We start from the raw sequence: 57,671 nt of genomic DNA, 5'->3' as shown, positions 1-57,671 counted from the left end.
ATATGGTTGTAATGCAATACGAGAAAGAAAGTATTGATAAAGTGAATGAGCTGCGATTTGCACAAAATGTAGTTTTGGGCATTATTATATTAACTATTTTAATTGAAGCATTTTTAGTTTTTCGTCCTATGGTTGATCGAATTAGTAAATTTGCTTATAAATTACAATACGATGCTAGCTTTGATCATTTAACGGGGTTATTAAACCGACGCTCATTTAATGTGCACGCAACCAAAGCCATAATAGCGAGCCGTAGTCATAAACAAAAACTTGGTGTAGTTATTTTTGATATTGATTTATTTAAACGCATTAATGACACGTATGGTCATGCTGCTGGTGATTTAGCTATTCAGCATGTTTCTAATATCCTTAAAGAAAGTTGCCGTACAGCTGATTGCGTAGCTCGCTTTGGCGGCGAAGAATTTGTAATGTTACTACCCGATATGAATGAAGACGATTGTTTTCATTTAGCAGATAAAATTCGCGAAAAAATTAAAACTAGTCGTTTTCAATTTGAAAACACGACTATAGAGCTCGCTATAAGTGCCGGGGTTGCAATGTTAGATGAAGGGCAGGTTGATATTGAAGAGCCTCTTCGCCTAGCTGATGAGGCTTTATATGACTCTAAAAATAATGGTCGAAACCTAGTAACTCTATATAAAAAATCTAAATAGAGGATTATAAACTAGGCTGAAAAGCATAGACTCCTGCACTAGGAGCCTATGCTTATTACTTATGTTATTAGCTAATTAACTCAGAAGTAAATTTATAAAGGGGAAACTACTTCTCTAAACATTCACTATTTATACTAGATTCGAACAAGTTAACCACTTTAGTATGCTGACTTACGCTATTTCTTTTTAAGGCTATGTATAGGTCTGAGTGAATGTATATACCCTCTGTTCCTGACTTCATACCGGCGATTTCAAACCATGACAGCAGCTGACGTTTCCTGCCTGCAAGCTCAAGCCTTATATCGCGCTTTTTAAATATAACATCTAGATCGGCAAGCATTGCCATTACGCTTAAATCTAAGTGAGTAAAGCAGGGCACAGCGTCAATTATTACGCATTGAGTGTCGTCTTTTTGCCTGGCGTATTGTTCTAGTAATCTGCGTTTAAAGTAGCTGGCATTAAAGTAAGTTAAAGGTGAGTTAAAGCGATAGATAAAGACGCCTTGCACCGATTTTGCTTTATCTGTGGCGTCTAAGCTTCTTACTACACCATTAACATCTACGCCTAATATGTTGTCGGTTGGGCGCATAACAGTGCGAATAAACTGAAATAACCCAAGTAACACAGCAAGTGTGATCCCTGGTATAACGCCAATAAATAACACCGCAAGTAAGGTGGCTGAGGCGAGATAAAATGCCTGTTTATCTTTTCGTTTTAATTGCCAAACGGCTTTTAAATCGAGTAAGTGTACAGAGGCAATAATAAGTACAACACCCAGTGCCGCACTTGGAATAAATTCAAGCGGAGCAGTTAAAAATATAGCTATTACAGCAATAATTGTTGCCGCGATTATTGATACTAACTGCGTTTTTCCGCCTGTGGCATCGTTAACTGCGGTACGCGAGTCGGCGCCACTTACAGCAAAACCTTGCGAAAGTGCTGAGGCTATATTGGCAATGCCTAATGCTCTAAATTCTTTATCGGCGTCTATGTCGTAGCCATTTTTAGCGGCAAAGCTGCGAGCGGTTAGCATCATACTTACAAAGCTAACGATGGCTAAGTTAAGTGCAGGTACAACTAGCTCGCGAATAATACCTAAATCAAAAACAGGGGTATTAAAAACAGGAAGCCCGCCTGTTACGGTACCAATGGTTTTTATATCTAGTTGTTTTAAATCAAAAATCCACACTAACAGTGCACCAAATGCAATGGCGAACATAGACGACGGCCACGTAGGTTTTATGCGTTTCATGGCAAAATAAACAGCAAAGGTAAGTAGCGCCATTAATAATGTTGGAATGTGTGTTTGTGATAGGTATGTGGGTACTCCGCCTAGGCGTTCAAGCAAGTAGCGTTCATCAAAGGTAAAACCAAATACTTTAGAGAACTGACCAACAATAATAGTAATTGCTACACCGTTTAATAAGCCCATTAAAATTGGTTTAGATAAAAAGTCGGCTAATACACCTAGTTTAAATTTACTGGCTATAAAGCACCAAAAGCCGGTCATGGCGGTCATGGTTACAACAAGTTGCCAATGCTTAAAGCTGTCACCCGCCGCAAGTGGCGTAACTACGGCTGCAATAACTGCGCAGGTAGCTGCATCAGGACCTACTATTAATTGTTTTGAAGTACCAAAAAGTGCATATACCAACATAGGGAGTATGCAAGAATATAACCCTACAGCGGCGTTAACTCCGGTTAGCTGCGCATATGCAATTGCAACGGGTAAGGCAACTGCGGCTACCGACAGTGCGGCTCTAACATCATCGGCAAACCATTGTCGCTCATAATGGAGCAATGTATTTAAACCCGGCATAAAATTATATAAACGCGACAGCACTTCCAATTCCCTGTTAATAGTAATAACGCTTTGATAGTAAATTTAATATTAAAATAAGTATAGCTAGAGGAGAGTATTTTTTACGTAATACCCACTGCATTGAATTAGTTATTTACTATAGCGATGGAGAGTTATTTAACTCGGTAGAATAATCATGTTTTTAATAAGGTTTGTATCATCTAAATTTACTTTTCTATAGACGTAAAAAAGCCTGCATAAAAGCAGGCTTTAGCTTTCAGGGAAAATTAAAATTTAGCGCGAATGCCGAAGCTATAACGACGATCCGCTTCAGTGTACTTCCAAGCGCCACCTAGTTCAGATAGGTAGATTGAAGGTTCACCTGTTAAGTTTGTTGCATTACCTACTAGCGTAAAGTTTTCGTTTATGTCCCAACTTGCAGAGAAGTCTAACTGGCCTCTGTCATCACGGTAGTTATTACCGTAAACAGTGCCATCTTCTGAAATACCGCCTGTTGAGTTAATGTTTTCTACGCGTTTTTCGTTTTCAGTATCTAAGAAGCCATCGCGGTAGTTATAAGCTAGGCGGGTAGAGAAACCTTCGTATTCCCAAAATACTTGTAAGTTATACGTATTTTCAGAAATATCTAATAGTGGGTTTCCGTTCGGCTGTTCACTGTCTGCATACGTGTAGTTTGCATTAATACCTAAGCCCGAAAATGCACCAGGTAAGCTTGTAAAGAATTGTTGGTAACCAACTTCAAAACCTTGAACAGAGCCATTTTCACCGTTTACATTTTTAACGGTGTCGATGCCTGTTAAACCAGCATCACGTAAATCAGAAACATGATTAAAACCATCTGCATCTACAGGGAAGTCTGTTGCATCTGAGTAAACTAGGTTATCTTGCGATACGCCCGCTGTATCAAGCTGACATACTTGGTTCCACTGAGTTACGTTTTGACCAGCAGCCGTGCTTGATGCAGCCTGACAGCTACTTTCGTTACTTAAGAAGGATTTAACATCTTTATAAAATACAGCGAAAGATATTACGTTACCTTCATCAAAGTAATGCTCTACAGATAAGTCGTATTGTGTTGCACGGTAAGGTTCTAAATCGATAGAGCCTTGAGTAGCACCCGTAATGTCGTTATTAACGTCAAATGCTGGGCTTAGCTCGCTAAAGTCAGCTCGACGCATAACTTTTGCAGCAGCAAAGCGAAATAATGTTTCGTCTGAGTAGTTATAAGTAACGTTTAAGCTTGGTAAAAAGTCGCTGTAGTCGTTATCGCCTGTTACTTTTTCGCCATTAAGAAATACGCTTGATTCTAGGTCTGTCGTTACATAACGACCACCAATAATTGCAGTAACATTATCAAAGTCTAAGTAAGCCGACACATACACAGCCGCTGTATCTTCAACTACGTTACGGTATGCACTTTCTTGAAACTCTTGGTTATCAGAAAGGCTACCTGTTGATGCTAGGTTAGTGCCTGCTAGTAACTGCTGAAGTTGAGCATAAGTATTTGCTGGATTAGATAAACCGTTATAACTTAAAAATGTTAGTAAGTCGTTTTGTCCTGTGTGACCTAATTGGTCAAAAGAGTTGTCGTGGCTAACTGTTGTAAAGCTATTTGGAAATGCAGCATTGAAGTCATCAACCCATAATGTAGCTAATGAACCATCTGAGTCGTTAAATGCATTTTTGTAAATATCTTTAATTTCTACTTTGTATTGCTCGTATTCGTAATCACGGTTAGTAACACGTACACCTGCTTTAACTTTAGATACCCAGCTTAAGCTGCTGATAGGTTCAAACATTTCAACATCAAAACGAACGGCCGTTTCTTCGTTGTCAGTTCTTCTATCTTCACTTTTAAACGTACGTAGTGCTAAGTTTTGTGGGTCAGTAAATGCATTTGGATCTGAGTGTATGATGCTTGGTAATTTATTACCGTCTTGAGAAAATGCACCATCATATAAATGGTTTACTAAATCAACGCCGCCACTTGCTTCGAATGTTGATTTTTCGATTGGGCGTAAGGTAAACTCAGAATCAGGTCTTACGCTTTCTGATGACGCAACAGCAATTTCACCAGAAATTTTAATGCTATCTGTAAGGTTCCATTCTGCACCAAGTGCATTTGAAAACGAGTCAGTTTCACGAAAGTCACTGTATGTTTTAGGAATACCAAATTCGTTAGTTAGTGTGTAGTTGTTTACGCCGTTAGCGTCTTGTGTGGTGTTTGCATCTGTTGATAATGAACCAGCTACACCTAAAATAGAGTTACCAGTTTGCTCACCCGAGCGCTTAGTTCCGCTTAAATCAAGGTATACCATGCCATTACCTGACTGTGGTGCCCATTGAAGTGACAAGTTTACAGCTGTACGCTCACGTTTTTCTACGTATTGCTCAACACTGTGCTCATCTCTTACGATTGCGTTACCGCTTGGTGTGTTACCTTCTTGACCGTTAATTTCGATGTCTTGAGGTTTAACACGGCTAGACGTTTCATCTTGGCGAATTTCACGATCTTGATACGAAAACATAGCAATGGCACCAAAGGTACCCATTTCGTCAAAGTCCCAGTTGTTACCAAGTGAACCGCTAAAAATCGGTGCTACTTTTTCTGTTTTATCGGCGTATTCGCCATCTAATGACATTGCTGCCGTTAGTTTTTCTAATTCTAATGGACGAACAGTTTTTAAACTAACAGTTCCACCTAATGCGCCTTCAATCATATCGGCAGTAGGTGATTTAACAACTTCTACCGTTTTTAAGAAGCTTGATGGGTAATCTTGTAAGCTAATACCATCACGAGAGTCACCAATAGTAGAGCGACCATTTAACTCAACACGGTTTTGCGGTAAACCACGAATAGAAACGCTATCACCTACGCCAAAATCGGTATTAATAGACACACCAGTAATGCGTTGCAGCGCTTCAGCAATATTGTTATCTGGGAGTTTTCCTATATCTTCAGCAACAATAGCATCAACAATACGACCGTCGGTGCGTTTAAGCATTGCTGCAGCCTTCATACTTCCTAACATGCCTCTAACTTCAATAACTTCAATGTCACTGTCAGATGTTTCAGTCGTGTTTTGCGCTTCTTGCGCAGCTAAAGCTGACGAAGTCATTAATAATAATGCAGCTGCACCCATTAATTTAGAGTTGTTTTTTTGTTGTTTATTTATTAGTGAGGAAGTAATTCGATTGAGTTCCATGTATCTCTCCCAGTTGGGTAATTGTGTGTTGTTAGTGAGTGTTGGTTTACCAATTTAGCTTTGTGTTCTCTGTTTGTTGTCATACAGAAAGTGTGGTTAAAATTAGTTCAATTAAGGTTTGATATCAAGCTTTGTTTACCAATAATGTGAATTTGGTATTACAACTTTGGTCTAATGTGGATTTATAGTTAATAAATTTAACAAGTTATGTTCTTTAATTATTTTGTAATCGTAGTAAAAAAATTGAATTTAATGTTGGTTTATAGGTTTATTATCGTTATTTACTCATTTTAGATTCTAAAAAACAGATAGAATTAATCTTATTTATATGGGAAATATATGGTTTTAATTGGTAAATAATCCATTATTTTAGATAGGAGAGTGCTTTATTACATATGGGTGATACAAAAAAGAGGTGTTTACTTACCAAGCATGTAGCACTGCATTTGTTAGAAAAAATGAGAAAATATAAATTACTTATTTGTTGATTTTTTTTGTTTTTATCTGCATTGGTAAGATGGTTATGGTTTTATTTTTGTTTTTTTATACGGTATTGGTTAACCGTTTTTTGTGAGTGGGTGATGAAAAAATAATAAGGTAATAAAGTACGTATTAAATTTTCATTTTAGAGATTTAAACGCGGCGTCATATCATTAACTTGAAAATAAGTAATTAAATATAAAACTTTAGCTTTTAATTAAGTTATACCTTTTTCATTGAATTAGTGATCTATTACTACGACAGTAGGGGGGTAACTGCAAGGTGAAATCATAGATGTGTTGTTTCATATGGGCTATTTTAACGTTGTCAGGGAGGTCATCTGCTTACTAGAAAAATAGCGTTTTTAGAAAAGTTAGTGTTATTTGTGCCTTTTAATTTTAAAAAAACCTCCTACATTTTTAATGTGGAGGTTCTATTTAAATTTTATTGGTTATTTACCCGTGTAAAGTTTTACAGAATCCCACTTAACATGGAACTCACCTTCGCCACCTGTAAGCTGATAGGCACCTATTTTTTTATATTGTTTTTCCTCGCCACCAACCTCTATAGAACTAGACCAAATTTTAACATCATCAAGATAAAGGTTCGCATCTTCATAAGAATTACCGTTAGAAAGACCATTGGTTTTAATGATTAGTTTGTAACGAGTATCAAGTGATATTTTAACTTGAGGATGATCACTCCAACCATTATTTGAATAGTTGCTATCTCCTTGAACACCAAATATATACGAGCCATTTTCTTTTCTTGCTTGGTAAATACTGAAAACACCGGTATCACTTGTAGAATGATCGTGGGTTTGTGCTACGCCCATTTTATTAAAATCAGAATAGTTACCATCTATTGTAAAATAACCAGTGAGCCTGTTATATCCTGTTCTACGTTGATATTTAAATTCATCTCTTTGTTTTCCATCAATGCAATTAGAATCATCAGTTAAACCAAACTTGAATGTCTTGCTTGTTGACGTTGATGTACTTGGTTTTAGAGCACAACCACTTGCATCCGTTTCAGGAAGATTATCTTCGTTTTCTAATGTCCAACTAATATCGTTAAAGCTACCTGCTGTAGCCGTTGCGCTTAGAGCAAGTAAAGAACTGACAATAATTGATTTACAAGAAATTATTTTCATATTATACCTTGATAGTTTAGTTTCTAATTCAGGTTCAAATCTAGCAAAGTATTAATATAGTGTAAATTAAAGCAGTCTTTTAGGGTTGTTTATTTTTGTTGTTGTAGTTATTAAGGGTTGTTTTTGGTGGGCTGGCTGTTCTATATCTCAATATATATTATTGGGTATTTGAGTTAAGGCAATAAAAAACCTCGTATTGGTGGTACGAGGTCTTTAAAATTTTAAGTGTATTTTTCAAAAGAAAGCCATTTTAGTAAGCACAGATACACTTAATTTTTATGAAAATTCACTTATTTTTTTAGTTCACCGGTTGACGATTCAATATGCGCTCGAATAAACCACTGAAATTGCTCTAAGTCAGCTAATTGGCTGGTGATCATGTCTTCTGAAACAGGGTCTAACTCTGAAAGAGTGTCGATAGCTTTACGGTGATCTGCATTAATGCCGTTATACACTTTATCGAGTGCGCCTAAGTGCTCTGTTACTAAGCCTCTACCTATTGAGTATTCTCCCCATGTGCGGCGATCTACTATTGATTTTGGTGTACCAACAGGTATCCCGCCAAGTGTAGCGATTCGTTCTGCAATGGTGTCTGTCATTTCACGTACGATTTCAACCTGCGGGTCTATCATTTCATGTACACCAATGAAGTTAGGACCAACCACGTTCCAGTGAATATGTTTTAAAGTAAGCTGTAAATCGAGTAGTGCAACCATACGGTTCTCGAGTGTAGCTATTGTTTTTTGAGCTGATTCGTCACTCATACCTGGCGCGGTAAATTTAGCTGTTTTACTTGATTCGTTAGTGTTACTCATAATTTCTCCTGCTTAAGTAATGTGTTGCTCATGTATGCGTATATTGCATTATGAGCTTGACTTAAACTTAATGAAGCAACAGTTATGCCGAAAGTGAGATTTATTTAAAGTTGTTTTAAAACAATGTATTATGTTTGATCTTGGTTTTTTGCAGGTAGGATTAACTTTTATTTTTGAAAAGCCTGCATGCATTTGTAAAATATGCAGACTTTATTTTAATTACAGCTTAGGTGTATTTAAACTTTGGCTATATATTCATGCGCTTTTAAGAGTTCGAGCGAGACTATTTCTAACGATTTTTTATTTGTTGCTTCAAGTACCACCGGTGGCGCGGCGTTAGCAGTAGTAGCATGTAGCCATCTTACTGCACACAAGCACCATTTATCACCGGCTTTTAAACCTTCAAAATCGTAAAGAGGGTTAGGGCTTATTAAATCATTCCCCTGTGATTTTGAAAATTGTAAAAATTCGTCAGTCATAATTGCACATACACTATGATTACCAAGATCTGACTCTGGCACATAACAAAATCCTTCACGTGTATATCCACCATTTCCGCAACATAATTTTAAACGTGTATCGAGTACATTGAATTGATTTGCCATGAAAAACCTTAATTTTTTTGTATTTAATGAAGTTAATAAGTACAAGCCCGCGACGATATTGCGAGCTTAGTGTTACTCATTATTTAATACGCAGTGCCATGCAATCGCTATGACCGTTTATGATCATACTTTTATCAACGCGTACGCCACCACCAGAGTATTTACCAGCAGCCGTAAAGCTACATATTTGTACAAAGTAGTCATCTACTTTAGGCAGTGCAAATAGTTGTTGGTATATCTGGTCTTGCTCGGCAAAGTGCCCAGCTGTTTTTTCTATAACTTGCTGATGTTCATCAACAAGTTGAATATTAGCACCACAACGTCCTACTATTGGTTTAACTACATAACCGGTTTGTAATAACTCGTCGTTAAGTTCAAACGCGGTATTAAGTAAATACTTATGATTAGGGAACAAGCTCCAAAGTATTGGTAAAATGGCCTTATTACTTGGGATTAATGTCCACAGTGGTTCAAATACCATCACGTTTTTACGCAGCAGTACATCTACTAGGCGCGGTGTTTCACCAGCTTGAAATTGTGGTTCAAAGTTATCAGTTAGTAATTGATCAGCTTCGCATTCCTCACGAATTTGATCAAGCGCAGTTTCCCAAGACCAGGTTTTCCACACATAGCTCAGCTGTGAGCCGTCTTCATCTACTATGTTGCCAGATTCATTCCAGCTAAGTGAACTTAAACCTATAACTAATTTACATTCAAAGCCTGCGGCTTCAATAGCTTCTTTCATAAATAATGCGTGGTAATGTTCTTCTGGTTCATCGTCTTGTAAAATATGAACAAGGCCTTTTACTTCACTTTTACGCCATGCTTTTACGAGGTCTTTAAATAAATTTTGACCTGCATCTACACCTGTTTTAACACCAAAGTGTTTTGCCCATTTACCTTGAACCTTGCCGCTTTCCATATAGCACGACGCTGAATCGCAATTGTATTCGTAAACTTTTAAACCTGCTGTTGTTAAGGCAAAGTCAAACCGGCTGGTAATTAATTGGTTTAAGCGGTTATCCCACGATTGACGAATTTTATTAAGCACAACATCGGGTAAATTAAACTTTTTTAATAACTCAGGGTGCTGCAATACGTAATCGGTAGCGTGCATAAATAAGCCATGTAGCTCATTTGTAGCATGCTCAATAGTTTGCTGCGCCGTTTGAGATATTGCAAAGTAATTATGCTGATCCTCATCTACGGATGTAAGTTTATGACCTTGCATCATTTCTACGTAAGCAGCTTCATCGTCATTGGCAATATTTAACCATGACTTTTTTGCTTGCCCTGTATCTGCTGCTTTATGTGCTTCTATAGTAAATAAGTCAGTGTTTAGCTCAGACGTTGGCTCAGCATATTCGGTTTTATCTGTTTGTGTCATCCAGCCTAAAATAGTGGCGTCGCTGTAAGAGCACTCAATCCAATAGTCGCCATCTTTAGTTACTTTTGCTTTTAGCTCACGACACCAGCTTTGATCTTTTGGCCATATTTGATGTCCTACATTTTGCTCAGCAAGCCGTATTTTATCCTCATGTACTTCAACAACGACAGCAACATGACCTGTTTCTTCAAACTCGCCGCCTTCCTCCCAAATAAGTAAGCTACCTACTTGAGGGTGATGTTTAGCACCATTTCTAAAAGCGTTTAGCGGTAGTCTGCTTTGGCTATTTACATCGCGCACTGAACGCAGCTCAAAAATATCGTAAGCCATGGCTATATCATCAAAAATATAACCATGATTGAGGTACATCCACCGACGAGCAAATTCAACGCATTGCCATTTATAGCCCATGTAAATGCCGTCAAGGTAGCTACGGTAGGCACTTCGGTTAGGATAAATGCTTTCATCAGCCGTATCATAATCAGATGAATACACAGCAACATTACCAGGTGCATAACCTAATAAGGTACCAAAAACGCTAGCAGGAGCAGAAGATTTCATAAACAAAAATGTTCAAAATAAAGGTGTGATAATTTGCTGACTATATGAGCGAAACACTGCGATAGCAAGATATAAAATATGTTTTATGTAGAGAAAAACACATTACGTAGAACTATTAAATTTGGAGTTAAGTTTAATTTATAGAGAATATATATGGCTATGTTTTATATGTTATTTATTACTATATTAGCTCAATGTTAAAACACATAAATGGCTCAGTAATTTAAAAATACCGATATATAGTATTAATTGAGAATTATTTACATCTAAGTTGGTAATAAATTCAATTTTTATTTTTATAAACATAAAAAATCGCTATTGAACATTTTGTTTTTAGCATTCCAAGTTGCTGATTTTTTAGGTTTAATTTTAAATTATTTATAAATAAACTATTTTTGGTTTGTTATTTGCTTTTATTAGTTTAGCAACACAACGTTTAAACTAAGAAAAGGAATTAAGATATGAGTAATGTTATTACAGGTTTATTTGGCAATACGTCTAAAGCTACATTAGCAATCTATAGATTAGAAGCGTTAGGTATAAAAGATTCAGAAATTAGTATCGTTGCAAACGATTCTTATACAAAAGATGACTTTGCTGTAGATGAAGGTACTAAAGCTGCCGAAGGTGGTATTTTAGGTGCGGCTTCTGGTGGTGTGCTTGCTGCAATTATTGGCGGCTTTACAGCGGTAGGTGCTGTAGCTACCGGTGGTGCAGGGCTTTTAGTTGCAGGTCCACTTGTTGCTGCGCTCGCTGCAGGCGGTGCCGGTGCAGCCGCTGGTGGAGCTGTAGGGGCAATTATTGGTGCCTTTATTCCAGAGCACGAAATTAAGTACTACGAAGATGCTATTAAGGAAGGCTCAATACTCCTAGGTGTTAAATACACTAGTGACAACAAGGACGATATAAAAGAGGCGCTTGAAAATGCAGGTGCCGAAAACGTATCTACAGCTTAATATTTGTATGATTTAAATTAATGGGGAAGCTAGTTTTAGCTTCCCCATTTTTTGTGCAAATCTAAATTGTTTATCAAGAACTAAATAGTTTTACTTAGTTTAAGCTTTATTACTATTTATCTTCTTTGTGTAAAAAGTTATCTCTAATCGAGCCTACCCAATTTGTAAACTTATGGATTACGATATTCCCTTTTCCGAGAAGTGCATTTAGCTCTTCTTCAAAATGTGTTTGCTTTTTGCTATCGGCTTCAGGGAGTGGCGGCAAAATATGAGCAAAATAGGTTTTATCGAGCAAGCGATGTAGTAATCGTTCGCCAGTAAATGGCTTACCACTATTAAGCGCACGTGCACCTTTAATTAAATTACGAATATCGTATTGAGTGGGGCTTATATCGGGTACTTGCTTTGGAATATTTAGTAATTTATATACACCAATTCGTGCTGTTCTTATTGATGTTTCCATCGTGAAAATAACATCATTACGGGTTTCAACAAATTGACCTACCATACCTAAATTAGTACAGCCTTGTGGCACTGGACGAGGTCTGTCGTCAGCAGCTCGCGGCATAAATTGTGCTGTAATATACGGCATAAGAGCAGTACGTACTTTGGTGTTAGCAACTATGTCGTCAAGTTGCTCTTCAATATTAAGGTGGTAACAAAGTTCAGTTAGTATTTCCTTGCCTGTACATTCAGCCATTGTTTTTTCTATTTTATTTCCTTTTTTATCCATTAATAAACCGTAAACCCACAGTACTAATATATCGTCGGGTTGCTCTGGGTAGTGAGGCTGCCTGTTACACGTAACACTTAGTAACCAATTAGAATCGGTTATGGTAATAATGCCACCTGTAACTGAGCGACCAGAATATGGGTCGTTAACCGATAACGTTTTTAGTTTATCAACAAGGGGTGATGGTTTACATGTAAGCGTTGCTGACTCCCAGATAGATTTATCTACATCCCCATAAAACTTTTCAGGATTGCCAAAAACAGGTGATTTTTCAGCGAGGTTTTTCCATAAGTTCCAACCGCTATTTTTACCTGGATCATTTTTTTCGCAAGTAAGAACGGGCACTGTATCCATGTCACCGTATGCGGTTTGTTCTGTCATTGAACCATTGAGAGCGAATACTAAGTCTTTTGGCTCTATTGCAATATATTGCTTTTGCCCTTTCGTAATAGCTTGAAGACCCGCGACTGTTTTTTTATCATCGGTGAAGTTCATATCAAGATCGTGTACGCAGGTATCAAACTGAAATTTAACCCCTTTTTTTCGTAAATAATCCGATAGCGGCTTTATAAATGTGTCGTATTGATTGTATTTAGGAAAAACTAAAAGAGACATGTCTCCAAAGCCATCTATAGAATCGAGAAAACGATGCAAATATAGCTTTGTTTCCAGCAGGCTATGGCAATTTTTAAAGGCAAACATAGTACGAAATAAAAACCAAAAGTTACTTTTTAAAAAGCCAGCGCTAAAATATTCTTCAATGGTTATATCATCTAGTGTTTCTTTGCGTTTTAGCATTAATTTAATTAATTCCCATTGCTGGGATTTATTTAATCCAAAGTCGGTAGCATCTAAAATTTCACCACAACTTTTTATCAAGCGTGCTTTTGAGTAATTAGGGTCGTTGTCGTTGATTAATCTATATTCATCAAGTACCGAGTAGCCTTCAGGAAGCTCAGCAGCGGGTATATCTTGAAATAGGTCCCAAAGAATATCGTAGTTCCAATTCATTTCACGACCACCACGAATAATATACCCATCCTCAGGATTACCTTGCCCATCCATTGAGCCACCTTCAATACTCATTTCTTCTAAAATAGTGATGTTTTCAGCAGGCATATGAGCATCACGAATTAAATAAAACGCCGCAGCAAGACCACCTATACCGCCACCGACTATCCACGCACTACGATTTTCTATTCCGGGTGTTGGTAAGGTTTTATGGCGGGCATAAGGCGAAATAAAATCATAAGGGGGCAGTGTGCCTTTAGGCGTGTTATGCCAAAAGTCTTTAGTTGCATCGGGTTCGTGTTCAAAACCCTCTGGTGCGGTTGCAGAAATATCAAACTTAGAAATCGTTTTTTTAGACATTATGCGTCCCCTTATGGGTAAAATATTAGCAGTATTTGCTAATCCCATAATTGCATGTTCAGACGAGGCTTACTTTGTATTAGATCAAACTTTGGGATTTGAAGTGGAAAAATTAAAAACAAAAAAGCCATACAGTTTGTATGGCTCTTTGTTAATTAATTTACTATCTAAATATATTTATAATAAACCTATGGGCGGAACGAGTTACCACAAAAGCCACTACCTGTGCCTGCCGATGGAAGCTCGCCACTAAGTTGTTGGGTCATGTTAGTTACGCGATAATCCATAAATTCGGTTAGACCATAAAAATTATTAACCGATGATGTAAGATTTTGCTCAAACTGTGAGTAGCTGTAAAAAGCTAATTCAAAGCAGGTGGTATTTATGTTTTTTACTTAACACCTTGAGTGTTTTATGACGTAATTGAAAGGGCTCTGTTTTTACATTGGTAGAGGGTTTTTAATGAATATTTGGCATATATGATTATTATTTTTACTTAAGCTAAATAATACATCACGTTATCACCCTATATTATCGAATAAGCCAAATATAGCGTTGTGAATTTAATAACTAGAGTCATGTAATAAGGACCCGACTGATATAATCAATCGGGTCCTTACTCGCAATAATTTAAAAACTAAAGCTTGTACCTACGTGAAAGAGTAATCATCGCAATTAAAAGCAAATAAAACATACTACCAGATGACTTTTCATCATCAGTGCTGCCATCAACATTTTCATTATCAGTGTTGTCATCAACATTTTCATCAACTTCATCAGCGCTTAGAACAATACTAACTGTTTTAATTTCGGACTCAGAAAGTTTATCGCTTACTGAATATTTAAAGCTCGTAGCTTGGTTGCTTTCGCCCTCAGGAGTATAAACAAATAAACCAGTTTCAGATTCTATTGAAACGCTACCATACGCAGGCTGAGAAATGAGTTTAAACGTAATAGGGTCGCCATCTTCATCTGTACCACTCAATTGAGCATTTATAGGATCGCTTCCTACTACATTATAGTTAGCATTCTTAGCAACTGGTTTTGTGTTTGTAAACATGATGGTAACTATGCTTTGTTCGCTATTTGTTATTGAATCACTCGCGGTATAGGTTGCTGTTAAAGGCTCTAGAGATTGTGCGTTAGGTATATATCTAACATTGCCATTATTTTGGTCTATTAACTCAATAGTCCCACTTGCAGGTAGAGTGTTAAAGTTATAGGTGAGTAAGTCTTGATCGTCATCATTACCTTGTAAGCTAAACTCAATAGGCGTGTTCCAATGTGTACTAACAGTAAAGTCATTGGTGGTTGGTTTAGTATTTTTAATTTCAATATCAATATTGGCTACTTCAGACTCTAATCCGTCTAGCACAGTATAAAAATAGAGATTTTCGACTCCAACCTCTCCTTTTGGTGTATATGTAAATATACCTACCTTATTGTCAATATATTCAATTGTCCCAAGTTTCGGAGTATCAATAATAATATTATCTATATTGTTTAACTGTAAATCTATTTCAATTGGTGAAAGTGCATGAGTTGAAAATGAAGCGTCATTAGGCTTTTCTGATTTTTGGTCTACTTTTTTTGCATATATTACAGCTGAACTGCCTATTGCTGATATATAAGTTGTATCACCAATCGTAGTTGTTTTTAGTTTGTCTGAAAAAATATTATTATTTAAAATAGTGGTGTTTTCACCACTATTTAAATTTAATTCTCGTAAATCTTTACCACACGAATATATTACACGCCAATTTTTTTCAGATTTAGCAACGCCACCTATATAGTAAATCGCAGTACCGCGGGGGTCTGTATCCGTATCACTGTCACATAGATTAGCTGCAATTTTTTCCACTTCACCGTTTGTTTGTAGGTAGGATGCTGTTGAATTACTGTGATTTACTGATACAAGTCTTTCTTCATTCCCAACTTTAACTTTTGTAGCGTAGGAATAATTACTATAGCTCCAATGATGCCCAGAGTCGTATGCATAATTAGTGAATGTGTTATCTACAAAGTCATAAATAATAAGAGAGCTATCATGATATTTTTCGCTAAGAACTAACTTTGGTATATCGCTATTATTTAAATAAATAGATTCCATATCATAAGCTGAAAGAGTCCAGTGAGCAATCGTTGCACTTTTTATAACATCGCCAGTTTGTCCATTTAGAACATATAATATATGGTTGTTGTCGGCTATATTTACAATTAAAAGTATTTCTAAAACCCCATCATTATTAATATCTAAAGTTTTAAGTTGCGTTATCTCTTTTCCTTCTAGTTCGACTTGATACATGAGCTCTGCGTTTTCAGGTGAAAGAACTTGTAACGCTAAATTATCTATATCTTTCGTACCTATTATTATTTGCTTTTTGCCTGTATTAAATAAATCACCAGTTGTTACTTTTTGTGCTAATAAATTTGGGGAGTTAGGATTGGAAACGGATAATATATTTTCTACTTCTGTATAAAAAGGGCGCTTAGTCTCTAAATCAATAACTTTTAAGGTAGAGTAGCTATCTTCTGAATAGATTAGTTCAGGCTTTTCATCGCTATTTATATCAACTACCTCATAGATACCAGAAGAATAAACTAAGGTTTCTTTATTCCATAAGGTTTCTTTTGATGGGATATCTATTATCTTATACTTAGTGCTACTGTTCTCAGCTCTATAAGCACCATCCAAAAATGGTCTACTACCACATGCTAAGTTTAAGTTACCGTCTCCATTAACATCATCAATTAGAAAACTTGCGCTACATTGAAAATCAATTACCTCGTATTCCCAAAAGACTTCAAGGTTTAAAAGTGATAAGCCAAATACTATTTGTCTATCAGGATCAAAATAAAACATACTGTCATTAATACCATCGCCATTATAATCTACGATGGTTTTGTGTAAGTAGCTACCTTCTAAGTTTTCTGTTGTTAAATCGATGGTGTTTGTTCTGGGGTTATAGATGGATATGGAGTTTTTGTTTAGTAAGATTACCTCATCATAACCATCATTATTCGTATCTGTAATTAATAGGTCAAGAGATGCTGGAATGTTAGTTTTTGTAATTAAATCCATACCTGTATTTTGTAATTGCGATATTTGACCGTTAATAAATAAAATTTGTTGTTCATTTTTTTCGGTAAATGATCCTACTTTTTTTATATACTTTAGGTTTTCAACTTCGGTTTCAGGAAAGGGGTAAGTATTTATAATTTCTAGAGTCAATGGATCTAATATATTTACAGTATTATATTGTCTATTGACCACACCATATTTAATAAGCTCATTTACACCATCATTATTGAAATCTAAAACACGAGGTAATGTATAGTCTAATATGTTTATTTCAACTGTGTTTTTAATTTTTCTTGTGGCTAAGTCAACAATGTACATTGCTGTATTATAGTTTGATGTAGGAACTTCTTTTTCTGCTTCAATGTAAAGGTAATGTGAATCAGAGTTTACATCATAAAAATAAAAACTACTTCTAAATAAACCACCGTGATAATACTCAGCGTTGCGATAAGTTTTGCTTAATGGATTCCTTTCATAATATTGCCTATTACTAACAACTATCTTATCAGTTACTTTAAATTCATTATTTTCAATTGAATTAATAAAATCAATAGTACTATTTTGTACAGTAACGATTTCTTTTATACCATCACCGTTAAAATCACCGGTATAAGCGCCTTCAAGGCCAGTAGCTACAGATAAAGTATGGTCAAAAAATTTTGCAATGTACGTGTCATTACTACTTTTAGCAGGTTCTGACGCCAAAGCATAATTACTGGCTATCGCAGTAGTCATACAAGTTAATAATAAAGTGGTTTTTAATAATTTATATTTCATGAAAATCCTTTTAAATTTATGAAAGTTAATTTGAAGCTTTTTAATAAAGGAAAATAATAGATGACAATATTATAACCACAGTTAAATTCCTCATTTATTTCAATGGGTAATCAACTGAATTTATTGTTTGATATTTGAATATTTCATTTGCGGGTAAATGGATACCGGAGGACTAATATTTTGAAATAGATAATCATTATTAATCCTTTAATGAGTATTCGATCACCATTGCTGAATATTAACACCAAATGAATTTAAATAGAAGTGTACCTAAAATAGTTTTTAACAGTGAGTCGCTTTTAGTAATACCTCTTATGATCAGATGACTTATTTAAATTTTTATTGCTAAACGAACTTGAAGTTTTGAAATGGAAAAAAGCCATACAGTGTGTATGGCTCTTTGTTAACTACTTCATTGTTTAAATATATTTATAATAAACCTATGGGCGGAACGAGTTACCACAAAAGCCACTACCTGTGCCTGCCGATGGAAGCTCGCCATTAAGTTGTTGGGTCATGTTAGTTACGCGATAATCCATAAACTCGGTTAGACCATAAAAATTATTAACCGATGATGTAAGATTTTGCTCAAACTGTGAGTAGCTGTAAAAAGCACTTGGATCATTAGCAACATGCTCGCTAATTAAATCTTTTAAATCAGCAACACGTTGGCTAAATTGAGCGCTTGAAAGCGAGCCATTAATTAACGTTTGTAAGTACGCATGATACGTTGTTAAGTTACTTTCACTCGCTAATGCGCTTGCTACAAGTGGGCGCTCTGCAAGTGCACCACTGGTTGGTTCGTCTATATAAAGTTCTCGTATATCAACGCCATTACAGTCCATCGTAAATGTGCCGAATGATTCGTTAAAATCCCATGGTAACAAGCTAAACACGCCATCTCTGTCGTATATATAATAGTTGTGCGCTAACGTACCGTGATAGCTATCTAGGTTTGATAGGGCAACACTCACTGATAAATATTTTAGTAAACCGTCTACATCAGTTGCATCGGTTTCGCCGTTATTAATTTGCTCAATAAAGTTTAAAATTGCGCCGTTGTCGGTAGTGTCTTCATTGGTTTTTAAATTAATGTCAGCGTAGCTTGTAATATCGTTATCTATCCATACTAAGTCACTGCCTGTTCCGTCTGGCTTATATAAGTCGCCATTAGCGTTTTCAAAGTTGTTTTCTAAAAACGTCCCATCAATTGCTTCAACCATAAGGTAAAAACCAAAAAGCTCGCCATTTACATAAAAATTAACGTAAGAATGCTGTGGTGTGGCAATGCCCATTTCGGTTAATAGATCGTAGGCAATAGTTTCACGCATATAAGAAGGGTCGTTGTACGAGTTATGTAAGGTGAACTTTTTCAAACCAAATAGTTTTTGCCCACTAACATACTCGTTTACATCTACTTTAAAGCTGTAGCGATCGCTCGATGAGTTAGCAACACTGGTTAGGCTAGAATTGCCTTTTGTTCTTATTGCTATGCTGTCGAGCGTTACGCCGTTAAACGTAATACTGGCTTCGTGGTACTCTTCATCTAATGGATTATCTAGTATGTCATTCCAATTTTCATCGGTAATGGTTATAAATAAACTATTAACTAAAGTAGGGTTAAATGCTTTTGCTTGACTGTTTTCACTACCTTGAGTAGGCGTTAAAAATGCTTTGTCCCAACTGTTTTCTATTGTAGTAACATCACTTAATCCGTAGCTAAAGCCTGCAATAACATCACTTTCTTTCCAGCTAATGTAGTCAACAGTTTCGTCATTAAGAATTAAGCTTAACTCATCTTCTTTACCTAATTTAAAGTTAACAGTGTAGCCACTACTTTCTTCATCTGTTGCATAAATAACTAAGTATTCGCCAGGTGCTAATGTTACATCAGGTAAGCTTTGTGGCTCTATGTCGTCGCTTTCATCAATAATGCTGTAGTTTGTTAGGGCAACATTATCGGTGCTGCTGTTGTATAGCTCAAACCAGTCTGCTGAGCCGTTTATGTCACTGGCAACAACTTCACTTATAACTAAAGGACCATGTTGACCTAGTGTATTTGCGGTTAAAGGTGTTGGTGTTAATATTTTTGTAGCGTCGCTGCCATCAGGAAAGCGACCATAGCTAAACTCAATGAGTGCTTGGCCTTTATCCCACGCTAGTTGATCAACTAAATCGTCGCCGTTATAGAGGCTAACTTCATCACTAGAACCAAGCTTAAACGCAACCGTTTCTAAATCATCTGTTTCGCTTGTGGTTGCGTACACGCGATAAAACTCACCAGCCGATAATGTAATATTAGGTAAAGCCATGCGTTCACCGTCTTCATCGGCAACGGTGTAGTCGCTTAAGTTAACCGCAGACGTGCCAGTAACAAAAAACTCAATCCAGTCGTATCCATTATCGCTATCGCTGGCAACAATTTCATTTATTCTGATAGGTGCATCGTTATTAGTTATTTTATCTAAAGTGACAGATGAGTCGTCACTAAGCTCTTCATTAGCAGCGTTAGGTGTTGGGTTTAGAGTTTGCGCAGTACCTGTGCCATCGGTAAATAAACCGTAACTTGCGCCTTGCGGTGCATCGCCTTCCTCCCAATCTAATTGGTCTATTTGTGCTGCGTCTTTAAACAGAGTTACAGCATCATCGCTGCCTAGTTTAAAGGTAACGTAATAACCATCATCAGGAGGAGTATCTGCTTCATCTATGGCTTGAATAACAATAAATTCGCCAGCAGCTAAAGCAATGTCAGGTAGGTATTGCGCTTCATGCTCGGTATTGTCGTCAACAATACTATAACTAGAGAGCGTGGCTATATCTTGTAATGCATAAAGCTCAATCCAGTCATTACCGTCATCAGCGGCAGAAGCAACAATTTCATTAATAACGAGTGATACAGTAGAGGTGCTATCAGTGTTATCAGTGTTATCAGTACTTTCTGATGTATCGGTATCAGTTGTATCAGTTGTATCGGTGCTTTCGCCTGAGTCACCGCAGCCAACAAGTACGCTGGTGGCAAGTAATAAGCATATATAAATAGGGTTATATTTCATGTTTTAGCCTTTTATGCAATTTAAGGCATTAAATTAACATTCAATTGTGTAAGAAAAGTGCAAGTAAAGTGTAATGAAAGTGCAATATTAAAAAGATCATATTAAATTTTCACATGATTAATATATAAATAATTATTTAATAAATAAAGTAAGAACTTTTTTTGTTGTTTATTTACAATTAGATAACTTATTTTTGTTATTGGTAGGAAAATTTTTAGTTTAACTTTCATTATTTCTTAAATGCTTTTTCGCATATGTAAAACTACTTATTTATTCGTACATTAGTTAATTTTTTGTTAAGATGCTGCGCTTAATACGGAATAGAACAATTTAATAGCTTTATAGAACAGCTGTAATAACAGGAAAAATAATGGAAAACATAATAAATAACATTGATATAAATCAGTATCTACCTGCTGCAATTACATGGGCGACTAACATTTTGCTCGCTATTGTAATCTTGCTTATAGGCATGTGGTTGGCGAGTAAAGTAAGAAACATCATTATTGGTTTATGTCATAAGTACACGCATTTTGACGACACGCTATTTCGTTTTTTAGGTAGCATGGCACGATACATAATATTAGCGTTTGTTATTATTGCAGTATTGAATCGCTTTGGTGTACAAACAGCCTCTATTATTGCTTTATTAGGTGCTGCTGGTCTTGCTATAGGCTTGGCATTACAAGGTGCAATGTCGAACCTTGCGGCTGGCGTTATGTTGCTTATATTTAGGCCTTATAAAGTGAGTGATTTTATTGAAGCAGCAGGGCGCTTTGGTAAAGTGATGGAAGTTGATATGTTTACTACTATTTTACAAACATTCGATAATCAACAAGTTATCATTCCAAATAGCCAAATTTGGGGAGCGCAAATTATTAACCATTCACATCATCCAATTCGTGGAGTTGATATGCATTTTGGTGTTGCTTACGATGAAAATACAGATGCAGTTCGTAAAGTTATTGATGCTGTACTTGCAGCGCACCCACACATACTAAAAGATCCAGCGCCTTTTGTTGAAGTAGAAACACTTAACAACAGCTCAGTAGACTTTTTAGTAAGACCTTTTTGTAAGGGCGAGCATTACTTCGATGTTCTTTACACAGTGCCAGAGTTAATTAAAAAAGCACTTGATGAAAACAACATCGAAATACCTTTCCCACATCGTAAAGTTATTTTAGTTAACGAAAGCAAAGATTAACTAAATTTAAAACGATTTAAACCTAAGGGCACTTTTAAAGTGCCTTTTTTTGATCTTGAAAAACTTACAGAGCTCTGTAAGTTTTTCTATTTTTAATACCACTTAAAGCATCACTTTTACTCTGTATCCCGCGCTTTTATTACTCTTATTGTTTGGTCTTTATTTTGCATTTAGCTCAGTTACTTTTGCTGTTAAGCAAACTTTAAAAAACTAACCCAATCACTTAAATTGTAATGAAGGATTAGACATGGCTGAATCATTTAAATACGCAGGTAAAAAAGGAAATGGCGGCGAGCTGCGCCAAAGTGCATCAGATGGCTACCCAACAATGACCACAGCGCAAGGTTGCCCTGTGAGCGACGATCAAAACTCGTTAAAAGTAGGCGAACGCGGTCCTGGCTTAATGGAAGATCAGGTGCTGCGCGAAAAGCTTTTTCACTTTGACCATGAACGTATTCCTGAGCGAGTAGTGCATGCTCGTGGTTACGGTGCGCATGGTTACTTTGAAACTTACGATTCGTTAGAAGAATTGACCTGTGCCGATATTTTTAAACGCAAAGGTGAAAAAACACCCGTATTTGCGCGATTTTCTACTGTTGCCGGTAACAAGGGCTCTCCTGATTTAGCACGTGATGTACGTGGTTTTGCCGTTAAATTTTATACTCAAGAAGGTAATTGGGATTTAGTTGGTAACAATATACCGGTATTTTTTATTCAAGATGCGATGAAGTTTCCAGACTTAGTTCATTCAGCTAAAGCAGAACCCGATCGAGGTTTTCCGCAAGCGCAAACCGCACACGATAACTTTTGGGATTTTGTGAGCTTATCCCCTGAGTCAATGCATATGGTTATGTGGGCGATGTCTGATAGGGCTATTCCACGTTCGTTGCGATTTATGGAAGGTTTTGGTGTTCATACATTTAAGTTTATTAATGGCGAAGGTGATGAAAAATACGTTAAGTTTCATTGGAAACCTAAAGGCGGTATGCAATCAGTTGTGTGGAACGAGGCGCTTAAATTAAATGGCGCAGACCCTGATTTTCATCGCAGAGACATGTGGGAGTCTATTGGTAATGGCGACTACCCAGAGTGGGAGTTAGGGGTACAAGTATTTGATCAGCAATTTGCTGATGAGTTTGAATTTGATGTATTCGATGCCACTAAACTTATACCAGAGGAACAAGTACCCGTTAAAATAGTAGGGCGAATGGTGCTTAATCGCGTAGTCGACAACTTTTTTGCAGAAACAGAGCAAGTTGCATTTTGTACACAAAACATTGTACCAGGACTCGATTTCACCCCAGATCCATTACTACAAGGGCGTAATTTTTCATACCTTGATACTCAAACAAAACGCCTTGGTGGACCTAACTTTACGCAAATTCCGGTAAATGCGCCTAAGTGCCCAATGAGGCATTTTCAGCAAGATGGGCATATGGCGATGCAAAACCCTAAAGGACGTGTTAACTACGAGCCTAACTCATGGAGTGCAAGCGAAAATAATCCTCGCGAATGTCCAGCGCACGGATTTAAAAGCTCATCAGAGCAAATGAGTGGGGATAAGCTACGTTATCGTTCAGACACATTTAGTGATCATTACAGTCAAGCTCGTCAGTTTTACTTAAGCCAAACAGAGGTAGAGCAAGCGCATATACAATCTGCGTACGTGTTTGAGCTTTCTAAAGTCGAGCATGTACCAATACGAGAGCGTTTGGTATCGCATTTATTAAATATTGACGAAACCCTCGCAAACAAAGTTGCCAAAGGACTTGGCTTGCAAGAAATGCCAGACCCAGCTGAAGCTGCTATGCCAACACGTAAAGACTTGCCTGTATCAGATGCGTTAAGTATTTTAAAAAATGCGCCAAATACATTTAAAGGTCGCAAGTTAGGTATTTTAGTGAGTGATGGATTTGATGCAGACATTTTTGAATCGGTTGTAAATTCTATTAAAAGCGAAGGTGCTAACTTTGAAATTATTGCCCCACAAGTCGGCGGTGCTAAATGTAGTAAGGGTAAGCACTTTGAAGCCGATCGGGTTATTAATGGTGGTCCATCGGTTTTATACGATGCAGTACTTGTACTCACCACTGAAGAGGGAGCCGAAAAACTAGCTGCTATTGCAGAAGCTAAAGACTTTGTAAGTGATGCGTATGCACATATGAAATACATAGGTTTTGCAAGTGAGGCTAAGCCATTATTTAAAGCCGCAGGGCTTGATAGCAAGGTTGATGATGGCTGGATTGATTTAGCTACCGTATCAGGTGAGGCATTTGTTAAAACGTTACGTAATTTACGTTTTTGGCAGCGCTAAGTATTTATGAGAACTATTTATTCTAAATATATTTTGAAGTAAGTTAATTTTCTCTTAAACTTAAAAGCCGCTGTATTGCTACAGCGGCTTTTAGTTTAGTGCTAATAAGCTTTAAATTTGTTGATCTATTAAGCTTCTTATTTCACTTAGCGTGGTTTCTTTAATTATTTTGCCATCTTCAAAAACGACTTCTAATAGTCCTTGTGCTTCTTCTTGCTCGGTTACGTCATCAAACAAAGTTAACTCGCCGTTTACGCGTTCAACTTTTAAAAGCCCTTTAGCAGACTTTTTCTTTGAATCAGTTTTTGGGTCTTTAAATATAGCAACACGCTTACCATTTTTTACTATGCTCGTTGCTTTAACTGCTGAGCCGTGAGTATCACGTGTTACATATTGATAGCTATATGAACCCATACCTAAAACCACTTTTGATGCAAAACCCTTGTCCATAAGTCTTTGTAGAATTTGGCGTTGGCGCGTTAAAGTAATTGCATCGCCGTAAATAGCACCAATATGCTCATCAAGTAACTTATAACCTTTAGGTGTTGTTGTGCCACCAAATATGTCCCATAAGCATTCAATAAGCCCTTTAACTTCACATTCCATCAGTTCGATAGTGTTGTTGTCTTCAAACCCAAAATATTGACCGTTAAAGTAATACGCTTCATAGCCTTTATTAATAACTTCAGCTTCAGCTTCATTTTGAGTTGTAAATAATTCACTGTAATCTGATATAGGTGAAACATTATATCCGGTTAACATTTTAACAGGATCCCCTGAATCGGGGCGAATAACTAGCGTGCCATCACGTGCCATTATTTCGCTTTTTAACTGTGGTAAATAATCAGTTACTAGAGTCCAAAAATCCCAAGTATCAGAAACAACACTTAAAATACCTTTAGGTGACTGTTCTTGCATTAAATATTTAAAGAACTCAATTTCGCCTTCCAGTATCCAAGAACATGTAACCGAGTGCTCTGTTGCATCTACTGAGCAACCAACAAGTTCGTTATCTACATTTGCACCGTAATATTTTTCAGCAAATAAAACCGCAGTAATAACATCCGTACCAACAAGTCCCGATGCTAAGTGACCAAAGCCACTCATTGCTGCCGCGTGTTTACCAAACATACCTCTAAAGCTAAAGTCATGACCTTGAAATGGTACAAAATCCATATCTAAGCCAGTTTTAATTGCAAATTCTTTAAATACTTTTAAATAAGCGACAGCCGTTGTAGTGCTTGTCTGAATTGGCCAGTTTTCACAGCTTAATACCGTTTCAATCATATTAGTTAGCCATTGAAAACCCGCTTTTGTATTCACTATAGTCACTGGCGGTACTAAGTAAGGAACTAATGTCCCCTCAGGCAATGCTTTTATTTTTAATGGTAAGTAACCTAAGTCATGTAAATCTTCTAAGTATTTCACATCAACAGTATAGCCAAGCATTGAGCTCATAATACGTTTATGGTTAGCAACAGCCGTTGCTTTATCTACTTTAAAAAACTCATCCCATTCTTCTTGAAGGTAACTTTTAATAAAGTATTGAAGACCAACAAACGCGACATTATCGTTATTTTCTATGTTACTTAGTTTGCCACTACGAGAGGTATAATTTGCATATACCTCTGTTACGTCAGGGTGATAAGCGCGGCTATGAAATTCTTTATAAACGTCTTTTTGCATACTTGCAGCTGTAATAGTCATCGTGTTTTCCTTACATCTCAATTATTTGTAAACTAATGTTGTTACTATTTTTAAACTCATTAGCCGGTTTAAACGAATCTGTTGTGTAAATTTTATCAATTAGACCTTCAAAAACATCAAGCCCTTTTGAAAAAATGCCATGAGTTATAAAAAGGGAAATTTCAACAGCGCCATTACTTTTTAGTACCTTGGCAAGTTCGATAAAGGTTCTACCGCCGTCACAAATATCATCAGCAATAAGTACGCTTTTACCTTTAACATCGCCAATAATTTCTGTTTTTACTATTTCGCCTGTTTTTAAGTTTCTTACTTTTTGAGCTTGAATAACGTCAGGTACACCATTAAATTTTTCTGAAATTTTAATGGTTTTTTTACTCGCCCCAGCATCTGGAGAAATAAGAGTTAGCTCGCCTTTTGCTAAGCGTTGGCTTAGCTCTTCGCAGCGTGCAAGTAACGAAATTTGTTCAATATTGGTTACTCTATTAATTAAAGCAGGGGATACATCGCTATGCGCATCCCAAATAGTCACTTTTGAAAAGTTTAAGCTATTAATAAAGTTTGCCATAACAGCTGCGCCTAACGCTTCTCCTTCAACACATACTCGGTCTTGGCGTGCATAAGGAAAATAAGGAATAACAAGTTCGATAGGCGCACTTTCATTTGTTAATCTTTTTAAGGCATCAACAGCAATCATTAATCTAACCATTTTTGAAGAATTGGTTAGTCGTTCAAAAATCTCTATTTTTATAGAGTCTGAAAAAGTAGCAGAGTTGAACCTCACATGCTCTTCACCGCCAGAAAAAGTAAAGTGATCATAATCAACTAACGATTTATTACCTGATGAGTCATAACTAAATACTTTCATTTTTTGTCCTTTTAATGTTTGTGTCTTAGCGACACAATTAAATTACCAAATGTACTTATACTAATCAAGCTATTTTTTAAACTAAATCACTGAACTTATATATGTCTGTGATTGTACTGCGGCTTGAAATTGAAGTACGTTTAATTTATTGTGTCATTAAGACATTAACTTAACGGAAGTACGCTGTGACTGAACATTACGATATTACCGAATATAAAAATCCATTATTTACAGTTGATAGTGTACTGTTTACCGTTAAAAACGGTGCTTTAAAAGTACTCATGGTTAAGCGTGCGAGTGAACCATTTATAGGTCGATGGGGTTTGCCAGGTGGGTTTGTTGATGTAGATATTGACGATAGTGTAAGTATGACGGCGCTTAGAAAGCTTAAAGAAAAAACCAGTGTAGCGCCTCAATATTTAGAGCAGTTGCAAACATACTCTGGTATTAATCGAGATCCGAGAGGGTTTAGTGTCACTTTGGTGTACTTTGCATTAATTGCAGAGGCGCAAGTATCAACCCACATAGAAACGGTTGACGATGCAAAGTGGATAGATTTAGATGAAGTAAATAATTTGCCAGTGGCTTTTGATCATAAGTATATTATTGAGCAAGCTAAAGCGCGTTTAAAACAAAAAGCGTTGTACTCAATGGCGCCGGTTTATTGTTTGCCAGAGCATTTTACCGTAGGGCAATTTAAGTCCGTAATTGAAACCATTATAGGTAAACCTGTTCAGCGTAAAAGTATTATTAGACGCATTGAAGCTGCTGATATGTTTGAAACACTAGATGAAAAAGTTAAATCGGGCGGACGCTTAGCGCAGTTATACAAAGTAAAAGCAGGCGTTGATATTGTAAACTTTGAACGTAATTTAAGTGTTTAATAAATTAAATAAACGCTCTTAAAGTAACTGTAAGAGCGCTTTTTTACTTCAGGTAAGTGCTATTAAAGTAAGTTCTTAAGCTATTGGAGTTATTCAGAGCTATCTACAGTAATAAAGCCTTTTAGAAACTCACTTAACGTTTTAGCCTCGTAAATGGCACTTTGTTCATCCGCACCAAATGATATTACTTGGCCTGAGGTGCCTTTGGTATTTGGTGCAAAATCCAGTGCTATAAAATTACCACCTCCCAAATTAAAAAATGGTATCCAATAGGGGGTAACGTACATGGGTACGGTTTTTATATTACTTTCATTATCGGTGTCGAATAACTCTTCTTGAGTCCATTCATTATAAATAGACTGCCAGTCGCGCCATTCTTTTAAAATGCGTTGGACGCTCATAAATGCTGTATTTTCGACACCATTATGTAGTGTTAAAAACGATTTTAGTATAGCTGGGAATGCAAAGCCGGTTTCGTTTTCAAATTCAGCATAAATAGCATCGTTGTTTTTGGGCTCAATAACATTGAGGTTATTTTGTTTTACTAACGCTTTAAAATATTGTTCAATTAATTCAAAGTTATCAGATGCATTGAGCTGTATAAAAGGCGTTAAAAAGTCAGCTTTTTCTTTAGTTAACTTTTCAGCAATAAAGCTATTTGGAACTTGGCTGCAAATAAACTCCCCCATACCTTTATGAGTAAGCTCTTTTTCATTGTTAAAAAGGGAGCGACTTGAACTGCTATTACTTGTAAACGTATATACTTTAGGTGTTGAAGCGTTTTTATTAATTGAGCTGAACCACTGGTTAAATAAAGGCGTTGCTTCTATTTCCATGGTTAAAATTTCTTTGCCCTGTAAAAAAGCAATACCATACGCTTTTTCTGACGTTGTATTTGGGGTAATAATGAGTAACTTTAACGTACTCTTTGCTGTTAAATTTTGTATTTCTTTAAAAATAGCTTCTCTAAAAATACTCATACTGCCAAAGTTATCTAAATTTTCAAACACTGGCAGTGTATTTATTTTTATTAAATCAAAGTGAAAATCACCCCACTTATTTTCTTTTAAATTTTCAGTGTAAGTTATGATGTTTTTCATTTTTCCTCTTTTTATGTAATCCATTGCGCTCATTTTTAGCAGCTTATCATTTTATTATACTTTATAAGAATAAATATGTAACACACTGTTTAATTTGCAATTTATTAACAGGTGTAATAGCTTGCTAGTAATTATTTACCTTAATTTTTATCCTAGAAAAGTATAATATGTTTATTAGTAAGTACTTGTTATTTTAATTACAGGGGCGCTTACAGAGCATAATAAGTTAATACACCATTTTAATAAGGCGTTTCAATTTTGAGCAGTAAAAATGTACTTTCTTATTATCGTGATTGTTATAAAGAAGATAGCGCGGATTTAAATTTATGGAATTTAAATAAATTAAAAAAAGAAGACCGCCTTATTCTTGAGGGTCGTGATGATTTAGGTTCAGGCTTTTTACCGCGCCTTCCTATTCCCAAAGAATTTGCTGATCAAATGATGAAGCGCGTTGAGGTGTATCAACGAGAGCGAGTATTACTTTATGCTCGCTTTATATTCGTTGGTAACATAGAAGTTAAGGGCGAGATAAAGCAGGTTGTTTCGCCTATTTTATTTAATGAAGCCGTTATTGAAAAAGAACAGGACGACTATTACTTTTCTTTAAATGAACATCACCCCGATATAAATGAATCATTAACAGAACTTTTAATGCCAGAGGTTAATAAGCTTACAAATATTGATGAAACTGCTGATATTCAGTCAGCTTATTTTTGGACTTCATTATTAAAAGAAAGCCCGTTAGCAATCAATGTATTTGAGCTTTTAAACTATCCTGAACTTGCTAACAATGACGAAATAAAAAAAGCATTAAAAAGTAAACAATCCACACTTTTACCCGTCTCAATGCTGGTTTTTGTAGAGCGCTCAAGTAGTAGTCGTGGTGTGCTTCATGAGTTAGAAGAAATCATAGAATCGAATAAACTACCGCCTCCCATTAGCGGTTTAATTGGGGCTGTGCAGCCCACAATCGAAAATAAAAAATTAAAGTATGATTACTTACCGGGTTTACTGTCGGGTCCTCAAAAGAAAGTAATTTCGATTGCAGCAAATATCAATTTAGGATGTGTTTCTGGACCGCCAGGGACAGGAAAAAGTTACACCATTGCAGCTATTGCAGCAGAGCATATGGCGCGAGGAGAGACAGTGCTTATTGTTGCAAACAACAACCCCGCACTTGATGTAATAGCCGATAAGCTTGATGAAAACTTTGGTTTAAGTGATGTATCTATACGTGCTGGGCAAAAAGAATTTTTAAAAAAATTAAAAGACTATATTGCCGATTTATTAGCAGGGTACTTAGCGGATGAGCAAGATAACCCCGCGCTTATTGAGTCTGAACTAAACGAATTAAACACCTTATTAAACGAGCTAGAGCAACGTTTTAGTCAGTTTTGCCACCGAGCAATAATTAGAGGGAAAAGACTCAAAAATCTTGAAGAAAAAAATATTAAATGGCTTACACATTTATACATTAAATTTGCTCGTCGTGGTATTGGGCAATTAGCAAAGCAGTGGTCTTCGTTAGAGCAAATAAATACCCAACAACTTAAAAGAGAAAAACTGGCGAGTAGTTATTTAAACGCGTTAAAAAATAAAAATCTTAACACTCTGGTTAATACCCAGCGTAAATCGCTCAACGCATTTAACCAAGCTATTCGTAGTCGCACATCTAAAAGGCAATTTGAGCTTTTTGATAATATAGAATATGAGTCTTTATTATCGGCTTTTCCGGTGTGGTTGGTTAGTTTAAATACGCTGTATAGAGTATTACCGTTAAAAGCTGAAATGTTCGACTTAGTAATTATTGATGAAGCTACGCAATGTAATATCAGTAGTTGCTTACCCGCACTTTATCGCGCAAAAAGAGCGATGATTGTGGGCGACACTAAACAGTTAAGGCATTATTCTTTTTTGGCAAAAAGTAAAGAATCTCAACTGATGTCTAAAAATAATGTGAGCCTTAGCGATGGCGGCATTATGAGCTATCGTGACAACTCTATTTTAGATTTAGCCTTAAATGCATTGAATAATAATAAACAGCTCGCATTTTTAGATGAGCATTTTAGAAGTAAGCCAGAGCTAATTCATTTTAGTAATGAGCATTTTTATCAATCAAAACTAAAAATAATGCAGCACAGACCCTGCACAAGTACGGGGAATTTACTTGTACAACGTGTTGATGGAATTAGAGATAGTGCGGGCATTAACCATCTTGAAGCAAGCAGTGTTATAAATGCGATTAAGTTACAAATTAGTGATGATAAAAGCACTGGAATAAACCATAGCATTGGCGTTGTATCGCCTTTTAGAAACCAAGCTGATTATATTGCCAAAGAAATAGAAGCTCACTTTAGTGACGCTGAAATAATAAAACACAAAATTAGAGCCGCTACTCCATTTGGTTTTCAAGGTGAAGAACGAGATATTATGCTTATCTCTTTTGCGGTTGATAATAATGCAAAAAGAGCAGCAGCTTATATAAATAAAGCGGATGTGTTTAATGTGTGCATTACACGGGCAAGACAAAAACAATACGTATTTTTATCAATAGATGAAACGCAGTTGCCAGAGCATTATTTATTAAGGAGCTATTTAAGTTCAATAACGCAGTTTAAAGCAACTCATAATATTACATCGGAAATTGATGAGTTTCAGCAACGTGTTATTGATGAACTAACACAGTTAAAAATAGAAACGTGGGCTGGTTATACAATAGCTGGAACGGATGTTGATATTTTGTGCCGTCATAATGGTCAATATCTCGCAATTAATTTAATTGGTTTTCCTGGACCATGGGCTGACTTTTTTGAACTCGATACCTATAAATTATTTAGCCGCGCTAATATAGAAATACTGCCAATTAGTTATGGATTATGGGTTGTTGATAAAAGTACATGTGTACAGCATATTGTTAGTAAGCTTAGTGTTACATAATTAAAGTTTACTGTTAAACACACTCAATAATATAAAAGGAATTAAAGTGTTTCTATCATTATTAAAGCCTGAGTATGGCTATTACGGATTTTTATTTATGGCCTTATTAACGTTGTACAGGTCAATAGAAGGATATTTATTTTCTAGAAAAGAAAAAATTAGAGATAAAAGTATTTCTGATAACGCGAAAAAAATGAACATATCATTAGAGGAGTCAATACAGCAAAATAACACTAAATACCGTAGGGAATTAGCCCAACGAGGTGATTTAAAAGCATTACTAATATCAATATACGAAACAAGCTCATACCTTTCAGTTCTATTTTTATTGATATTTCCTTTTGTTTTAGCTGTTTATATCCCCGTAGTTACATTTTTTGCAGATAGCTATTTTTATCAATTCTTCATCTATTTTGTTATTTGGGCGGCTTATTTTCTTTTACTTGCTTTATATTCAAAGCTAAATAACGATGGGAGCCTTCTTAGTACAGGCTTTATGGCATTCGCGGGCTCTTTTTTAGCTAGTTCATTAGCTGTCACCGTTAGATGGTTAATTGGTGTGTTGTGGTAATTAAAGCGTATTTTAGAGTGGGTTATATTCAATAAAAAGGCTCAGCTATTAATAGCTGAGCCTTTTTATTTAAGACGAATAAGACGATTAACCAAGGCTTATTGCGAGGTATTTTATTTCATCGCCACTTATTTGCGGTAAAAAGTAAATATCGTTGTATTTAAAATATTGCTTAGAGTTAATGGTTACAGCCTCTGCCGATGAGGGCAGTGAGTCATAGGTTTCACCTAAACTATAATCATTAGCATTGCCTATTTTGATTGCTTTATTTAATTGTATATTTGGTGTGTCTACAACGGTGTAGCCATCGTTATCAGCAACGTAATACACGTTTTGATATGTATAATATGTAGTGTTGTGATGCCTTACACGTGAGTAATGCTTAGGTAGGGATCTTATACGCAACCCTCTTGGCGGTATTACTGAGCGGTAACCACTTTTAGCTTTACGATAATAAATTCCATCGTTAAAAGTAAAAGAAATACCATTAAATCTGATAGATGCACTATTACGCGGTAAGTGATTTATTAATCTACCTGGTCTGTAAGTAACAACTTTATGGTGATTACTTTTAACGTAAGCACGTTTACGATTTTCATATTTACGTTGCTCGCGTTTATCTTGCTTATACTCAATGCGTTTTTTCTTTTCGTGCCTGCGTTCATCACGCTTATATTCAACACGTTTTTCGTGCTTGCGTTCGTCACGTTTATGTTCAATACGTTTATCGTGATCGCGTTTATAGCTCTTGCTGTTTTCCTCGCTCGGCGCCCCAAGCGCCGAACCCGACACAGTGCCTATAACAAGCAGTGCGGGTAGTAAAAAAGTAAGTTTCATAGTATGCCTCGTTTATGTTGTTACATAACTAAGTTCAATACTAACGCCTTAAACTGAATGGTAACTGATATGTGCTAGTTTCAGAGACAGACCTTACAGCTTTTTACATTTTACTGACAGTTATTGACATACTTAGTTGTTTTTGACGATTTTACAAAGGATTCTGTTCTTTATAAGGGGGTTTATTACGAGAGGTATTTTAATAATATTGCTATTAAATTATATGCTTGGATTATTTTGTTGCGCTTAGAAAACGTTATTCCTGTGCATTTTAAGATGGGGTAATACCAATAAAATAGAGTTTAAGTGGTGTAAAAAGCTAAGTTTGCGGCACGTTGTTTATTGCCGCAAACATGACTTTATATTTTAAAGTACGCATCTATCTTTTAATAAATTTAAGGCTTGGGTGATACGTTATGGTATTCACTTTAACAAATGCTGTGTTATTAACGTTTCTTTTAACAACTTTAACTGGAACATATTTGATTACCTTAGTTTGGTTAATTTTTTTCAGTTCTCGTTTTAGTTGAACCTTTTTATATTCTTGCTTTGTATATCTATCATGTGATGCTGCAAATGCAGAACTAGATAAAGTGCCAATAACTAATAGTGCAGGTAGTATAAATGTAAGTTTCATAATATTGCCTCGTTTGTGGTTAACATGGCTAGTATTGACGTTTGAAACTGAATGCCAACTGCATGTAAGAGCAATGCAGGGAGGCTTTACACCCTTTTACTTATCTTTACTATTCTTGACGCTAATACCAATCCGCAGTAATACTTAATCAATTTGAGAGATTAAATCTAACGTTAACTCTATTAAAAAATGACTGCTATACGACTGCATAAATGCAGAAGGTAGAGCAAAGTAGAGTAAAGTAGAGCAATTGCCGAGAACAACTAATAACAAATTCAGCAGTGTTATCAACACCGTTTTCTTACCTCAAAACAGGTAGCTTAATTAAGCTACTTGGTATAAAACCGTATTGGTTCTATACCATTTCCAGATATTGTTTAGAGTTTAGGTTGGCTACTTTTGATAAAACGGGTAATCGCTATAACCCACTTCGGTGCCGCCATACATAGTCGCTGCATCGGCTTCGTTAAACGTCCAATTATTCGCTATACGCTCTGGTAAATCAGGATTAGCTATAAATGGGCGACCAAATGCAAATAAGTCACCGTAACCTTCACCTAAAATACGAATTGCCTTTTCTACTGTATATTTACCAGCATAAATAATGCGACCAGAGAATTCAGCTCTTACCGCTTTGTAAAACTGTTCTGGTAAATCAGGGGCGTTATCCCAATCAGCTTCCGCAATTGATAGATAAGCAATACCTGCTTTTTCAAGTATTTTTACAGCTTCTACATAAGTGTGGTGAGGGTCTGATTCTACAAGCCCTAAATACACTCTTGTTTCATCTGTACTTGCAAACAAAGGAGCAAAACGTACACCTAAACGATCGGCACCCACTACGCCACTCACAGCATCCACTATCTCTTTTAAAAAGCGCAGGCGATTAGTAAGTGTTCCACCGTATTGATCGTCACGATTATTAGTGTGCTCAGAAATAAACTGATTAACTAAATAGCCGTTAGCACAATGAAGCTCCACACCATCAAAGCCTGCTTCTAAAGCATTGCGTGCAGCTTGAGCATACATATTTACTAGTTCACCAACCTCAGCAGTGCCTAGGGCTCGGGGTTCACTTGGGTTAGCAAGCGCGCCCTCAGTAGGTGCGGTTTCAATAAATACTTTTACATTGTCAGCAACAATATCTGAAGGACCAACCGGTTTATCTGCATTTGGTTGTAACGACGTGTGCGATACACGGCCTACATGCCAAAGCTGAGCAAAAATAACACCGCCTTTAGCGTGTACGGCTTTTGTTACTTTTTTCCAGCCTTCAATTTGTGCTTGCGAGTGAATACCTGGGGTCCAAGCGTAGCCTTGACCTCGAGGTTCTATTTGCGTGCCTTCGGTAACTATAAAGCCAGCCGACGTGCGCTGCGCATAATATTCAGCCATTAATTCATTAGGGATATTACCCGGCTGAGTGCTGCGAGAGCGTGTTAGTGGTGGCATTACAATACGGTTTTTAAGCGTGAAAGGACCAAGTTCTACAGATGAAAATAACGTGCTGGTATCTGAAATAGGGTGATTCATTAAAACTCTCTCTTAAAGCAAACTTAGTGGCTTATTACCTCGTATTTAACGAGGTGAAATATTGTGATGGGCTTAATCAGCAATTTGCTGCTTAAGCAATGTTGGTAAGGGTAGAGTTTTAAAGATACAATTTGAAACAACAGTTTTTTGTTTTAGATACAATTATGAATGGTATTAATAGGCTCGATATTAAACAGCTCAGAGTGCTTAACGCATTACTTGATTTAAAAAACCTTTCGCAAGTGGCTCGTAAAATGGGTTTAACTCAGCAAGCAATTAGTGAGCAGTTACGAAAACTGCGCGATTTATTTGATGATCGTTTATTTATACGCCAAGGTAATAGTATGGTGCCGACCCCTAAAGCCCTCGCTATGCAGCAACCTATTATTCATATATTAAAACAACTAGAAACCTTGCTAGAGCCAGAGTTATTTACACCACAAAGCTACAAAGGGGTATTTACTATTAGTGCGACCGATTATGCAACGCAGGCGTTATTGCCTCAGCTCTTTAATATAACCCGCCGCGAAGCGCCGGGTTTAAAGCTGATTGTGCGCGACTTTGCGTCTGACAACGTTAATCAACTTATAACGGCAGGCGAGCTTGATTTGCTGATAAGCTTTCCTGAGTTTATTCCTGACAACTTGGCATATGTCACTTTGCTAGAAGAGCAGCACTTGTGTATTACAGGTTTTAAAAATGAGTTTAAAAATGAGCCCTTAACACTCTCGCAAATTGCAGCGCACCCGCAGCTGGTGGTGTCGCCTTCGCGCGCTAATTTACGCGGATCACATGATCAATGGTTTGCAAATAAGGGTTTAAAGCGAAATATTGTTATGTCGGTACCGAGCTTTTCAGCAGTGCCCGACATTTTACATACAACCGATATGTTGGCGTTTTACCCATCAAGATTATTACCAAACAGCAAAGTTAAACAGCTTAAAACGCAGGCGCTACCACCTACATTTAAAGTAATAGCCGCATGGCATCCTCGTACTAATAACAGTCCAATTCATAAATGGTTGATAGAACAACTGCAAAACTTATAAAATTCTTAGAAATGCAACGAGATCTAAACGCTCTTGCTTAGTTAATTTTAATGGCTTTAGTAGTTTCGTTGTTTTAGGGAAATGTGGATCGTTCAACTGGGTTTTTCTGGGCTTAGGTCTTGCTCCACCATGGTTGTACATGTTTACTATACCCAGTAGATCATCAAAAAGCCCATTGTGCATCCAAGGAAATGTTTGTGTTAAACCTAGTAATGATGGGGTTCTAAATAACCCTATATCACTTGGGTTATTTGTAATATTAAAGCGTCCTTTATCTTCAAAGTGGCGACCGTAGTAATGAAGCCCTGTGCCATGAAATTGGTTGTCACTTAATAGCGCGCCATTATGGCAAGTCATACATTTTGCTTTGGTTCTAAATAAATGTAACCCGTTTAATTCACTATCTGATAAGTGTCTAATCGCTTTTTTTGGATTACTCTGAACCTCATTAATAAATGATTTAAAACGAGTATTAGGTGCAATGAGTGTTCGCTCAAAAGCTACGAGGGCTTCTGCCATTTGTGCCATGGAGAGCGTATTTGAATTAAAAGCACTTTTATTAAATGCCGTATAGCTTTTATCTTTATTGACTCGCATTAAAGCTTTTTGTGGATCTAAGTCCATTTCAATTGGGTTGCTAATGGGCATAAGTGCTTGTTGCTCAGCTGTTTTAGCGCGACCATCCCAAAAAAAACTTTGCCACTGATCTATACCAAAAATTGCAGGGGTATTGCGGGTGCCCACTTGATCATTTATACCGATTGCAGTGGCACGACCATCATGAAAACCCTTATCTCGTTCATGACAACTTGCGCAGCTTACGGTTTTATCGCGTGAAAGCTGTGTATCATGAAAAAGCTTATTGCCAAGTGCAACGTGCTCTGCCCGTGGAGTGGCTATTGGCAATAGCGAAAGAGGCTCAACTATACGCTCATCACTGGTTTGAATGGCAGGCCAATTTACTTGGCTCTTACTATACAAACCACGTAGCTCTGTGTTGCTGTATTGTTGAGCGTGCATACTAAGGGGGAGTAATAATGTTATTAAACCAAGTAGCTTAATCATATTTATAAGTTACTCCAAGCCAAAACATTCGACCAGGTTCAATGCCAGCGGCTCCTTCGTTTACATTGTAAGTACGGGCGTTTAAAAGGTTAGATACATCAGCGCGTATTTCTACGTTGTGTTTTTCACTAATTTTAGGATTATATCGTAAGCTTAAGCCGACCATAGTGCGGGCACGAATAACACGTTGCTCATAAACATCAACCAAAGTAGATGTAATAGGGCAACTAATACAGCTCTTGTCTAGCTCAACGCTTTCACTCGCGCCTGTGCTAACAGCTGTATCAAAGCTACCACTATAGGTAATGTTTAAGCCTGTACTAAGTGAATCAAGCCAGTCAACATTCCAACCCATAGCGCCGGTTACGGGAGTTCCAAAATTGGTGCGAATTTGAGATAACTGGTTAAGTGTAACAAGTTCACCTTCTTCTTTAGCATTAACGTAATAAACTAGCTCATCAAGAGGGGTGTTATTTGCGGTTGCATTGTAGCTGTCGTTTGACACTTTATTTTGCGCATATGAAGCATTTGCCCAGAATGAATGTGCTTTAAATTGTGCACTCCATGCAATCGAGTAACGCTCAGAGCTACCTGTACCGCTGTTTGTTATTTCAATATATTTGAAGCCATCTTCACTTGGCGTATCAGCAGTTGAGCGAGACAATTGTTGATGCTTTTTCCGTTTTACATACTTAAGTGAAAAGTTACCAATTTTTTCAAATGAGTGAGCTATACCAAAAGCTAACTCGTCATCAAAAGGTGTTTGCACATCGTTAAAACGATATTTAAATGCGCCAGTGTAATTAGAGGGTAACCAGCCTTGTAAGTAGCCGTTTTCGATAGGGCGGTATTCGTTATACGAAAAGTTTTGTTGCTCTTTTATTTTATAACCAATAATTCCTGAATCATAATAACGGTTTACGCCTGCGCTTATTATTGTACGTCCATCATTAAACACATCGTAACCAAGCGAAATACGCGGGGCTAAGTTATGATTTTTTAAAAAATCATCATAGTTATAGCGCATTCCTAAGTTAATATTTACATGACCAAGCGTTAAATGATCGGTGATATATAAAGCGCCACGGTTAAGTCCTACATTTATATATTCAGCAGGTGTAACTTTACGACCATTAAAATACTGTGCAGTACTTACAATGTTATCGCTATAAGCTGCAATATGTTCAGGGTTATTAAAATCAATACTCCCTCCCAATTGCTCGGTAAGTTGCTCTATAGAAATAGCAGATTCAAGCGATTGGCAATCAAGCGTGTAACCGCTGCAATTAAGTGGTGCACTGGCGCTTGACCAAATAATAGGAGAGTCGTATGTGTAACTATTTTGAAAACGTTCACGTTTCACTTCTTGGTGTATAAGCTCTATACCAGCTTTAATATTGTGCTCTACACTCAAAAATTTAAACGTATTAAAATCGAGAGTGTTTTTCCAACTAGTGGTTAACTGTGTGTTATCGAGCGCCCCATATCCACCTTGCTTTGAGTAACGCGTATTAGATAATCCTTGGTCCGCAAATTCTCCCCATTGCTTTCCTTTTGCCTGCAACCAATTATAAAAGTGATCTGGGGACTCTCGACTGCTATCGCTTAAATTTACATTAAGGTTACTGTGCCATGTAGCAAAGCTTAAATTTTCTGTTAGCGATATTACGCCGCCTACTGCTCCACCTTCTAAGTGAAAGTTACTGTCTTTGGTATCAACAATAAAGTTATCAACTTCGTAAGGGGCGTACATTAAACTAATATCAAGCTGATCGACCCAACCATTTTTGTATCCATATTTAACTAATGCATTAATATTTCGGCGACTTTGCGTTTTTGGTTGACCCAGTGAAAAATCACTAATGTCGCTGGTAAGGTAATTAACGCTTACCATAAGTCCGTGGCGTTCATTGAGTTGTTTATTGGCGCTCAATGAGTAACTTATTTTTTTAAACTCTGGGGCTTCTAGCGCTTCATCATCAACATTTCGTTGTCCAGACTCTTCATCAGCTTTAAGAAAATGGTATTCTCCCCAGCTACTTTGATTCCCACGCACACCAAAGCTAAAGCTGTCTTTTGCAAAAGCACTTTTGGTTTTAGCATCAACAATTCCACCTGAAAAACCACCAAATTCGGCTGGAATGTTATGGTCGTACACGGTTATTGATTCAACAATATCTGAATTTACATTCATGCTTTGCACACCGCCCGACACATCATTGCTGGTAGCTGTAACTCGTGTAGCACTGGCGGGATCAATACGGTTGTTGTAGTTCATGCCATCAATCGAAAACCCTGTTTGCCAAGGTTGCGCGCCAGAAATAGATATTTCGGGTGCGCTAATTTCAGCCAAGCTTTCAATACTAAAAGCGTCGTTACTGAGTTGTACTCCAGGGAGGAGGGCAATTAACTCATTTATATCCCCATTACCTTTAGCGGTCGAGGTTATAAAGTTACGGTCGAGGTATGAGCGACCAATTACTTCAGGCACTTCAATACCTATGTACTGACCTTTTACTTCTATGTGTTCTAAGGCTTCACAACGTTTTTTTTCTTCATTTTGTAAAGTACTGCATATGGGTTTTGACTGGTCGGTCTGCTCTTGCTCGTTCGCTGCATAAGCGTTTTGGGTAAGCAAAAGCAGACACGCTAAGGTGCTAGGTGTCTGCATTTAAATCTCTTAATTAATTACCAAGTGGAGTACTGTCTTCGCTATCAATAATGCCGTCATTGTCGGCATCTTGATCGGCTATTAAACCTGAGGCTGTTATGTCGTCTTCGCTTACATTTGGTAGGAAAAAGTTAGGAAGTCCGTCGTGATCGGTATCTACACTGGCAACTGCTTTTTCTCTAAAGTCATCACGGGCAGCTATTAAACTTGCCATTTCAGTATAAAGGTTGAGTTTATCTGCTGAGCCATTTACGCTATTTTCAATTAACGAAATTGCTTTAGCATTATCACCAAGAAGCACATGAGCAGAAACTAAGTCCATCATATTACTTTGTAATGCGGTGTCTGAAAGCGCAGTAATGCGTTCCTCTAAAGTATTAATTAACGTAGACGTTGGTGCTTTAAATCCTTGGTATTTAGCTTCATAGTCATTAATGTTTTGAGCATTAGCCCCCATAGATGACAACGCACTGTAAATAGTGAAATACCCAGTTTTAGGCGCTTCAATATCTAAAATATACTCTTTTAAAAGCTCAACTAGATCGATTAATTGGTTGCTATCAAACTCTGAAATTAAAGGCGTAATTTCTTCAACCGATAAAGTAAATGTGTCTAATGCTTGTGTTGAATAACCCGCATCAATCATAAAACCAAGTGTTTCTAAGCGGTTCTCAAAGCGATCTTCAGGGGTTTCTAGTTCTGATATATGGTTAAGTAATTGCGTATATATAGCTGGGATACCATCTGTTGAGCCAGATCGAGTTAGCGTCATTATTACATTGCTATGAACTGAAATTTGGCTGCTAGATGAGAGTGTTTGTAGCTCACCGCTTTGTAGTTTTTCGAGCATAGTAATGCACTTTTCAGCTTGAACTTTTTCATCCATACCAACGCGACCGCTTATTTCAACAAAAGCAGAGCAGCCTCTAAAACCAGTAAGATACGTTGCATAACTCTCGGCTTGTATGTACTCATCTGAAATAAGTAAGTCACCGGCATAATTCATTACTTGTTGAGCTAAATCATTTCGATTAAATTGGCTCAAAATAAGTGCAGTACCAGGTAAGTTTGTAGTATCGGTTAACCCCTGAAATAGCACGTTATATTCATCTTTATCTTTAAAAGGTTGAGCAACTTCATCGAGTACTGTTGTTGCATCTTCGCCTGCTAATAAACGGTGCGCCACAATAAATGAAACCATTGAGCGTTGTGCAAATGATTGCTCCCACTCAGATGTAATTAGTTCATATGCAGGGTTTTGAGTTGTGTCGTACAGCGCCTCGATAAGTGTAGCCAAATTACTTAGTGCATACGGGTAGTAGCTAAGAGTTGCTTGTGAATAAGGTGAGGCAGCATAATTATAATTACTATCGAAATTAGTAATACCATAAAGAGCGAGTGCTTTATTAGTATATTCACGTGCAAGTTCTAACTGATTAGTTTGTAATAAAAACTCTGCCGACCATGCTAAATATAGTATACGAGAGCGGTGAGTTGGCTCTCCTTTATAATCACCATTTTTTGCTATTACGTAGCCTGTTTTATTACTTAATTGAGCGAACGATTTAGCGAATAACTTTGCAGTTTCTAAGTTTTCAGCAGTGGGTGTCGCTGCATATGATTCAAGAGTTGAGCTTGCAGCACTTGAAAATGCAGTAATAAAGTACCCAAATGTAGTTGTAAACTCATCCTGTGCTGCGTTTAATGCATAGCCTTCAATTTGTTCAATTAAGCTAGTTGCTTGCGACAGTTGTAATGCATCTAAATAGTCTCGTGTAATAGTTAACAACCAAGATGCATCATTTCTGTCTATATTATCCAATCCTTTTTCAGCAAGGTATTGGTTATAAGATGTTAAAGCTAGCTCTCTATATTCTATAGCTTGCTCAGAGCGATTAATCGTATCCAGTGCACTGGCTACTTTTAAAAGCCCATCGGCATAGGCTGTTTGTTCATTAATCAGCGCTAAATACTCTTGTGCGGTAGTTAAAAAACCAGCGCGCGCATAAGCTGCAGCTTGAGTTTGATAAATACTATAACGAGATAGTTCATCGTTAATATTTTCTGTTATTAAATCGGCTTGTTTTAAATGAGACTTATCTGAGCTGTAGTAGTAGTTACGTTTGTCTTCATTTGTTACATAAGAGGGGCTAAGTGAAATAGTCGCAGTTAATGGCTCACTTATAATGCCGTCGGTATAACTAACGGTAAATTCATCATTTTGCGTAGTGAGTGTTTGTGCCTCATAGCTAAATTCACCAGTTTCACTATTTATAGATATTACACCACTACTTGGCGGTGTAAGTAGCGTAATGCTCACTGCATCACTATCAACATCACTAGTATTTATTTTACCTACACTTGTTGTTGAGGTAGTAAATGTAACATTAGTTGTTGAAATAGTAGGTTCATCATTAATGTTTTCAATAATAAAACGTACAACAACATCAGCGCTTAAACTGCCGTCACTTGCTGAAATAGTCGTGCTATCTTCACCAAAAAAATCAGCGTGTGGTGTGTAAGTAAATTCACCGTTAGCCTCTAATGTAATAATGCCGTTACTTGGCGATTGCGCCAAAGTATAACTAAGCGGGTCGTCGTCAGTGGCTGAAACCTGTCCTGAAAAAGCGGTATCTTCGTTAAGCGTAAAACTTAAATTTGATTGGGTAAATAATGGTGCACTGTTGCCCGAGCCGCTTCCACAACCTGCTAAAGCGAGTGCGCATAAAATAGGGGTAAATTTAATAAGTCTGTTCATTATTGTTAATATTAGAAGTTAATAATGTTGCGAATGATAACGCATATCAATTGCGTTTCACAGTTCGAAGTCGGTATTTATGTTAAAAATAAGAATGTTACCTTTAACTAATCAAGGGTTTAAAAAACAAAGAGACGTTAAAGTAGAAAGGTGTATAGCTAATGTAAATATTTTAAGTTCAGCTAAAAAGTACTCATATACTTAACTAATGAAAGCTTTTCTCATTATTAAATGTAGGAGCTGAACAAAATTACCACCTATAAAATAGCTTAAAATATGAGTTTGCATCGACTTAGTATTTTTAATAAATTTATTAATCAAAATTAAATAGGTTAATGCCATTTAACCTCTCCTTAACCCTCGACCGAATAAGCTATGTGCAATGGTATGAATTAGGCATAGTTAAATGGTTTATTTTAAAAAGCACTCAACCGGTTTGTTACTTGCACTTAGTTGCACGCTTGCTGCATGCAGTAGTCAGCCAAGCTATCAAGGTAATAGTACTGAGCAGTCGCTAAAGCAACATGCAAACTGGCAGTACACACAAAGTAACGCACAGCAAGTAAATTACATTACCGATTTGGTGGATATTGAAGGGCTTGATTCGCTTATTGAGCAAGCTGTTACTAATAATCCATCGTTTAATCAAGTGCATGTTGCATTAAAACTAGCTTATGCGCAGCGTGATGTAACCGCTGCAAGTCAGTGGTTTAGTGTAGATGCAGGATTTGACGCGCAGCGCAGTGAGACCGAAGGCACGCAATATAGCTCATCAGTAGGTATAAGTTGGGAAGCCGATATATGGCAAAAAATTGCTGACAACGTAGCCGCGCAAGATATGACTATTGCCAGTAACCAAGCTACTTATCAAGGTGCTAAAGACACATTAGTAGCGAGTGTTATTCGTACTTATTTAAATATTATTTTGCAGCAAAATTTACTCGATATAGAGCAACAACGTTTAGTTGTTTTACAAAATAATGAGCAAAGTATTGTAGAGCGCTACCAATATGGGTTAGGTGATTTAGAAGCGCTTGATACCGCCCGTACTAGCACGGCATCTACTCGCGCAACCATTGCCGATTACGAAGAAAAAATAGCAAAAGCAAAGCGTGCTTTAATGCTAATTGTAGGCACTGATAAACTTCAAAACCTGCCAAGTACATTAACACTGCCAAGCGTTATTGAGCCATTAAGTACATTACCAGAGCAAGATTTGGCACGCCGACCTGACTTACAAAGTGCCTATTACAACATTCAGGCAAAGCATTACTTGGTTGATGTATCGTACAAAGAGCTACTACCGAGTATTTCGCTTTCGGCATCACTGAGTGATTTAGCAAGCACGCCAAGCCAAGCATTATTAACTAGCCCTGTGTGGAGTTTATTGGGTAGTTTAAGTGCCCCTTTATTTGAAGGTGGAGCACTGCGTGCGCAAGTTGATATTGCAAAATTAAATGCCGAGCAAGCGTTTTGGGAATACCAAGATACGCTACTAAGTGCGGTAAACGAAGTTGAAAATGCACTCGGGCAGGAGCAATCATTAACTGAGCAACAACTGCAAATTAGCAATGCACTTGCCAGCGCTAAAAGCAGCTTTAGTAACTATCAAAGTAAGTATCAACAAGGTTTGGTTGATATTTTAGATTTGCTAACAGTGCAACAAAAAGTATACGACCTGCAAGCTCAGCTTAGCCAAATAAACTACACCATTTTAACTAACCGCATAGATTTAGGCCTCGCTTTGGGCCTTGGAGTATCGTCATGAAAATTTCGCCAACACCGGTTGTTGTAACGCTTGTTGCTATTGTTTGTATAGGACTTGCTATTATGTATAACGGTCAAAAAATGGCTGAACAAGCAAATAGCCCACAACCTGCCGCTATTAAAGCTATTGCCCCAAATGTATCGGTAATTAATGCAGCTCCGAGCACTTATCAGGCTTATGTTAGTGGGCATGGTGAAGCTAAAGCGCATTGGTCACTTAGCTTAAAAGCGCAAGTTAAAGGCGAAGTAACCAGTATGAGCGAGCAATTTGCGACCGGTAACTTAATAACTAAAGGGCCAGTGCTTGCAAAAATTGATGACACCGAATACTTACAGGCCCTAGCTAGCGCAAAAGCAACATTGGCTGATGCAAAACTAGCACTGCAAGAAGAACAAGATTTAGGTGAGCAGGCAAAACGTGAATGGGATCGCTCAGGCGTTACGCAAGCACCAAGCTCGCCGCTTGTATTTAGAACGCTGCAATTAGAAGCCGCGCAAGCTACGCTCGATAAAGCACAATATGCACTTAAAACCGCACTGCGTGATGTAAATAACACCCAGTTAAGTGCACCATTTGACGCTGTTATTTTATCGCGCGATATAGATTTAGGTACTTATGTAGGTATTGGCGATACGCTTGCCACGCTAAACAGTACCGACAAAATAGAAATAACCGTGCCGCTTTCATTAAGCCAGTGGCAAAACCTAGCAAATAATAAATCAGGCGAGGTTATTTTAACTGATGTAACCACCAATACTAAATGGAATGGTTACATTGCACGTTTTGAGCAACACCTTGATGACAGTTCGCGTCAACGCAGTGTAATTGTTGCCTTAGATAAACCGTTTGAGCAAGCAACGCCGTTACTGCCTGGCACATTTTTAGCGGTAGAAATTGCCGGTAAGCAGTTAAGTAACGTAATAAAACTACCTGCTTCTGCGGTATCTCAAGATGGTTCAATTTGGTACGTAAATGATCAAAACAACTTAGTAAGCATACAAGCCAATAAAGTATTTGAGCGTGGTGATTACGTATATATTTCGCCAGTTGCAGAGCAAAGTGCTTTAAAAGTAGTAACGCGCCCATTAGTAAGTTACCTAAGCGATATGAAAGTAAATCCAATTGTTGAGGAGATACAATAATGAGCCCTTATCAAGCACCTCAATCACCCAGTAATAATAACCCGCTGCACGGTATTATTAACTGGTTTGCAAATAACTCTGTTGCCGCTAACTTATTGTTAGTTAGTGTGATTGTAATGGGGGTTATGTCGCTTTCGACTTTACGTAAAGAGGCATTTCCGAGTTTAGAGCCGGATATTATTTCGGTGTCGGTGGTTTACGACAGTGGCGATGCATTGCAAGCCGAAGAAGGAATAGCGTTAAAAATTGAAGAAGCGCTCGAAACCGTATCAGGTATTAAACGTATTACCTCTACATCCGATGCTAGCGGCAGCCATGTAAGCATTGAAAAAAGTACTGATTACTCACTCGATGAGTTACTTGTTGACGTTAAAAACCAAGTTGACGCTATTAATAACTTTCCGGCAGATGCTGAGCAACCTGTTATTGATAAAGCCCGTAGGCAAGATCATGCATTAACGCTGCAACTTTTTGGGGATGCCGATCGCCATACATTACAAAACCTGGGCGAAAAACTTAAAGCCGATTTATTAGCGCAATCAGGTATTAGCGACGTAGCGCAGTCGGGTGTGATTGACCCGATGATGTCCATAGAAATCGACGAAGGTAAACTCCAAGCCTATGGCTTAACTATTAGCGATATAAGCGAGGTCATTAATAATGAGTCATCAAGCCCGCTTTCGACTAGTTTACGCGATAGTAGTAAAATTATACGCTTAAAAGCCGCTGACCAAGCTTACTGGCAGCGCGACTTTGCCAATATTGTATTGCTAACAACCGCATCAGGCACACAAATTAAGTTAGGCGATGTAGCAACCGTTACCGACTCATTTGCCGAAGATAGCAACTCATTAAGCCGTTATAACCAACAAAATGCCGTAGGCGTTGAAATTTTAATGGGCGATAACAGCGATATAACTACCATTGTTGAGCAAGCTAATAGCGTAATAGATAAATGGCACGAAAGCGGTTTATTACCTCAAAACGTAGAGCTTGAAAGCTGGCACGACAAAAGCACCATGATCACCGATCGTTTATCGCTACTTACTAAAAATGCCGTGACCGGTATTATTATGGTGTTTGTAATACTTGCCATATTTTTAAACGTACGCGTAGCGCTGTGGGTGGCTGGTGGCTTGCCGTTTGTATTTTTTGGTACGCTTTATTTTATGACCGATGGCTACACCGCACTGACCATAAACGAAATGACCACCTTTGGCTTTATTATGGCGCTGGGTATAGTGGTAGACGATGCCGTTGTTGTAGGCGAGAGTATTTACACCACACGTAAAAAACATGGCGATACATTAAATAATACAGTTTTAGGCACCATGAAGGTTGCTGTGCCAACAATATTTGGGGTGTTAACCACGGTGGCTGCGTTTGTGGCGCTTTCGAATGTATCAGGTAACTTAGGTAAAATTTACTCTCAATTTGCTACCGTAGTAACTATTTGTTTACTGCTTTCAGTTGTTGAATCAAAACTTATTTTACCATCGCATTTAGCCCACATTAGTACTAAACGCCAAGTTAAAAAAGGCTTAGGGGGTCTGTGGTCAAAAATACAACATGGTGCTGATAGTGGCTTAAGCTGGTTTAGCAAAAACATTTACTGCAAGGTTATTGAATTTTCACTGCGCTTTAGATACGCCGTAGTGGCTGCGTTTATCGCCTTTTTTATACTGGTTATTGGCATGCCAATGACAGGCACAGTTAAAGTTGGTTTTTTCCCAAGTATTGCAGGCGACACCGTAACAGCCAATTTAGTTATGCAAAACGACGCAGCCTATGGGCAAACAAACACAAATTTACTAACGCTAGAGCAAAGTGCATTACAAGCTGAGCAAAACTTAATGACCAAGTTGAGCTCTGACAAAAGCGAAATAACCAGCCTTCAAGTTGTTAGCAGTAGCGACACCAGCGGTGAAGTAAGTGTTGAGCTATTAAACGAAGGCGCTTTTACAGCAAGCGAATTTGCTCAAGAGTGGCAGCGCGTAGCAGGTAGCCTTGAGGGCAGTAAAAAATTACAAATATTAGCCACGCGTAAAATGGTCGATAACTTTAAAGTTGAGCTTAAAGCGTGGGACGACGAAACCGTAATGGCGGCGGGCGCACTATTTAAGGAGCGCTTACAAAATACCGCAGGCGTTAACGGAATAGACGACAACTTAAACCCAGGTCAGCCACAGCTTAAATTTACCCTAAATGCACAAGGGCGTGCACTTGGAATGGATACAGCCAGTTTATCAAAGCAAGTACTGCAAGCCTTTGGTGGTGCAGTTGTACAACGCTACCAACGTAATAAAGACGAAGTTAAAGTACGTGTACGCTACCCAGAAGATGCTCGTAAAACACCTGCCGATATAATGCAGTCGCGTATTCGCCTGCCTGATGGCACCGTTGTACCGCTAGTTAACGTAGCCACAATTAGCAGTGAATATCAGCAAGATGAAATAACCCGCATTGATGGACTACGTGCAATTTATTTAAGCGCCCAAGTAGATAAAAACGTGATTGCTCCAAACGAGTTAGTTGCTAATTTAAAGCGCGACTTAATTCCAGAGTTAACACAGCAATTTCCTAATTTAAGTGTGTATTTTGCAGGAGAGGCAGAACAACAAAGCGAAACCACCAGTTCAATGAGCACTATGTTTGTAGCGGCTTTATTAGTGATTTACGTGCTGCTGGCTATTCCGCTTAAATCGTACATTCAACCTGTACTAATCATGGTGGCAATTCCGTTTGGTATTGTGGGCGCTATTTTAGGGCATTGGTGGAACGACTTAACCATTAGTATATTGTCGTTAAATGGTATTTTGGCGCTCAGTGGGGTAGTTGTAAACGACAGCCTATTACTTGTTTCGCGCTTTAACGAACTAGTAAAAGAGGAGGGCATGAGCACGCACGATGCCATAGTTGAGTCGTGTACGAGTCGTTTGCGTGCGGTATTACTTACCTCAATTACAACTTACGCAGGCTTAGTGCCGCTACTTAGCGAAACCTCAATGCAGGCACAGTTTTTAATCCCTGCTGCGGCATCACTTGGCTACGGTATTTTGTTTGCCACGGTTATTACCTTAATACTTATACCGGCATTATTGATGATTCAAACCGATGCTAAACGCGGTATTGATGCTGTGCTAAAATCGCTAGGTGCTAAAAATAAAACGCAGGAAACAGCCTCTTAATGATAAACGTACTACTGGTTGAAGACGACATAGACTTGGCAACCACCATTGTTGATTATCTCGAAATTGAGTCAATAGAGTGTGACCATGCAAGCAATGGCGTAATGGGTTTAAATTTAATAGAACGTAATCAATATCAAATGATTATATTAGATGTAAACATGCCCAAAATGGACGGTTTAACCATGTGTAAAACATTGCGTGAGCAAGGCATTGATATACCAGTATTAATGCTGACAGCGCGCGATAGCCTCGACAATAAGCTTGAGGGGTTTGCAGCCGGTAGTGACGACTATTTAGTAAAACCATTTGCCATGAAAGAGCTAGTAGCGCGGGTTCAAGTATTAGCAAAGCGTAAAAGTGGTGAGGTAAAGCGACTTACATTTGCTAACTTAACACTTAATTTAACCGCGCATACAGCAACAGTGGCAGCGCACAGTTTAAAGTTATCACCCATTACTTTTAAGTTATTAGAAGTGCTTGTACGAGAGCAGCAAAAACCGGTAACCCGACAAGTAATTATGCAAGCAATATGGGGCGACGATCAGCCAGACAGCAATAGCTTAAAAGTGCATATTCATCATTTGCGTAAACAGCTAGAGCAAGCGCATTGCCAAGCCGTACTAGAAACAATACCCAGTGTAGGGTTTGCGCTAAAATTAAAAAATGAGACACAAGCATGAAAATTAGACCCAGCCTGAGGTTGTATTTTTTTGCCACCATGGTGCTTTTAAGTTCATTAATGGCAATTGGCTTTTCGTTTTTAAGTGTTAATTATTTTATTGATGGCTTAGACCGAGGGTTAAACGGAGTTATGTTTGAGCTTTCGCAAACCACTGAGATTGAAGATGGGCAGCCAAAAAATATTGTTGGATTTAATGTGGCGAGCCGTTGGGAAGACATGCCAGAAATAATACAGCAAAAATTTGAAGTAGCGCCAAATGAAGCAGGTGTACTACAAAAAGTGAAAGATAATACCTCATTGTTTACTATGCCTGCAGACTTGTTTTTTGTTGTTTACTATCAAAACCCAAATGGCGAGGCGCGTTATATATCGCGCATTATGCTTGAAAAAGATCGCCCTAAAAGAATGGGAAGTGTAAAACCAATACACCGCATGACATTGATAGCCATTACTGGTTTTGCAGCCATTGCCTTATTTACCTTCTTTTTGTTTATGGTAATGAAAAAAATAGCTAAGCCAGTAGAGTCACTACGTGGTTGGGCTAAGTCGTTAAATCAAAAGAATTTACAAAACACGCCGCCCGACTTTACCTATAACGAACTAAATACCTTGGCAACGTTAATACGCAGTAGCTTGCTTTCTGCTCACGACAGCCTTGAGCGAGAACAGCGCTTTTTAAGTTATGCGAGCCACGAGTTACGTACACCAATTTCGGTTATTCGCAGCAACGTTGAGTTACTTAACCGTTTAAGCGAAAAAGCGCCTTTAAGCGATAAACAACACCTTACACTGCAGCGAATAGAGCGCGCCGGTTTAACCATGAGCGATTTAACCGAGACGTTATTGTGGCTTAGCAGAAATGACGACCAGCAAAGTGCACCAGAGCCCGTAAACCTAGCCGAAAAAATAACGACCTTGGGTAACGAACTCGATTATTTACTCAATTCAAAACAAGTTGATGTACTTATAAATACCGATAACCAAAATACGACTATTAATACCGAAGCCACCGCATGCCACATTGTGCTTACTAACTTAATACGTAATGCGTATCAGCATACGCAACAAGGGCAAGTGCGAATTACTCAGCAGGGTAGCCGTGTGATTATAGTAAATAGCAGCGAACAAACTGATATGCCACACACTGCTAATAACACAAACAAGCCTGCCAATATTGGCTACGGTTTAGGGTTGGAGTTAAGCGAAAAAATAATAAAACGACACGGTTGGGTATACGAAGTAAACGACATGCCTGGGCGTTATGAAGTGGTGGTCGATTTTAGTTAATACGCTTTTTTTAATACTTAGAATACTTAGATTTAAAATATAAAACCGCGCTAAGGCACTTTTAAAAAAGCTTTAGCGCGGTTTTTTATATTCAAAAATATTTAATTTAACGCTGAGAATATAGAAACTTAGTGATTTATTTAGCAAAGTATCTGTTAATGAGCCTTACAATGCCAATGATCATCGTGTTTAGTGCACGCTTGTTTTGTGGGCTTGGCTTTTACGATAATAATGTTGAGAGAGTTGTGCTCAGTTACTAAAGCAGGCGTAACTACTTTAACGACTTTTTTATGTGGTTTATGCGCACTGGGACCATGTTGATATACAGTGCAGCCGCTCATAATAAGCGCGGTCGTCATTACTAAAACTATTTTTAAAGATAAGTTCATGTTTATTAGTCCTATGTAGCTTAACACTAGGGCGTGTTGAACTTTGGTGGTTGAATTTGCAGCAGTATGTTTGGTTTTTAGGCAAGGCAGAGCCTATGTAGTGTGGTTATTCCCCGTAAATAGGTGATAACGCAGCATAAAGACCAAACATGCGCTGCCCTTTGGGTTCTTTCTAGGGACGATTAACTCTTTGTTACTCGGTTTTTACTTAGCCCACTAGGTTACAAACCTCGCGCCGCGATTTAATCGCCCCTAGATTGAACAAATTTCAATCCACAAAGATCAACACGCCCTAAGCCTAGGATAAACTTTTTTTTGTATAGTGCTGTAAGCAAACGTAAGGATATTGTAAAGGTGGTTTATATGGCTTTTGATGTCATTTAACTAATTAATAAGTACATTGGTACTGCGTTAAATACGCCAATACCAATGCTTATAATATTGAGTTTAGAGCTCAGAGCTTAGTCCGCTGAGTTCAAGCTTATAAATCGCTGCGCCAACCCATACCAGACTCTTCCATTAAACGCTCGTACACGCCTTCTATGTTAAGTGGTAACCATGCATCAAACTGTTTAAAGTCACTAAATTGGTCTAACTTTACATTTTGTTTAATTTCGTCAAGCGTATTACCGGCTAAAACGCCTGCTGTTACTTGGCTATACAAAAGCTCTAAATAACTTAAGTAACGCGCTACACCAGCCTTGCTGCCAATATCGGCATGTCCGCCTACAAAAGTATTAAAGTCGTATTTGAGTACCGCTTGAGTTGAATTAATCATGCCTTGAATATCGTAACTCCACAGCTTTTGCCACGGCATTCTGCCAATAATAATCCAATCAACTACAAACAACGTTTTTTGCTTTTCGAATAATATACTAACCGAACCACGACCATCGTTTGGACCATGATAGTTAAGTTTTACTGTGGAATCACTAAGAGTAAGCAGTAGCTCGTCATCAAAAGTAAGGCTGGGTATTACCGTTTTCATTTGTGTGTTTTTAATATCTTGCGCAGCGAGTTTATGCGCTACAAAAGTGGTGTGCGGGCTTTTAAATACCTCGGCGCCGTAAATATGATCGCTGTGATTATGGCTATAAATTACATATTTTACCGGTACGTTAAAGCGAGTTTTAATTTGCTTGTTTAACCAGGTGGCTGCTTTTTTATTAAGCGGGTCGGTAACAACTGCGCCCTCAGGAGTGATTAAAAATACGGAGCGGTGTCTGTCGTCTATAAAGCGGTGGAGGCCGTCCCCTAAGTCTTCTATTTCATAGGCTTGTGTGGCAAAGCCTATAAATAATAGGGCTGTAGTTAATAGTTTTTGTAGCAAGCGGGGCATACACCATTCCTTTTAAAATTGATTAAATTAATAACGCTATTAAAAGAAGAAAGCATAAAGCTGTAAAAAATTTCAGTTGCTAGTTAAATTAAAACTTAAACCTTAAAACTTAAACCTAAGCCTAAACTTAAGTAAAATGATCAAATATAAGGATGAAATAAAAAGCCATTATAAAAATGGCTTTAGATAGGTTGGTTGGGTTTATCTTTGTGTTAGTTGTTGGTTTATTTCTTCAAAGATACTGGCATCATCTATGGTTGAAGGTATTTGTAGCTCTTCGCCATCAACTAGTTGACGTAAATTTTTACGCAGTATTTTACCCGAGCGTGTTTTGGGCAACCTATCTACGCTAACTATATTTTTAAGGCACGCAATAGCGCCAATCTGATTACGAACACTTAAAACAAGCGCTTGTTCTACGTCGGTACTTGAGCCCATAAAATCATTTTTAAGCACGATCATTCCCATAGGGAGTTGCCCTTTTAGAGGATCGTTTACACCAAAAACAGCGCATTCAGCAACAGCAGGGTGCGCAGCTACTATTTCTTCCATTTCGCCGGTAGAAAGCCTATGTCCTGCTACATTTATAACATCGTCTGTTCTGCCCATAATAAATAGGTAGCCGTCTTCATCAATATAACCACCATCGCCAGATAAATAATAACCTTCGTATTCATTTAGGTAGCTTGCTTTAAAACGAGCGGTATCTTGCCAAATGGTTGGAAGGCAACCCGGTGGAAGGGGCAGTTTAATTACCACGGCGCCTTGCTCGTTAGCTGCGCATTCATTGCCATCCATATCCAATATTCGCACGTCAAAACCTGGAGTAGGGACGGTAGAGCTGCCAGGTTTTGTTGCTAAGTACTCAAGCCCTATAGGGTTACAAGCAATAGCCCAGCCAGTTTCGGTTTGCCACCAATGATCGAGCACTGGCAGTTTGGTTTTTTCTTTAAGCCACTCGTAAGTGGGAGGGTCTAACCGCTCGCCGGCTAAAAACAAACGTTTTAAGCTAGAGGTATCGTATTGATTAAAACCATCGGCATTTGGGTCTTCTTTTTTAATTGCTCTAAAGGCGGTGGGGGCACTAAATAATGCATTTACTTTATACTCTTCAACCACGCGCCAAAATGCACTGGCGTCGGGTGTTTTAACCGGTTTACCTTCATATAATACGGTCGCGCAGCGATACATTAGCGGTGCGTAAACTATATAAGAGTGCCCAACTACCCAGCCAATGTCAGACGCTGCCCAAAATACGTCGCCGGGCTTCATACCATAAACGGTTGCCATGCTGTATTGCATTGCCACTGCGTGACCGCCATTTTCGCGCACTACGCCTTTGGGTGTACCCGTTGTACCTGAGGTATATAAAATATAAAGCGGATCGTTACCATTTACAGGCACCGGATCTGCGATTGCAGCTGTTTGCATTGCCTGAGTCCAATCTATATCTCGTTTAGGCTTAAGACTGGCGGTTACTTGTGGGCGCTGATAAATAACGCAGTGTTCTACTTTGTGCGAAGCTAAGTCTATTGCGTTATCAATAAGTGGTTTGTATTCAATAACGCTGTTTACTTCAACACCGCATGAGGCGCTAAGTATAAGTTTGGGCTTGGCATCATCAATGCGTACAGCCAATTCGTGTGCAGCAAACCCACCAAATACCACCGAATGAATAGCACCAAGGCGAGCACACGCCAACATACCAATAACCGCTTGTGGGATCATTGGCATATAAATAACAACGCGGTCGCCTTTTGTAACACCTAACGATTGTATTACGCCTGCAAATTTAGCAACTTCTTGTTGTAGTTGTGAGTAGCTATAAGTTTGCTTTGTATTAGTGACTGGAGAGTCGTAAATCAGTGCAGTTTGCTTGCCAAATCCGGCAATAACGTGTTGGTCTAGCGCTAAAAAACTGGTGTTTAATTGCCCGTCGCTAAACCAATGATAAAGCCCGTCGTCGTCTTGTGTGTATGCTTTTGTGGGGGTTTTATACCACGGAATATTTTTACTTTGTTCGAGCCAAAATTGGGCTGGGTTTTGCTTAAAGGCATTATATTGCTGTTTATATTTGCCTGACATGTAAGGCTCCTAAAGCTAAATTTGTGTGTGAGAGACCTTACAAAATGTAGGCTTTTTTTAGCAAGCAAGCTATTCGACCTTGGTCGGTTAAAAGTTAATCAACACACTGGTTTTAAAAATACAAAATTGACAATACAAAGCGTGTGGTTCAGCATGGCGGGCAGTAAAAATAAGAGAAAATACGATATGAGTAACTTAGTAAGAGTAGGGGTTGCGGTTATCATAAAGCATCAAAACACAATTTTACTAGGTGAGCGCATTGGCGCGCATGGTGCTAATACATGGGCAACACCTGGTGGACATTTAGAGTTTGGTGAAAGTGTTGAGCAATGTGCAATACGAGAAGTGTTTGAAGAAACAGGTTTAAAGGTAAGTAAAATTACTAAGCTTGATTTTACCAATGATATTTTTACAGCTGAAAACAAACACTATATTACGCTGTATGTAAAAGCTGATTTTGAAGGCGGAGAGCCTGAGCTTAAAGAGCCTAATAAATGTTTAAAGTGGCGCTGGTGCGATATTAATAATCTACCAACGCCATTGTTTACATCACTAAAAAATTACTTATCTGAAGCTGTTTAGCCTAATAAGTTATTTTGTTGGCGGTGTCGCTGGGCTTAACTCCAGTTTACTAAAGCTTACTTGAGCGTAATCGCCATTTTGTTTATCTGTAGTCCAATCGCCAGTACCTAAACAACCTGGGTACCAAATACCTTTGGCGCTTTTAGTACTACATTGGTTATAAGCGCCGGCTTTAAAGTAATGCCAATCTGCAGCGTAACCATGTGGATGATCTTTTTCGTCCACTTTGCCATAAGCATCTACGTTATTACCTAAGTTAATAGAGTAGTTAACGTCTTCTTTCCCTTGTGCGCTAAATGTAAGGTGCATAACGTTTTTATACACATTTACCGTGTAGCTAAATTCTTCACCTAGTGCAATACCGGCACTGCCAGGCTCGTTAGGATTTTCCCATGTATTACCCCAAACTGGGTAAGTAATGTCTGTACGATCAGGATTGGTTTTAGGTAAATTACGTTCGTAGTTCCAAAAAACTGAGCCTGTTTTGTGCCCTGGCCATTTTTTGTAATATATTTTAAGTGGCTCATTACCCCAACCAAATCCAAGTTTAGTATCAATAAGTGCCTGATCTTTACCTGCGTGAATTTGCCCTACAACAACCGAGTAAGCGGCTTTTTTATCAGGGTCGGTAGCGCGTAGCGCAACATGATCTACTTTTAACGTTGCCTCCATTTTTCCACCAACAGAACCAAATCGGTCAGATAGCGGGTGAACAGCTAAAGCAAAATTGTTTTTAGAATGTTTAGTTTTAATTTTAGTATTTGATCCACGGATCATCTGTCTAAGTTCACTACGGGTATTAGTAGAGTTAGCACTTGTAAGCGCTTTATTAGGGGAGGTAAATACCATGTAGCCTTTTTCATCAAGGTAGAAAAAATCAGGGTGTGCGTAAGTCTGAATTTCTTCTACATCTATTTCATCAATTTTACCGTCGTTGTTTAAATCTACTGGTACATTTATTTTCCAGTGTGATAAATCAAATTTACTTGCAGGTACTGGTGCATCGCTTTGCTGGTTATTGCTTTGCGTGCTTGTACAAGCGGTAAAAAGTAAAGGGGTGATAACGGCTAAAGCCGTAAGTTTAAATGTGGATGTATTTTTTATCATTATTGTCTCTGTGTGATGAAGTAAAAATTGCGCGGTACTGATATCGCTTAACTTTAATCTAACATACCAATTTAAAAATTAAAACTTACCAATTTGTGATTTTTTAGAATGCATTACTATTTACATACTTGGCTTTTGGTTAACCAATTATTTTGGTTGTTTTTATTACATATTTTTGTGGGTATTGAGCTAGGGGGCAGGAGTTTTTGTAATATAGCTTGGTATTCAACACTTACTTTTGTGTTTTTAATACTCTAATAGGTTACTAAGTAGTGCGTTTGTTTAGAGTAAAATAAAGAGTTGTAAGCTGTAACTTAATTGATTGGCTTTTTACTTCTAGGTGCGCCAAGGGTGATACAAATATGGCAAATACATACCGATAAAAATGCACTTATTCCAAGTGCGCCACCATAGCCATCAAGCCGTGGGACTAAATACTCAAAAAGTATTGAAAAAATAATAGCGGAGTTAGTCACTGTATATATGCCAAAACGGTGTGGGGCGCTCATACCTATAAAGGTACCGCCAAAAAATATAATGCTGTAAAGATCTGGATTTAAATTTAGCGCGCTAAAAATTAAGTAAGCAATTATAGACAGCGAAGCAGAAGCTCTTATGGCGTCAAAGCGATTATGCTTTGCTAAAAAAAAGGTTAAGAATGCGCCAAGCAGTGTTAAAAGAGGATACTCAAGGCTCATAGTACAATTCCTTTAGCTAAAACAAATATAGCAACGCTTGCAAAGGCAACGCTGCCAAGTTTTCCACCAAAACCAGTAAACATATTCATAGTAAGCACATACAAACTAGCGCCTATAAGCGAAATAATCGCAATTTCCCAATAACTGGTTATTAAATTAGTAGAGCACATACCAGCAAAACTACCTGCATAAATAGCAGCATAAGGATGATTTTTAACACTTTTAGGAAACGGTATAAATGATCCGATAAGTCCTGTTAATGCTGCCGAAATAACTAACGGCACATTAAATGTTGTATGCATCACAAAGCAGGATATAAAACCCATAAAAAAAGTGATGTATTTTAAAGATAAGAATTTAATCATAGTGCGCGCATTTTAAAGTAACCCTTTTAGGTTTAAAAGCATTGCCTGCAAATATAATGGCATAAGTAATGATTAATTTTGATAAGGCTAGGGGCTGTTGATCTTTGTAGTATATATATTAATCAGCCCACATTGGTAGCCACATCATAGTAAATGCTAAAGCGAGCATGGAATGATAATTCCGTTCAAGCTTTTCATACCTTGTAGCTATCCCTCTATATTGTTTGAT

38 protein-coding genes and 1 pseudogene (1 of these 39 running past the window's edge) are annotated in these 57,671 nt (G+C 37.7%); 14 read left to right on the top strand and 25 right to left on the bottom strand.

From position 1 onward, the window contains the following. Positions 1-674 carry the 3' portion of a diguanylate cyclase gene (locus tag I6F65_RS09585; RefSeq protein WP_024611756.1) on the top strand. Its footprint begins 523 nt before the window's first position, so 674 of the gene's 1,197 nt are visible here — the last part of the coding sequence; the start codon falls outside the window, past its left edge; it ends in the stop codon at positions 672-674. Between the two features lie 106 nt (positions 675-780). Here I6F65_RS09585 and I6F65_RS09580 read toward each other — a convergent pair whose 3' ends face one another. The 6 genes from I6F65_RS09580 to gss all read right to left on the bottom strand — a co-directional run bounded on the left by I6F65_RS09580 (position 781) and on the right by gss (position 10,703). After that, a complete protein-coding gene (locus tag I6F65_RS09580; RefSeq protein ID WP_197112637.1) occupies positions 781-2,517 on the bottom strand; it encodes a SulP family inorganic anion transporter in 1,737 nt (578 codons plus the stop codon). Between the two features lie 245 nt (positions 2,518-2,762). Continuing rightward, positions 2,763-5,702, bottom strand: a complete 2,940-nt coding sequence (locus I6F65_RS09575) for a TonB-dependent receptor (RefSeq protein WP_197112635.1) — start codon at positions 5,700-5,702, stop codon at positions 2,763-2,765. Positions 5,703-6,633: 931 nt separating this feature from the next. After that, complete coding sequence (locus I6F65_RS09570; protein WP_024611758.1) at positions 6,634-7,335, bottom strand: hypothetical protein; 702 nt, start codon at positions 7,333-7,335, stop codon at positions 6,634-6,636. Between the two features lie 290 nt (positions 7,336-7,625). Then, complete coding sequence (dps, locus tag I6F65_RS09565; RefSeq protein WP_024611759.1) at positions 7,626-8,150, bottom strand: DNA starvation/stationary phase protection protein Dps; 525 nt, start codon at positions 8,148-8,150, stop codon at positions 7,626-7,628. Between the two features lie 236 nt (positions 8,151-8,386). After that, on the bottom strand, positions 8,387-8,755 hold the full coding sequence (locus I6F65_RS09560; protein ID WP_024611760.1) for a DUF2237 family protein: 369 nt from the start codon (positions 8,753-8,755) through the stop codon (positions 8,387-8,389). A gap of 79 nt (positions 8,756-8,834) precedes the next feature. Next, complete coding sequence (gene gss, locus I6F65_RS09555; protein WP_197112633.1) at positions 8,835-10,703, bottom strand: bifunctional glutathionylspermidine amidase/synthase; 1,869 nt, start codon at positions 10,701-10,703, stop codon at positions 8,835-8,837. A 461-nt stretch (positions 10,704-11,164) separates the two neighbouring features. On the opposite strand from gss, the gene I6F65_RS09550 reads away from it, so the two are divergent. Further along, positions 11,165-11,659 (top strand): hypothetical protein, encoded by a 495-nt coding sequence (locus I6F65_RS09550; RefSeq protein WP_197112631.1) that lies wholly within the window; start codon positions 11,165-11,167, stop codon positions 11,657-11,659. 112 nt (positions 11,660-11,771) lie between these two features. Here I6F65_RS09550 and I6F65_RS09545 read toward each other — a convergent pair whose 3' ends face one another. The 3 genes from I6F65_RS09545 to I6F65_RS09535 all read right to left on the bottom strand — a co-directional run bounded on the left by I6F65_RS09545 (position 11,772) and on the right by I6F65_RS09535 (position 20,675). Further along, a complete protein-coding gene (locus I6F65_RS09545) occupies positions 11,772-13,763 on the bottom strand; it encodes an oleate hydratase (RefSeq protein ID WP_197112629.1) in 1,992 nt (663 codons plus the stop codon). Positions 13,764-14,400: 637 nt separating this feature from the next. Beyond that, positions 14,401-17,622, bottom strand: a complete 3,222-nt coding sequence (locus I6F65_RS09540) for an Ig-like domain-containing protein (protein WP_197112627.1) — start codon at positions 17,620-17,622, stop codon at positions 14,401-14,403. 440 nt (positions 17,623-18,062) lie between these two features. Further along, the gene (locus I6F65_RS09535) at positions 18,063-20,675 is read right to left on the bottom strand and encodes a CotH kinase family protein (protein WP_197112625.1); all 2,613 of its coding nucleotides are present in this window, start codon (positions 20,673-20,675) and stop codon (positions 18,063-18,065) included. A 370-nt stretch (positions 20,676-21,045) separates the two neighbouring features. Here I6F65_RS09535 and I6F65_RS09530 point away from each other — a divergent pair, with 370 nt between their 5' ends. Both I6F65_RS09530 and I6F65_RS09525 read left to right on the top strand, forming a co-directional pair. Then, positions 21,046-21,879 (top strand): mechanosensitive ion channel family protein, encoded by an 834-nt coding sequence (locus I6F65_RS09530; protein ID WP_197112623.1) that lies wholly within the window; start codon positions 21,046-21,048, stop codon positions 21,877-21,879. A 247-nt stretch (positions 21,880-22,126) separates the two neighbouring features. Then, positions 22,127-24,193 carry a catalase gene (locus I6F65_RS09525; RefSeq protein WP_197112621.1) on the top strand — a complete coding sequence of 689 codons (2,067 nt, stop codon included), beginning with the start codon at positions 22,127-22,129 and terminating at the stop codon, positions 24,191-24,193. A gap of 111 nt (positions 24,194-24,304) precedes the next feature. On the opposite strand, the gene I6F65_RS09520 is transcribed toward I6F65_RS09525, so the two are convergent. Next, positions 24,305-25,900: a nicotinate phosphoribosyltransferase gene (locus I6F65_RS09520; RefSeq protein WP_197112619.1), complete on the bottom strand. Its 1,596-nt coding sequence runs from the start codon at positions 25,898-25,900 to the stop codon at positions 24,305-24,307. A 10-nt stretch (positions 25,901-25,910) separates the two neighbouring features. Beyond that, complete coding sequence (prs, locus tag I6F65_RS09515; RefSeq protein ID WP_024612175.1) at positions 25,911-26,765, bottom strand: ribose-phosphate diphosphokinase; 855 nt, start codon at positions 26,763-26,765, stop codon at positions 25,911-25,913. A gap of 185 nt (positions 26,766-26,950) precedes the next feature. Here prs and I6F65_RS09510 point away from each other — a divergent pair, with 185 nt between their 5' ends. Then, a complete protein-coding gene (locus I6F65_RS09510; protein ID WP_024612176.1) occupies positions 26,951-27,649 on the top strand; it encodes an NUDIX domain-containing protein in 699 nt (232 codons plus the stop codon). Positions 27,650-27,738: 89 nt separating this feature from the next. Here I6F65_RS09510 and I6F65_RS09505 read toward each other — a convergent pair whose 3' ends face one another. Next, a complete protein-coding gene (locus I6F65_RS09505; RefSeq protein ID WP_197112616.1) occupies positions 27,739-28,749 on the bottom strand; it encodes an SMI1/KNR4 family protein in 1,011 nt (336 codons plus the stop codon). 258 nt (positions 28,750-29,007) lie between these two features. On the opposite strand from I6F65_RS09505, the gene I6F65_RS09500 reads away from it, so the two are divergent. Both I6F65_RS09500 and I6F65_RS09495 read left to right on the top strand, forming a co-directional pair. Further along, the gene (locus tag I6F65_RS09500; RefSeq protein ID WP_231613143.1) at positions 29,008-31,686 is read left to right on the top strand and encodes an ATP-binding protein; all 2,679 of its coding nucleotides are present in this window, start codon (positions 29,008-29,010) and stop codon (positions 31,684-31,686) included. 46 nt (positions 31,687-31,732) lie between these two features. Then, a complete protein-coding gene (locus I6F65_RS09495; protein WP_197112614.1) occupies positions 31,733-32,257 on the top strand; it encodes a hypothetical protein in 525 nt (174 codons plus the stop codon). Positions 32,258-32,344: 87 nt separating this feature from the next. Here I6F65_RS09495 and I6F65_RS09490 read toward each other — a convergent pair whose 3' ends face one another. The 3 genes from I6F65_RS09490 to I6F65_RS09480 all read right to left on the bottom strand — a co-directional run bounded on the left by I6F65_RS09490 (position 32,345) and on the right by I6F65_RS09480 (position 35,264). Next, the gene (locus tag I6F65_RS09490; protein WP_166111621.1) at positions 32,345-33,094 is read right to left on the bottom strand and encodes a DUF6515 family protein; all 750 of its coding nucleotides are present in this window, start codon (positions 33,092-33,094) and stop codon (positions 32,345-32,347) included. A 379-nt stretch (positions 33,095-33,473) separates the two neighbouring features. Beyond that, positions 33,474-33,731: a hypothetical protein gene (locus I6F65_RS09485; RefSeq protein ID WP_166111618.1), complete on the bottom strand. Its 258-nt coding sequence runs from the start codon at positions 33,729-33,731 to the stop codon at positions 33,474-33,476. Between the two features lie 393 nt (positions 33,732-34,124). Then, on the bottom strand, positions 34,125-35,264 hold the full coding sequence (locus I6F65_RS09480) for an alkene reductase (protein ID WP_197112612.1): 1,140 nt from the start codon (positions 35,262-35,264) through the stop codon (positions 34,125-34,127). A gap of 131 nt (positions 35,265-35,395) precedes the next feature. On the opposite strand from I6F65_RS09480, the gene I6F65_RS09475 reads away from it, so the two are divergent. Next, complete coding sequence (locus tag I6F65_RS09475; protein WP_197112610.1) at positions 35,396-36,313, top strand: LysR family transcriptional regulator; 918 nt, start codon at positions 35,396-35,398, stop codon at positions 36,311-36,313. Here the strand turns inward: I6F65_RS09475 and I6F65_RS09470 are convergent. The 3 genes from I6F65_RS09470 to I6F65_RS09460 are packed head-to-tail and all read right to left on the bottom strand — an operon-like array spanning position 36,308 to position 42,807. After that, entirely contained in the window at positions 36,308-37,378 is a 1,071-nt protein-coding gene (locus tag I6F65_RS09470) for a cytochrome-c peroxidase (RefSeq protein ID WP_197112608.1), read from the bottom strand. The two genes, I6F65_RS09475 and I6F65_RS09470, sit on opposite strands and share 6 nt — an antisense overlap. Beyond that, positions 37,371-40,049 carry a TonB-dependent receptor plug domain-containing protein gene (locus I6F65_RS09465; RefSeq protein ID WP_197112606.1) on the bottom strand — a complete coding sequence of 893 codons (2,679 nt, stop codon included), beginning with the start codon at positions 40,047-40,049 and terminating at the stop codon, positions 37,371-37,373. Before I6F65_RS09465 ends, I6F65_RS09470 begins: the two co-directional genes overlap by 8 nt. A 13-nt stretch (positions 40,050-40,062) precedes the next feature. After that, complete coding sequence (locus I6F65_RS09460) at positions 40,063-42,807, bottom strand: Ig-like domain-containing protein (protein ID WP_197112604.1); 2,745 nt, start codon at positions 42,805-42,807, stop codon at positions 40,063-40,065. A gap of 406 nt (positions 42,808-43,213) precedes the next feature. On the opposite strand from I6F65_RS09460, the gene I6F65_RS09455 reads away from it, so the two are divergent. The 5 genes from I6F65_RS09455 to I6F65_RS09435 are packed head-to-tail and all read left to right on the top strand — an operon-like array spanning position 43,214 to position 50,877. Then, positions 43,214-44,575 (top strand): TolC family protein, encoded by a 1,362-nt coding sequence (locus tag I6F65_RS09455; RefSeq protein ID WP_197112602.1) that lies wholly within the window; start codon positions 43,214-43,216, stop codon positions 44,573-44,575. Then, entirely contained in the window at positions 44,572-45,717 is a 1,146-nt protein-coding gene (locus tag I6F65_RS09450) for an efflux RND transporter periplasmic adaptor subunit (protein WP_166111603.1), read from the top strand. Before I6F65_RS09455 ends, I6F65_RS09450 begins: the two co-directional genes overlap by 4 nt. Then, positions 45,717-48,905 carry an efflux RND transporter permease subunit gene (locus I6F65_RS09445; RefSeq protein WP_197112601.1) on the top strand — a complete coding sequence of 1,063 codons (3,189 nt, stop codon included), beginning with the start codon at positions 45,717-45,719 and terminating at the stop codon, positions 48,903-48,905. Before I6F65_RS09450 ends, I6F65_RS09445 begins: the two co-directional genes overlap by 1 nt. Then, complete coding sequence (locus I6F65_RS09440) at positions 48,905-49,588, top strand: response regulator transcription factor (RefSeq protein WP_169045092.1); 684 nt, start codon at positions 48,905-48,907, stop codon at positions 49,586-49,588. Before I6F65_RS09445 ends, I6F65_RS09440 begins: the two co-directional genes overlap by 1 nt. Next, positions 49,585-50,877: a HAMP domain-containing sensor histidine kinase gene (locus tag I6F65_RS09435; protein ID WP_197112600.1), complete on the top strand. Its 1,293-nt coding sequence runs from the start codon at positions 49,585-49,587 to the stop codon at positions 50,875-50,877. The genes I6F65_RS09440 and I6F65_RS09435 overlap by 4 nt, the downstream gene beginning before the upstream one ends. Positions 50,878-51,032: 155 nt before the next feature. Here I6F65_RS09435 and I6F65_RS09430 read toward each other — a convergent pair whose 3' ends face one another. From I6F65_RS09430 to I6F65_RS09420, 3 genes are all read right to left on the bottom strand, one after another. Then, positions 51,033-51,266 (bottom strand): hypothetical protein, encoded by a 234-nt coding sequence (locus tag I6F65_RS09430; RefSeq protein WP_197112599.1) that lies wholly within the window; start codon positions 51,264-51,266, stop codon positions 51,033-51,035. 481 nt (positions 51,267-51,747) lie between these two features. Further along, positions 51,748-52,605 carry an MBL fold metallo-hydrolase gene (locus I6F65_RS09425; RefSeq protein ID WP_197112598.1) on the bottom strand — a complete coding sequence of 286 codons (858 nt, stop codon included), beginning with the start codon at positions 52,603-52,605 and terminating at the stop codon, positions 51,748-51,750. A gap of 201 nt (positions 52,606-52,806) precedes the next feature. Next, entirely contained in the window at positions 52,807-54,690 is a 1,884-nt protein-coding gene (locus tag I6F65_RS09420; RefSeq protein ID WP_197112597.1) for a propionyl-CoA synthetase, read from the bottom strand. Positions 54,691-54,876: 186 nt separating this feature from the next. On the opposite strand from I6F65_RS09420, the gene I6F65_RS09415 reads away from it, so the two are divergent. Further along, entirely contained in the window at positions 54,877-55,272 is a 396-nt protein-coding gene (locus I6F65_RS09415) for an NUDIX hydrolase (protein ID WP_166111582.1), read from the top strand. A gap of 9 nt (positions 55,273-55,281) precedes the next feature. Here I6F65_RS09415 and I6F65_RS09410 read toward each other — a convergent pair whose 3' ends face one another. The 4 genes and pseudogenes from I6F65_RS09410 to I6F65_RS09395 all read right to left on the bottom strand — a co-directional run. Then, the gene (locus I6F65_RS09410; protein ID WP_197112596.1) at positions 55,282-56,379 is read right to left on the bottom strand and encodes a polysaccharide lyase family 7 protein; all 1,098 of its coding nucleotides are present in this window, start codon (positions 56,377-56,379) and stop codon (positions 55,282-55,284) included. A 314-nt stretch (positions 56,380-56,693) separates the two neighbouring features. After that, positions 56,694-57,077: a hypothetical protein gene (locus I6F65_RS09405; RefSeq protein ID WP_024611953.1), complete on the bottom strand. Its 384-nt coding sequence runs from the start codon at positions 57,075-57,077 to the stop codon at positions 56,694-56,696. After that, positions 57,074-57,379: a hypothetical protein gene (locus tag I6F65_RS09400; RefSeq protein ID WP_033024453.1), complete on the bottom strand. Its 306-nt coding sequence runs from the start codon at positions 57,377-57,379 to the stop codon at positions 57,074-57,076. The genes I6F65_RS09405 and I6F65_RS09400 overlap by 4 nt, the downstream gene beginning before the upstream one ends. A gap of 181 nt (positions 57,380-57,560) precedes the next feature. After that, positions 57,561-57,671, bottom strand: a pseudogene (locus I6F65_RS09395) (IS5/IS1182 family transposase); the annotation flags it as partial.

It is taken from the genome of Pseudoalteromonas sp. SWXJZ94C, assembly GCF_015864385.1.
Classification (GTDB): domain Bacteria; phylum Pseudomonadota; class Gammaproteobacteria; order Enterobacterales; family Alteromonadaceae; genus Pseudoalteromonas.
Note: the sequence above shows the minus strand (reverse complement) of the source record. Positions and strands in the feature narration are given on the sequence as shown.

Bases quoted from the DNA above. Each gene is read 5' to 3' on its own strand.
- I6F65_RS09575 (WP_197112635.1), bottom strand. From the start codon at position 5,702: ATGGAACTCAATCGAATTACTTCCTCACTAATAAATAAACAACAAAAA.
- I6F65_RS09570 (WP_024611758.1), bottom strand. From the start codon at position 7,335: ATGAAAATAATTTCTTGTAAATCAATTATTGTCAGTTCTTTACTTGCT.
- dps (WP_024611759.1), bottom strand. From the start codon at position 8,150: ATGAGTAACACTAACGAATCAAGTAAAACAGCTAAATTTACCGCGCCA.
- I6F65_RS09560 (WP_024611760.1), bottom strand. From the start codon at position 8,755: ATGGCAAATCAATTCAATGTACTCGATACACGTTTAAAATTATGTTGC.
- gss (WP_197112633.1), bottom strand. From the start codon at position 10,703: ATGAAATCTTCTGCTCCTGCTAGCGTTTTTGGTACCTTATTAGGTTAT.
- I6F65_RS09550 (WP_197112631.1), top strand. From the start codon at position 11,165: ATGAGTAATGTTATTACAGGTTTATTTGGCAATACGTCTAAAGCTACA.
- I6F65_RS09545 (WP_197112629.1), bottom strand. From the start codon at position 13,763: ATGTCTAAAAAAACGATTTCTAAGTTTGATATTTCTGCAACCGCACCA.
- I6F65_RS09540 (WP_197112627.1), bottom strand. From the start codon at position 17,622: ATGAAATATAAATTATTAAAAACCACTTTATTATTAACTTGTATGACT.
- I6F65_RS09535 (WP_197112625.1), bottom strand. From the start codon at position 20,675: ATGAAATATAACCCTATTTATATATGCTTATTACTTGCCACCAGCGTA.
- I6F65_RS09530 (WP_197112623.1), top strand. From the start codon at position 21,046: ATGGAAAACATAATAAATAACATTGATATAAATCAGTATCTACCTGCT.
- I6F65_RS09525 (WP_197112621.1), top strand. From the start codon at position 22,127: ATGGCTGAATCATTTAAATACGCAGGTAAAAAAGGAAATGGCGGCGAG.
- I6F65_RS09520 (WP_197112619.1), bottom strand. From the start codon at position 25,900: ATGACTATTACAGCTGCAAGTATGCAAAAAGACGTTTATAAAGAATTT.
- prs (WP_024612175.1), bottom strand. From the start codon at position 26,765: ATGAAAGTATTTAGTTATGACTCATCAGGTAATAAATCGTTAGTTGAT.
- I6F65_RS09505 (WP_197112616.1), bottom strand. From the start codon at position 28,749: ATGAAAAACATCATAACTTACACTGAAAATTTAAAAGAAAATAAGTGG.
- I6F65_RS09490 (WP_166111621.1), bottom strand. From the start codon at position 33,094: ATGAAACTTACTTTTTTACTACCCGCACTGCTTGTTATAGGCACTGTG.
- I6F65_RS09485 (WP_166111618.1), bottom strand. From the start codon at position 33,731: ATGAAACTTACATTTATACTACCTGCACTATTAGTTATTGGCACTTTA.
- I6F65_RS09480 (WP_197112612.1), bottom strand. From the start codon at position 35,264: ATGAATCACCCTATTTCAGATACCAGCACGTTATTTTCATCTGTAGAA.
- I6F65_RS09470 (WP_197112608.1), bottom strand. From the start codon at position 37,378: ATGATTAAGCTACTTGGTTTAATAACATTATTACTCCCCCTTAGTATG.
- I6F65_RS09465 (WP_197112606.1), bottom strand. From the start codon at position 40,049: ATGCAGACACCTAGCACCTTAGCGTGTCTGCTTTTGCTTACCCAAAAC.
- I6F65_RS09460 (WP_197112604.1), bottom strand. From the start codon at position 42,807: ATGAACAGACTTATTAAATTTACCCCTATTTTATGCGCACTCGCTTTA.
- I6F65_RS09455 (WP_197112602.1), top strand. From the start codon at position 43,214: ATGGTTTATTTTAAAAAGCACTCAACCGGTTTGTTACTTGCACTTAGT.
- I6F65_RS09450 (WP_166111603.1), top strand. From the start codon at position 44,572: ATGAAAATTTCGCCAACACCGGTTGTTGTAACGCTTGTTGCTATTGTT.
- I6F65_RS09445 (WP_197112601.1), top strand. From the start codon at position 45,717: ATGAGCCCTTATCAAGCACCTCAATCACCCAGTAATAATAACCCGCTG.
- I6F65_RS09440 (WP_169045092.1), top strand. From the start codon at position 48,905: ATGATAAACGTACTACTGGTTGAAGACGACATAGACTTGGCAACCACC.
- I6F65_RS09435 (WP_197112600.1), top strand. From the start codon at position 49,585: ATGAAAATTAGACCCAGCCTGAGGTTGTATTTTTTTGCCACCATGGTG.
- I6F65_RS09430 (WP_197112599.1), bottom strand. From the start codon at position 51,266: ATGAACTTATCTTTAAAAATAGTTTTAGTAATGACGACCGCGCTTATT.
- I6F65_RS09425 (WP_197112598.1), bottom strand. From the start codon at position 52,605: ATGCCCCGCTTGCTACAAAAACTATTAACTACAGCCCTATTATTTATA.
- I6F65_RS09420 (WP_197112597.1), bottom strand. From the start codon at position 54,690: ATGTCAGGCAAATATAAACAGCAATATAATGCCTTTAAGCAAAACCCA.
- I6F65_RS09415 (WP_166111582.1), top strand. From the start codon at position 54,877: ATGAGTAACTTAGTAAGAGTAGGGGTTGCGGTTATCATAAAGCATCAA.
- I6F65_RS09410 (WP_197112596.1), bottom strand. From the start codon at position 56,379: ATGATAAAAAATACATCCACATTTAAACTTACGGCTTTAGCCGTTATC.
- I6F65_RS09405 (WP_024611953.1), bottom strand. From the start codon at position 57,077: ATGAGCCTTGAGTATCCTCTTTTAACACTGCTTGGCGCATTCTTAACC.
- I6F65_RS09400 (WP_033024453.1), bottom strand. From the start codon at position 57,379: ATGCATACAACATTTAATGTGCCGTTAGTTATTTCGGCAGCATTAACA.